This is a genomic window from Nocardiopsis coralli (assembly GCF_014892575.1).
Lineage (GTDB): Bacteria > Actinomycetota > Actinomycetes > Streptosporangiales > Streptosporangiaceae > Nocardiopsis > Nocardiopsis coralli.
Genome location: NZ_JADBGI010000029.1, coordinates 1 through 55,662 on the forward strand (window position 1 = coordinate 1; position 55,662 = coordinate 55,662).

55 protein-coding genes, 4 tRNA genes and 1 pseudogene (1 of these 60 only partly in view) are annotated in these 55,662 nt (G+C 70.5%); 31 read left to right on the top strand and 29 right to left on the bottom strand.

Features of this window, described 5'->3' with window-relative positions; genetic code table 11:
• Positions 1 to 499: 499 nt before the first annotated feature.
• A complete protein-coding gene (locus IDM40_RS24240) occupies positions 500 to 808 on the bottom strand; it encodes a hypothetical protein (protein WP_193124381.1) in 309 nt (102 codons plus the stop codon).
• A gap of 453 nt (positions 809 to 1,261) precedes the next feature.
• On the opposite strand from IDM40_RS24240, the gene IDM40_RS24245 reads away from it, so the two are divergent.
• The 3 genes from IDM40_RS24245 (at position 1,262) to IDM40_RS24250 (ending at position 2,744) form a co-directional block, all read left to right on the top strand.
• Positions 1,262 to 2,095 (top strand): helix-turn-helix domain-containing protein, encoded by an 834-nt coding sequence (locus IDM40_RS24245; RefSeq protein WP_193124382.1) that lies wholly within the window; start codon positions 1,262 to 1,264, stop codon positions 2,093 to 2,095.
• 185 nt (positions 2,096 to 2,280) lie between these two features.
• The gene (locus IDM40_RS28710; RefSeq protein ID WP_017578042.1) at positions 2,281 to 2,403 is read left to right on the top strand and encodes a DLW-39 family protein; all 123 of its coding nucleotides are present in this window, start codon (positions 2,281 to 2,283) and stop codon (positions 2,401 to 2,403) included.
• A 268-nt stretch (positions 2,404 to 2,671) separates the two neighbouring features.
• Positions 2,672 to 2,744: transfer RNA gene (locus IDM40_RS24250), tRNA-Ala, on the top strand.
• Positions 2,745 to 2,826: 82 nt separating this feature from the next.
• Here IDM40_RS24250 and IDM40_RS24255 read toward each other — a convergent pair.
• From IDM40_RS24255 to IDM40_RS24270, 4 genes are read right to left on the bottom strand one after another with little or no spacing between them, the layout of a single operon-like run.
• Positions 2,827 to 3,462, bottom strand: coding sequence for a response regulator (locus IDM40_RS24255; RefSeq protein ID WP_193124383.1), 636 nt, complete (start codon positions 3,460 to 3,462; stop codon positions 2,827 to 2,829).
• Positions 3,459 to 4,742, bottom strand: a complete 1,284-nt coding sequence (locus tag IDM40_RS28910; RefSeq protein ID WP_193124384.1) for a sensor histidine kinase — start codon at positions 4,740 to 4,742, stop codon at positions 3,459 to 3,461. The genes IDM40_RS24255 and IDM40_RS28910 overlap by 4 nt, the downstream gene beginning before the upstream one ends.
• A gap of 4 nt (positions 4,743 to 4,746) precedes the next feature.
• Complete coding sequence (locus IDM40_RS24265; RefSeq protein WP_193124385.1) at positions 4,747 to 5,487, bottom strand: ABC transporter permease; 741 nt, start codon at positions 5,485 to 5,487, stop codon at positions 4,747 to 4,749.
• Positions 5,488 to 5,497: 10 nt separating this feature from the next.
• Positions 5,498 to 6,406: an ABC transporter ATP-binding protein gene (locus tag IDM40_RS24270; RefSeq protein WP_193124386.1), complete on the bottom strand. Its 909-nt coding sequence runs from the start codon at positions 6,404 to 6,406 to the stop codon at positions 5,498 to 5,500.
• 757 nt (positions 6,407 to 7,163) lie between these two features.
• Here IDM40_RS24270 and IDM40_RS24275 point away from each other — a divergent pair.
• Complete coding sequence (locus tag IDM40_RS24275; protein ID WP_193124387.1) at positions 7,164 to 7,496, top strand: WhiB family transcriptional regulator; 333 nt, start codon at positions 7,164 to 7,166, stop codon at positions 7,494 to 7,496.
• Between the two features lie 271 nt (positions 7,497 to 7,767).
• Positions 7,768 to 8,448 (top strand): DUF1707 and DUF4870 domain-containing protein, encoded by a 681-nt coding sequence (locus tag IDM40_RS24280; protein ID WP_328807114.1) that lies wholly within the window; start codon positions 7,768 to 7,770, stop codon positions 8,446 to 8,448.
• Between the two features lie 88 nt (positions 8,449 to 8,536).
• Here the strand turns inward: IDM40_RS24280 and IDM40_RS24285 are convergent, their stop codons facing one another.
• Positions 8,537 to 9,103, bottom strand: a complete 567-nt coding sequence (locus IDM40_RS24285) for a hypothetical protein (protein WP_193124389.1) — start codon at positions 9,101 to 9,103, stop codon at positions 8,537 to 8,539.
• A 297-nt stretch (positions 9,104 to 9,400) separates the two neighbouring features.
• Here IDM40_RS24285 and IDM40_RS24290 point away from each other — a divergent pair, with 297 nt between their 5' ends.
• Together IDM40_RS24290 and IDM40_RS24295 are read left to right on the top strand one after the other, a co-directional pair.
• On the top strand, positions 9,401 to 9,925 hold the full coding sequence (locus IDM40_RS24290; protein ID WP_193124390.1) for a peptidylprolyl isomerase: 525 nt from the start codon (positions 9,401 to 9,403) through the stop codon (positions 9,923 to 9,925).
• A 22-nt stretch (positions 9,926 to 9,947) separates the two neighbouring features.
• A complete protein-coding gene (locus IDM40_RS24295) occupies positions 9,948 to 10,832 on the top strand; it encodes a rhomboid family intramembrane serine protease (protein WP_193124391.1) in 885 nt (294 codons plus the stop codon).
• A gap of 129 nt (positions 10,833 to 10,961) precedes the next feature.
• On the opposite strand, the gene IDM40_RS24300 is transcribed toward IDM40_RS24295, so the two are convergent.
• From IDM40_RS24300 to IDM40_RS24335, 8 genes and pseudogenes are all read right to left on the bottom strand, one after another.
• The gene (locus IDM40_RS24300) at positions 10,962 to 11,216 is read right to left on the bottom strand and encodes a cell division protein CrgA (protein WP_193124392.1); all 255 of its coding nucleotides are present in this window, start codon (positions 11,214 to 11,216) and stop codon (positions 10,962 to 10,964) included.
• A gap of 136 nt (positions 11,217 to 11,352) precedes the next feature.
• Positions 11,353 to 13,182, bottom strand: a complete 1,830-nt coding sequence (pknB, locus tag IDM40_RS24305; protein ID WP_193124393.1) for a Stk1 family PASTA domain-containing Ser/Thr kinase — start codon at positions 13,180 to 13,182, stop codon at positions 11,353 to 11,355.
• Between the two features lie 505 nt (positions 13,183 to 13,687).
• Positions 13,688 to 14,881, bottom strand: a pseudogene (locus IDM40_RS24310) (serine/threonine-protein kinase); the annotation flags it as partial.
• Entirely contained in the window at positions 14,878 to 16,335 is a 1,458-nt protein-coding gene (locus IDM40_RS24315) for a peptidoglycan D,D-transpeptidase FtsI family protein (protein WP_193124394.1), read from the bottom strand. The gene IDM40_RS24315 and the pseudogene IDM40_RS24310, both read right to left, overlap by 4 nt.
• Positions 16,332 to 17,738 carry an FtsW/RodA/SpoVE family cell cycle protein gene (locus IDM40_RS24320; RefSeq protein WP_193124395.1) on the bottom strand — a complete coding sequence of 469 codons (1,407 nt, stop codon included), beginning with the start codon at positions 17,736 to 17,738 and terminating at the stop codon, positions 16,332 to 16,334. Before IDM40_RS24320 ends, IDM40_RS24315 begins: the two co-directional genes overlap by 4 nt.
• Before the next feature lie 4 nt (positions 17,739 to 17,742).
• Positions 17,743 to 19,143, bottom strand: coding sequence for a Stp1/IreP family PP2C-type Ser/Thr phosphatase (locus IDM40_RS24325; protein WP_193124396.1), 1,401 nt, complete (start codon positions 19,141 to 19,143; stop codon positions 17,743 to 17,745).
• Positions 19,140 to 19,640: an FHA domain-containing protein FhaB/FipA gene (locus IDM40_RS24330; protein ID WP_193124397.1), complete on the bottom strand. Its 501-nt coding sequence runs from the start codon at positions 19,638 to 19,640 to the stop codon at positions 19,140 to 19,142. The genes IDM40_RS24325 and IDM40_RS24330 overlap by 4 nt, the downstream gene beginning before the upstream one ends.
• Before the next feature lie 296 nt (positions 19,641 to 19,936).
• Entirely contained in the window at positions 19,937 to 20,704 is a 768-nt protein-coding gene (locus IDM40_RS24335; protein ID WP_456320163.1) for an FhaA domain-containing protein, read from the bottom strand.
• Between the two features lie 238 nt (positions 20,705 to 20,942).
• Here IDM40_RS24335 and IDM40_RS24340 point away from each other — a divergent pair.
• A tRNA-Leu gene (locus IDM40_RS24340) sits at positions 20,943 to 21,028 on the top strand.
• A 132-nt stretch (positions 21,029 to 21,160) separates the two neighbouring features.
• On the opposite strand, the gene IDM40_RS24345 is transcribed toward IDM40_RS24340, so the two are convergent.
• Positions 21,161 to 21,703 (bottom strand): SSI family serine proteinase inhibitor, encoded by a 543-nt coding sequence (locus IDM40_RS24345; RefSeq protein ID WP_193124398.1) that lies wholly within the window; start codon positions 21,701 to 21,703, stop codon positions 21,161 to 21,163.
• Positions 21,704 to 21,787: 84 nt separating this feature from the next.
• On the opposite strand from IDM40_RS24345, the gene IDM40_RS24350 reads away from it, so the two are divergent.
• The 7 genes from IDM40_RS24350 (at position 21,788) to pheA (ending at position 27,749) form a co-directional block, all read left to right on the top strand.
• Positions 21,788 to 22,120, top strand: coding sequence for a rhodanese-like domain-containing protein (locus IDM40_RS24350; protein WP_193124399.1), 333 nt, complete (start codon positions 21,788 to 21,790; stop codon positions 22,118 to 22,120).
• Between the two features lie 76 nt (positions 22,121 to 22,196).
• Positions 22,197 to 24,167 carry a PAS domain S-box protein gene (locus IDM40_RS24355; protein ID WP_193124400.1) on the top strand — a complete coding sequence of 657 codons (1,971 nt, stop codon included), beginning with the start codon at positions 22,197 to 22,199 and terminating at the stop codon, positions 24,165 to 24,167.
• A 125-nt stretch (positions 24,168 to 24,292) separates the two neighbouring features.
• On the top strand, positions 24,293 to 24,898 hold the full coding sequence (locus tag IDM40_RS24360) for an ATP-binding protein (protein WP_193124401.1): 606 nt from the start codon (positions 24,293 to 24,295) through the stop codon (positions 24,896 to 24,898).
• A gap of 130 nt (positions 24,899 to 25,028) precedes the next feature.
• Positions 25,029 to 25,379 carry an STAS domain-containing protein gene (locus IDM40_RS24365; protein ID WP_193124402.1) on the top strand — a complete coding sequence of 117 codons (351 nt, stop codon included), beginning with the start codon at positions 25,029 to 25,031 and terminating at the stop codon, positions 25,377 to 25,379.
• Between the two features lie 10 nt (positions 25,380 to 25,389).
• On the top strand, positions 25,390 to 26,187 hold the full coding sequence (locus IDM40_RS24370) for a glycosyltransferase family 2 protein (protein WP_328807116.1): 798 nt from the start codon (positions 25,390 to 25,392) through the stop codon (positions 26,185 to 26,187).
• An 85-nt stretch (positions 26,188 to 26,272) separates the two neighbouring features.
• On the top strand, positions 26,273 to 26,791 hold the full coding sequence (locus tag IDM40_RS24375; protein WP_328807117.1) for a DUF4446 family protein: 519 nt from the start codon (positions 26,273 to 26,275) through the stop codon (positions 26,789 to 26,791).
• Positions 26,792 to 26,801: 10 nt separating this feature from the next.
• The gene (gene pheA / locus IDM40_RS24380; RefSeq protein ID WP_193124403.1) at positions 26,802 to 27,749 is read left to right on the top strand and encodes a prephenate dehydratase; all 948 of its coding nucleotides are present in this window, start codon (positions 26,802 to 26,804) and stop codon (positions 27,747 to 27,749) included.
• Between the two features lie 30 nt (positions 27,750 to 27,779).
• Here pheA and IDM40_RS24385 read toward each other — a convergent pair whose 3' ends face one another.
• A complete protein-coding gene (locus IDM40_RS24385) occupies positions 27,780 to 27,947 on the bottom strand; it encodes a hypothetical protein (protein WP_193124404.1) in 168 nt (55 codons plus the stop codon).
• Positions 27,948 to 28,091: 144 nt separating this feature from the next.
• On the opposite strand from IDM40_RS24385, the gene serS reads away from it, so the two are divergent.
• Complete coding sequence (serS, locus tag IDM40_RS24390) at positions 28,092 to 29,366, top strand: serine--tRNA ligase (RefSeq protein ID WP_193124405.1); 1,275 nt, start codon at positions 28,092 to 28,094, stop codon at positions 29,364 to 29,366.
• 71 nt (positions 29,367 to 29,437) lie between these two features.
• On the opposite strand, the gene IDM40_RS24395 is transcribed toward serS, so the two are convergent.
• Together IDM40_RS24395 and IDM40_RS24400 are read right to left on the bottom strand one after the other, a co-directional pair.
• Positions 29,438 to 29,977 carry a bacterial proteasome activator family protein gene (locus IDM40_RS24395; RefSeq protein ID WP_193124406.1) on the bottom strand — a complete coding sequence of 180 codons (540 nt, stop codon included), beginning with the start codon at positions 29,975 to 29,977 and terminating at the stop codon, positions 29,438 to 29,440.
• Positions 29,978 to 30,002: 25 nt separating this feature from the next.
• Positions 30,003 to 30,977, bottom strand: coding sequence for an NAD(P)H-quinone oxidoreductase (locus tag IDM40_RS24400; protein WP_193124407.1), 975 nt, complete (start codon positions 30,975 to 30,977; stop codon positions 30,003 to 30,005).
• Here IDM40_RS24400 and IDM40_RS28715 point away from each other — a divergent pair.
• The 4 genes from IDM40_RS28715 (at position 30,976) to IDM40_RS24415 (ending at position 34,831) form a co-directional block, all read left to right on the top strand.
• Positions 30,976 to 31,104: a hypothetical protein gene (locus tag IDM40_RS28715; RefSeq protein WP_268959395.1), complete on the top strand. Its 129-nt coding sequence runs from the start codon at positions 30,976 to 30,978 to the stop codon at positions 31,102 to 31,104. The two genes, IDM40_RS24400 and IDM40_RS28715, sit on opposite strands and share 2 nt — an antisense overlap.
• Before the next feature lie 69 nt (positions 31,105 to 31,173).
• Complete coding sequence (locus IDM40_RS24405) at positions 31,174 to 32,805, top strand: MinD/ParA family ATP-binding protein (protein WP_193124408.1); 1,632 nt, start codon at positions 31,174 to 31,176, stop codon at positions 32,803 to 32,805.
• An 88-nt stretch (positions 32,806 to 32,893) separates the two neighbouring features.
• Positions 32,894 to 33,808 carry a universal stress protein gene (locus tag IDM40_RS24410; protein WP_193124409.1) on the top strand — a complete coding sequence of 305 codons (915 nt, stop codon included), beginning with the start codon at positions 32,894 to 32,896 and terminating at the stop codon, positions 33,806 to 33,808.
• 90 nt (positions 33,809 to 33,898) lie between these two features.
• Complete coding sequence (locus IDM40_RS24415; protein ID WP_193124410.1) at positions 33,899 to 34,831, top strand: universal stress protein; 933 nt, start codon at positions 33,899 to 33,901, stop codon at positions 34,829 to 34,831.
• Between the two features lie 58 nt (positions 34,832 to 34,889).
• Here the strand turns inward: IDM40_RS24415 and IDM40_RS24420 are convergent, their stop codons facing one another.
• Both IDM40_RS24420 and IDM40_RS24425 read right to left on the bottom strand, forming a co-directional pair.
• Positions 34,890 to 35,867, bottom strand: a complete 978-nt coding sequence (locus IDM40_RS24420; RefSeq protein ID WP_193124411.1) for an FkbM family methyltransferase — start codon at positions 35,865 to 35,867, stop codon at positions 34,890 to 34,892.
• A gap of 261 nt (positions 35,868 to 36,128) precedes the next feature.
• Positions 36,129 to 36,217: transfer RNA gene (locus IDM40_RS24425), tRNA-Ser, on the bottom strand.
• Between the two features lie 118 nt (positions 36,218 to 36,335).
• Here IDM40_RS24425 and IDM40_RS24430 point away from each other — a divergent pair.
• Positions 36,336 to 36,803: a DUF4442 domain-containing protein gene (locus IDM40_RS24430; RefSeq protein WP_193124412.1), complete on the top strand. Its 468-nt coding sequence runs from the start codon at positions 36,336 to 36,338 to the stop codon at positions 36,801 to 36,803.
• Between the two features lie 101 nt (positions 36,804 to 36,904).
• Entirely contained in the window at positions 36,905 to 38,059 is a 1,155-nt protein-coding gene (dnaN, locus tag IDM40_RS24435; protein ID WP_193124413.1) for a DNA polymerase III subunit beta, read from the top strand.
• 229 nt (positions 38,060 to 38,288) lie between these two features.
• On the opposite strand, the gene IDM40_RS24440 is transcribed toward dnaN, so the two are convergent.
• From IDM40_RS24440 to IDM40_RS24450, 3 genes are all read right to left on the bottom strand, one after another.
• Positions 38,289 to 39,137, bottom strand: coding sequence for a DUF2786 domain-containing protein (locus tag IDM40_RS24440; RefSeq protein ID WP_193124449.1), 849 nt, complete (start codon positions 39,135 to 39,137; stop codon positions 38,289 to 38,291).
• A 286-nt stretch (positions 39,138 to 39,423) separates the two neighbouring features.
• Entirely contained in the window at positions 39,424 to 39,834 is a 411-nt protein-coding gene (locus IDM40_RS24445) for a hypothetical protein (protein WP_193124414.1), read from the bottom strand.
• Positions 39,835 to 40,007: 173 nt separating this feature from the next.
• Entirely contained in the window at positions 40,008 to 40,514 is a 507-nt protein-coding gene (locus tag IDM40_RS24450; protein ID WP_193124415.1) for an NUDIX hydrolase, read from the bottom strand.
• A 555-nt stretch (positions 40,515 to 41,069) separates the two neighbouring features.
• Between IDM40_RS24450 and IDM40_RS24455 the strand changes: the two genes are divergently transcribed.
• From IDM40_RS24455 to IDM40_RS24465, 3 genes are all read left to right on the top strand, one after another.
• Positions 41,070 to 41,225, top strand: coding sequence for a hypothetical protein (locus IDM40_RS24455; protein ID WP_193124416.1), 156 nt, complete (start codon positions 41,070 to 41,072; stop codon positions 41,223 to 41,225).
• Positions 41,226 to 41,405: 180 nt separating this feature from the next.
• Positions 41,406 to 44,411, top strand: coding sequence for a BTAD domain-containing putative transcriptional regulator (locus IDM40_RS24460; RefSeq protein ID WP_456320164.1), 3,006 nt, complete (start codon positions 41,406 to 41,408; stop codon positions 44,409 to 44,411).
• Positions 44,412 to 44,840: 429 nt separating this feature from the next.
• Complete coding sequence (locus IDM40_RS24465; RefSeq protein ID WP_193124417.1) at positions 44,841 to 45,362, top strand: lytic polysaccharide monooxygenase auxiliary activity family 9 protein; 522 nt, start codon at positions 44,841 to 44,843, stop codon at positions 45,360 to 45,362.
• Positions 45,363 to 45,411: 49 nt separating this feature from the next.
• Here IDM40_RS24465 and IDM40_RS24470 read toward each other — a convergent pair whose 3' ends face one another.
• On the bottom strand, positions 45,412 to 45,603 hold the full coding sequence (locus tag IDM40_RS24470) for a hypothetical protein (RefSeq protein ID WP_328807118.1): 192 nt from the start codon (positions 45,601 to 45,603) through the stop codon (positions 45,412 to 45,414).
• Between the two features lie 370 nt (positions 45,604 to 45,973).
• Here IDM40_RS24470 and IDM40_RS24475 point away from each other — a divergent pair, with 370 nt between their 5' ends.
• Positions 45,974 to 46,861: a CPBP family intramembrane glutamic endopeptidase gene (locus IDM40_RS24475; RefSeq protein WP_193124418.1), complete on the top strand. Its 888-nt coding sequence runs from the start codon at positions 45,974 to 45,976 to the stop codon at positions 46,859 to 46,861.
• Positions 46,862 to 46,941: 80 nt separating this feature from the next.
• Here IDM40_RS24475 and IDM40_RS24480 read toward each other — a convergent pair.
• Positions 46,942 to 47,015 (bottom strand) — tRNA-Pro (locus IDM40_RS24480).
• A gap of 85 nt (positions 47,016 to 47,100) precedes the next feature.
• Positions 47,101 to 48,018 carry a metallophosphoesterase gene (locus IDM40_RS24485; protein WP_193124419.1) on the bottom strand — a complete coding sequence of 306 codons (918 nt, stop codon included), beginning with the start codon at positions 48,016 to 48,018 and terminating at the stop codon, positions 47,101 to 47,103.
• 103 nt (positions 48,019 to 48,121) lie between these two features.
• Between IDM40_RS24485 and IDM40_RS24490 the strand changes: the two genes are divergently transcribed.
• Positions 48,122 to 48,577: a GatB/YqeY domain-containing protein gene (locus tag IDM40_RS24490; protein ID WP_193124420.1), complete on the top strand. Its 456-nt coding sequence runs from the start codon at positions 48,122 to 48,124 to the stop codon at positions 48,575 to 48,577.
• A gap of 67 nt (positions 48,578 to 48,644) precedes the next feature.
• On the opposite strand, the gene IDM40_RS24495 is transcribed toward IDM40_RS24490, so the two are convergent.
• Positions 48,645 to 51,026, bottom strand: coding sequence for a penicillin-binding protein (locus tag IDM40_RS24495; protein ID WP_193124451.1), 2,382 nt, complete (start codon positions 51,024 to 51,026; stop codon positions 48,645 to 48,647).
• Between the two features lie 438 nt (positions 51,027 to 51,464).
• Between IDM40_RS24495 and IDM40_RS24500 the strand changes: the two genes are divergently transcribed.
• The gene (locus tag IDM40_RS24500; RefSeq protein ID WP_193124421.1) at positions 51,465 to 51,785 is read left to right on the top strand and encodes a WhiB family transcriptional regulator; all 321 of its coding nucleotides are present in this window, start codon (positions 51,465 to 51,467) and stop codon (positions 51,783 to 51,785) included.
• Positions 51,786 to 51,827: 42 nt separating this feature from the next.
• On the opposite strand, the gene IDM40_RS24505 is transcribed toward IDM40_RS24500, so the two are convergent.
• On the bottom strand, positions 51,828 to 52,982 hold the full coding sequence (locus IDM40_RS24505; RefSeq protein WP_193124422.1) for an ArsA family ATPase: 1,155 nt from the start codon (positions 52,980 to 52,982) through the stop codon (positions 51,828 to 51,830).
• Positions 52,979 to 54,025, bottom strand: coding sequence for an ArsA-related P-loop ATPase (locus tag IDM40_RS24510; protein ID WP_193124423.1), 1,047 nt, complete (start codon positions 54,023 to 54,025; stop codon positions 52,979 to 52,981). Before IDM40_RS24510 ends, IDM40_RS24505 begins: the two co-directional genes overlap by 4 nt.
• Positions 54,026 to 54,166: 141 nt before the next feature.
• Here IDM40_RS24510 and IDM40_RS24515 point away from each other — a divergent pair, with 141 nt between their 5' ends.
• The 3 genes from IDM40_RS24515 to IDM40_RS24525 all read left to right on the top strand — a co-directional run.
• On the top strand, positions 54,167 to 54,340 hold the full coding sequence (locus tag IDM40_RS24515; RefSeq protein ID WP_193124424.1) for a DUF4177 domain-containing protein: 174 nt from the start codon (positions 54,167 to 54,169) through the stop codon (positions 54,338 to 54,340).
• Positions 54,340 to 54,801: a RidA family protein gene (locus tag IDM40_RS24520; protein ID WP_193124425.1), complete on the top strand. Its 462-nt coding sequence runs from the start codon at positions 54,340 to 54,342 to the stop codon at positions 54,799 to 54,801. The genes IDM40_RS24515 and IDM40_RS24520 overlap by 1 nt, the downstream gene beginning before the upstream one ends.
• Positions 54,802 to 54,872: 71 nt before the next feature.
• On the top strand, positions 54,873 to 55,662 hold the 5' portion of the coding sequence (locus IDM40_RS24525) for an NUDIX hydrolase (protein ID WP_193124426.1). It continues 26 nt past the right edge of the window; only the first 790 of its 816 coding nucleotides appear in the window; it begins with the start codon at positions 54,873 to 54,875; its stop codon lies beyond the right edge, outside the window.

Here is a 55,662-nt window from a genome sequence, read left to right on the forward strand (position 1 = left end):
GGTCCTGTTTTCGGGGCTCTTCCCCTTTTTTTGTGCCCAGGCTTGTGAACATGTGAAGGCACAACAGAAGGGCCGATGGGCCGGCGCACCGTATGAGGTGAGCGCAGCCCGCATCGGCCCGTGGCGGGGGACCGCCGACAGGAGGGCTCGGGGGAAGCAGCGGGGGGTGTTGCGTGGCCGTGCTCGCCGGCGGGGCCGGCGCGAGGTCAGTCCTCGTCGACCTCCGGGCTCTCCACGAGCTGCCGCAGCAGCGCAACGAAGTCGTCGTCACTCATGGCCGACCAGTCAACATGCTCGTTCATGTTGTGCGGATTCCCCGGACCGGGCGGGCATAAGCCTCCGAGGCGTGCTTCGACCGGAGAACACTGTGTTAAATCCGTGTCCTCGCAGGTCGCGGGGGTTGCGAGGGGCATGTGTGGCCGCATCCGGACGAAGCATGGACTTCCCGACGTCTTTCCGGTAATCGGGCCGGCCTGCTCCGTCCGGGCGGGCAGGGCCTTCAGACGCGTTGGCGCAGGGCGCTTCGGCACTCGGGGCAGCGGCAGCGCTTGTTGTAGCCGGTCACGGTCCCGTGGGGGAGCGAGGGGTCGCGCTGTTCGGTGAGAGTGGCGTCGAGCTGCTCACCGAAGGGGACGAGGACGCGGGCGGTCGAGAAGACCTGCTTCGGGCTGATCTCCAGCTCGGCGGCTGCTTCGTCGATGTGCTTCCCCATGCGGAGTTTCGCGATGAGTCGTGATCGGGTGCTCGGCGGCATCCGGGCCTCGGCATTCGCGATGAGTTGCTCGGCGTCGTCGATGGGGTAGCTCATGGGTTTCCTCTACGTGTGCGGGCACGCCCGCCGCAGCGGGCACCTCAAGCATCGTACGTGGTTTCTTCCCGCTGGTAGCAGTGTGAGACGCAAGGGGCATATGCGGATCATTCGGAGGCGCGCGGAGAGGGGTTGAAGCGGCCGGTTCGGGACCCGCTCCGAGTACCTTCGCGGAACCCCGATGTCCACCCCACGATTGTTACGACCGGGGCGCATGTGAGGCAGGAAAACGGCAGTGAACTTCTGGGTTTTCTGTGACTGCGCTTCTGCAACTACTGTGACCTAATGTGACAAACGGGCGTTTTTCCCGACCGGAGATCCAGGATGATCCGACCTCTCCCTGGTGATGGGGTCGGAAACGTTCGTTGTTTTCTAGAAACGCATTGCTAGAAGCTAGGTACCGTGTTTCGCTGGTGGGACACCCTCACCACCCTGTGTCATTGGATCAGTGATATGACCAGCCCCACGGTTCGCCGACGGCGTCTGTCCTCCGAACTCCGCCGCCGCCGTATGCAGGCCGGAATGACCCTCAGCGACGTGGCCGAGGAACTGGAGTGGTCGCCGGCCAAACTCGGCCACATCGAGACCGGTATCCGGAAATGGCCCTCCGTCATGGAGATCTCCGCACTGCTGCGCCTGTACGGGGTCACCGGCGGCCAGCGCGAGGCGGTGCTGACCCTGGTCCGGGAATCCCGGCTCAGGCCGTGGTGGACCGAGTACGAGGACGTGATCTCCTCCGCCTACGTCGGCAACGAGGCCGGTGCCGAGGCCGTGCAGACCTACGCGGGGATCCTCGTGCCCGACCTCCTCCAGGTCCCCGACTACACCGCCAGGGTGGCCCGGTCCCTCGGGCACGGTGAGCACAGCGTCGAACGCATGGTGGCCGCCCACCTCAAACGCCAGGAGAGCCTCGACGCCGGAGGTATCGGGCGTTACCACGCGGTACTGGAGGAGGACGCCCTCCAGCGTGTCTCCGGCGATCTGGAGCTGCTGCGGGCGCAGACCGAGCGGATCGTCGAGCTGGCGACCGACTCCGATGCGGTGACCGTCCAGCTGCTGCCGACGTCCGCCGGCCCCCACCCGGGCTTCTCCGGCCCCTTCTCCGTGCTCGAGTTCGACCAGGACGAGGCCGCGCTCGCCTACGTCGAATCGCCCCGGGGCGGAGCGATCGTCGAGTCCGAGGACGGCGTGCGCTCGTGCCGACGCGTCTGGGAGGCGCTCACCTCCGCAGCGGCCTCGCCCGAGGCCAGCGTGGGTATTCTGCGCCGCATGGCCCTGCTGACCTGAAGCCTTCCTGCAGCGTGTGCCCAGGGCTGATGCCGACTGTTGGTGTGAAACGGTCCACCGTGGCCGGGAGTGCCCGGGATGGCTTGCTAGTCTGCTTGGTGACAACCTCATAAAGTTCTCTGTGGAGGGCCGGACCCCCGGGCTCGGCCCCCTGCACGAACCGGACCAAAGAAAGGGTGCAGACAGTGAAGAAGATCATCGTTCTGGCGCTGGTGGCCCTCGGTGCTTTTGCCGTCTACCGCAAGATCCAGGCCGACCGCGCCGAGCTGGACCTCTGGACCGAGGCCACGGCGGCCAGCGAGGGCTGATCGCGCGAACGCCAGGGCGGCGTCCTCGACGCCGTCATGAGGGTTCCGCCGGGCAACCGCGGGCAGGCACACACCACGTGCCGCCCCGGAACGCCCGACGGCGACACGAAGGCGTGGGTGGGCTGACGACCCCGCGGTGCGACCCACGGCTTTGTGCTGCGTCCGGCCCCGGACGTGGCTCCGTGGTATCCGGTTCGGTCCGAGTGACCGGGGCGGCCTTCGGATGAAGGTATGCTCTGTGAGGTGACCGGGCCCGACCCCGGATCCAGGGGCCATAGCTCAGCTGGCAGAGCGCTGGTTTTGCATACCAGAGGTCAGGGGTTCGACTCCCCTTGGCTCCACTCTGTACGAGGCGCCCGTCCCCGCACTTGCGAGTGCGGAGGCGGGCGCCTTCGTCGTTCCCGGGCCCGCCTGCCCCGCGCCTCAGCGCTGCTCCGGGGGTACCAGGTACCCGCGGGCGAAGGCGGCCGCGACGGCCGCCGCACGGTCGTTGACGCCGAGCTTCGCGTAGAGGTGCAGCAGGTGTGTCTTCACCGTTGCCTCGCTGATGAACAGCTGCTGCGCGGCCTCCCGGTTGGTGGCCCCGTCGGCGATCAGCGCGAGCACCTCCACCTCGCGCCGGGACAACGGGCCCGGCGAGGGCGGCCGCACCGCCCCCATGAGCCGCGTCGCGACCGTGGGGGACAGGACCGCCTCACCGCGCGCGGCCGACTCCACGGCACGGAACAGGTCCTCCCTCGCCGTGTCCTTCAGGACGTAACCGGTCGCGCCCGCCTCGATCGCGGACAACACGTCCCCGTCGGTGTCGTAGGTCGTGAGCACGAGTACCCGCGACGCCACGCCGCGCTCGGCCAGCTCGCGGATGGCGGTGGGCCCGTCCGTGCCGGGCATGCGCAGGTCCATGAGGACCACGTCGGGCAGGAGCCTCTCCCCGGCCTCGACCGCCTCCGCCCCGCTGCCGGCCTCGCCGAGGACCTCGAAGCGCGGATCTGCGTCGAACATGCTCCGGAGGCCGTCCCGCACGACGGGATGGTCGTCGACGACGAGCACCGAGATCACGGCGTCCCACCCCCGGCGGGCGTCGCGGGGACGGACACCGAGACCGCCGTGCCCCCGCCCGGCTCCGACTCGACGTGGACCCGGCCGGCGAGCCTCCGGACCCGCTGCCGCATCGCCACGAGGCCGAACCCTCCCTCGCCCGGACCGCGGCTCCGGCCGTCCCCGGGTACGAAACCCGTCCCGTCGTCCCGCACGTCCAGTGTCACGACGTCCTCCATGTAGGACAGGGTCAGCCCGACCCGGCCCGCTTCTGCGTGTTTGGCGACGTTGCTGAGCGCCTCCTGCGCGGCCCTCAGGAGCGCGGCCTCGACGTCGGTGTGCATGGGCCGCGGGTCGCCCGTGACGGTCAGATCCGCGGCGACACCGTGGATCCCGGACCAGCGTTCGACGATCCGTCCCACCGCGTCCGGGAGCCGTGCCTCGGAGAGCGCCTGCGGCTCCACGGCACGGACGGTCCTGCGCGCCTCGGACAGGCCCTCCCGGGCCAGGGACATGGCGGTGGCCGTGTGGCGGCGTGCGGCCGCGGGGTCGCCGGAGGAATGCTCCGCCGCCTCGAGCTGGGAGAGGATCCCCGCCAGGCCCTGGGCGAGCGTGTCGTGGATCTCCCGCGCCATCCTCTGCCGCTCGTCCAGCACCCCGGCCTCCCGCGCCCGCGCCATGAGGCGGGCGTGCAGCTCGGCGTTCTCGTCCAGCGCCGCCTCGAGGCGGGCGTGGGACCGGTTCAGTTCGGCGAGCATGCCGGCCTGCTGCCGGTCGTGGTCGAACCACAGGTCCGCCAGGTGGAAGGAGGCCGACGACAGTCCGGCGCCGACCAGGAACACGGCGCCCCAGAGCCACCACTCGTCACGGCTGATGGCGTCGAAACCGCCCAGATAGACCACGGCCATGAGCAGCGACGTGGCGACGGCCCCGACATACCGCAGGCCGCCCCTCAACAGGTCGTACGCGTGGACGTAACCGAGGAGCGCGGCGATGCCGTACCAAGGTGCGAGGGCGACCAGCGCCGTGGCCAGTGCCAGCAGTCCCGCGTAGTAGAGCACCATGAGCGCGCGGTTCCCGCGTGGCGCCCCGGGGCGTGTGACGAAGAAGAACACCCAGGCCGCGGTGGCGGCCGTGAGCCCGAGGACCGCCCCCAGGTCCACGGGCTCGCCACGCACCGACTGCAGCAGGGTGATGACGGCGCAGAGGGACAGAGCCAGGTACGGGAGGGCGGCGAAGAACGCGTTCCAGCTGCGCTCCGCACGGTCCGGCCCTGTGTCTGCCTCGGTCCCGGTGCTCACGAACCTACTCCCAACGGAAGTACCGCGCGGCCAGTGCGCCCGCCGCGACCGTCCATCCCAGCAGCACGGCCAGGTGGAGCAGGTGCGGCCAGTCGCCGGCGGCGGCGTCCTGCAACGACTGTACTCCGGCGCCCAGCGGTGTGGCATCGCTGATGGTGCGAAGGACGTCGGGCATGGTCTCGCGCGGGGTCCACAGCCCGGCGAAGAACAGCATCGGGAGCAGCAGCACGAACCCGATCGCCCCGGCGCTCGTGCCGCTGGGTGCGACGGCACCCACGAGCAGGCCGATCGCGAGCACCGCCAGGCTGGTCAGGAGGTGGGCCGCGATGTAGGCCAGGGGCAGTTGCGGCAGGTCCACGTCGAACGCCACCCGGCCGAGGGCGAGGATGACCAGCATCGTCGCCACGGACATGCACGTGTACATGAGCATCTGGGCGCCGAGCATCACCGCGGGCCTGACGGGTGTGGTGCGCATCCGCCGCAGCACACCCCGCTCCCGGTACGTCGCGAACTGCTGGGGAAGGTTGGTCAGGGCCGGAACGGTGAAGGCCAGCGCCACGACGATCGGCGTGTACAGATCGATGACGCGGAGCCCGCCGAGGCCCTCCTCCGCCTCCTGGAACGACGGGACGGAGCCGAGCACGGCGTAGAGGACCGGTGGGAACAGGAGCGCGAACACCACACTGATCGGTTCGCGCAGGAACAAGCGGGTCTCGGCTCGGGTGAGCCGGAGCAGGACGGTCATGACGGCCTCCTCAGTCGTCGATGGAGCGGCCGGTGAGCGCGACGAACGCGTCGTCGAGCGAGGGCTGGTCGATCCGCAGGTCGGAGGCGGAGACGCCGTGGCGGGACAGCTCTGTGACGACGGCGGAGAGCAGGTCGCCCGTCCCGGTCACGGTGACGCGGTCCTCGGCCCGGTCGACCCCGAAGACCTCGGGCAGTGCGCTCAGCACCCCGGGGTCGAACGGTGCGGACGGTCGGAACCCGATCCGTTGCCGGTCCCCGACCGTGGAGACCAGGCCTGCGGTGGTGTCGAGCGCGACGACGCGGCCGGAGTCGATCACGGCGATGCGGTCGCAGAGCCGCTCCGCCTCCTCCATGAAGTGCGTGACCAGGAGAACGGTGACGCCGCGGTCGCGGACGGACTCGATGAGGTCCCACGTGTCCCGGCGGGACTGCGGGTCGAGCCCGGTGGTGAGTTCGTCGAGCACCGCCACACGGGGGTTGCCGATCACGGCGAGCGCGATCGACAGCCGCTGTTTCTGTCCGCCCGACAGGTGCCGGAACTGTGTGCGGGTCCGGTCGGTGAGCCCGAGGTCCGCGATCAGTCCCCGCCAGTCGGCGGGGTCGCGGTAGAAGGAGCTGTAGAGTTCCATGGCCTCGCCGACCGTGATCTTGTCCGGCAGCTCGCTCTCCTGGAGCTGGGCCCCGAGCACGTGCCGTAGTTCGGCCGAGTCAGTCTGCGGATCGAGGCCGCAGACCCGGACGGTTCCGCTGTCCGGGGTGCGCAGCCCTTCGATGCATTCGACGGTGGTGGTCTTTCCGGCCCCGTTGGGGCCCAGGATCCCGAAGATCTCGCCGCGGCGGACGGAGAGGTCGACCCCGCCCACCGCGGTGCGGTCGCCGTAGCGCTTGACGAGACCCTGCACTTCGATCTGTGTCATGTCTCGAGAGTGCGGCTCGGAGGGGGTTCCGGGGATCGACCGCCGGGGGTGGAACCCGGGAGCGGACCGGTGGATGGGGGATCCACCGATCGGTGGATGCTCGCAACCCCCTGCACGGTGCGCCGTTACCTGCCCGTCCCGAACTTCGGGACGGACGCACGGAATCAATGGGGCCCTTCACCACAAAAGCCCGGGTCCATGGTTACCAATGAGTATTCTCGATCGGCCGACGGTCGCGTTCTTGCGCGTGGCCCGAGATGCGCATGTGGTTCGCCCAGAAGAGGCAACTAGTCCATTCGAGTTAGATGGATGACGGAGAGTCCTGTCCGGGGGTCTCGGGCGGGTCCTGTGAGGGACTCATCGGATGACGTGAAGTCGCAGGTCATCACGGTTGTCGGGGAAACGATGGAGGAGGTCCTTTCACGGCGGTTTCGTGAGGCCCCCGTACCACACGTCATTACCCTGCGTATGTGTATGATGACACCTCCCCTCGGTTCGATGGTCCTACTGGGCCATATGAGAAATAGGTCTCTTGGGGACTGTTGGTGAACTGGGACGATCCGTAGTTTCGACACCAGCGACAACGAGGAACACAGCGCGCCGAAACGAACAACCCCCGAAGGCGTGAAGCGCGGTCCCCCCGCGCTGCGACAGAAGACCATCGTCCTCGGATCGGTCCGCTGTTCCTCGGCCACCCCGGGTCCGTCCGGAGGTGGAATCCGATCACCACACATGCTGATCTTGGGAGTGGGGCAACATGTGGAACGAGAAGATGGCGATCCGGGCGAAGTGCCGTGAGATCGACCCGGACGCCCTGTTCGTTCAGGGAGCCGCGCAGAACCGCGCCAAGCTGATCTGCCGCGGATGCCCCGTACGGACCGAGTGCCTGGCAGAGGCGCTCGACAACCGCATCGAGTTCGGTGTCTGGGGAGGCATGACCGAACGCGAGCGCAGGGCGCTGTTGCGGCGCCGCAAGGACGTCTCGAGCTGGTACGACCTGCTCACCAGCGCCGAGCGCAACTACGAGCGGGAACAGGAGCGCCGCGAGGCCTCCCGCCGCTCGGCGGACCCGGTCACCGCCCGGCAGTGACCGACGGCGTCGGATCCCGCGTGGGCCGCAGGCCCAGGGAGGGGTCCCGGAGCGGAGGTCCGGCGCCACCGGTGGACAAACGGGAGATGTCCACCGACCCCGACCGCATCGGCCGGCCTCGGAGGGACCTTGTTCCTCCGGGGCCGGACCCGTCGCTCAGGGAAGAGTCAGGGGCTGCCCCGATACCCGAACGCCACATGCGTGACGCACCATGGAGGGGACGGGCCCCGACGGGCCGCGTCCCGATGCCGTGAGGGAGGGTGACGTGGCGGTGGACGAACATCGAGGCCACACCGACCGGCCCCGGCCGTACCGCGGGGGCAGTCCCGAACTGCGTCTCTCGCACGCCGACCGCGACGCGGTCGCCGAGGTGCTCCGGGAGGCCTACAGCAAGGGCCAGATCGACGGCGACGAGTTCGGGCAGCGCGTCGACCTGGCGATGAGCGCGAAGTACCCCTCGGAGCTCGAACCCCTCACCGCGGACCTCGGTCCGCTGCCCTCACCGGGGCCGTCCGGGGCGAGTGCGCCCGGACCGCAGCAAGGGGAGCAGGAACACGGCCCGGCCGAACGGGTGATCTCCGCGGTGGGGCACGCCAGCCACTACTACCTGCCGTTCGTGGTGCCGCTGCTGCTCTTCGCGGTCAGCGACAAGACGTCGTGGTACGTGCGGCGGCAGGCGATGGAGGCGCTCAACTTCCAGCTCTTCTGTGTCATCGCCGGGGCGGCCAGCGCCCTGCTCATCACACCGATCGCGCTCTTCTGGGCCCTGGGCCCGGTGGCGCTGGCGGGGGCGCCGGCGGTCCTGCTGGCCGCGCTCATCGCGGTTCCGGTGGCGGTTCTGCTCTACGTCGTCACCGGGTGGATGATCCTGCCGGCGGTCGCGGGGATCGCGAGCCTGATGGGGAAGAACTGGCACTACCCGATGTTCTTCCGCCTCCTCAAGGACAAGTGAGGGGCCGGGGCCCGGAGGGCCCCGCCACCGACCCGCGTCGTGGGGGAAAAGGGGATGGCCGGCGGGCTGTGCGCCCACCGGACACGCTCTAGGACTTGGTGGATCCGTCCTGTTCAGAGCCGGTCGTGGCCTGAACCTTCTCCTTGGCCTTGTCCTTGGTGGCCTTGGCCTTGTCGGCGGCCTCGGACGCCTTCGTCTCCAGGTTCTCGCGGGTCTCGCGGACCTGGTCACGCGCCTGGTCCAGGTGCTCCTGCCACTCGGCGTCCTGCGAAGCCTGGCGCATGCGCACCAGCGAGTAGACCACGACACCGCCGACGACGGCCGCGCCGCCGATCAGCAGGGTGCGGGAGACCTTGCGGTTCTGGCGCAGGGCGCGCAGGCCGCGGCGGGACGGCTTGGGGTCGACCCGCTGGGCGGCGGTGGTGAGGAGGTCGGCCACACGAGGGGCGACGGTGTCCTCGACCCGCTGGGCGGCGGTCTCCAACCGGGGGGCCGTCCAGCCTCGGGCCTGGAGGAGCTTCAAAGAGGCCTGGTCGCGCGCCTGGTCGGCGTACGGGCCGAGGCGCTCGGCCTGCTCGCGAGCGAGGTCCTGGAGGCGGGCGATGGCCACCTCGGCCTCCTTCTGTGCCTTGCGACGCTTCGTGGTGATGGGCACGTCGTCAGCTCCTTCGATAGAGATCGTCAGCGGCCTCCACCCGTGGACTGCGGACAGTGCCGCACGGGCGGCTTGCCGTCGTCCTTCCCTGTTACCCGGGTGTTATCTCAACTTACGTCCTCTCCGTCTGTGATCTGTGCTTCAACACCGCGCGTGATGCTTCGACGCCCCCGGGAACACGCCCCAGGTCGGTGCCGTTCGGGCCGACGTCGTCCACAGGTCACCGGGTTTCGGCGAAGCGCGGGTGCCGGACGGGTAACGTGAGCACGTACGCGAACTCGACCGAAAGGCACGCAGGTGTCGGACTCCAAGGGTCAGCCCACCGCGCGGCTGAACACCTCCAAGGGAACCATCGTCGTCAAGCTCTTCGAGGAGGAGGCCCCCGAGACGGTCGCCAACTTCATCGGGCTGGCCGACGGCTCCAAGCAGTGGATGGACCCCACCACGGGCAAGCCCTCCAACAGCAGCCTCTACGAGGGCACCATCTTCCACCGCGTCATCGACGGCTTCATGGTCCAGGGCGGCGACCCGCTCGGCACCGGCCGCGGTGGCCCCGGGTACACGTTCAAGGACGAGATCCACCCGAACCTGCGCTTCGACCGCCCGTTCCTGCTGGCCATGGCCAACGCCGGCCCGGGCACCAACGGTTCGCAGTTCTTCATCACCGTGGACAAGCCCTACTGGCTCGACGGCCGCCACACCATCTTCGGTGAGGTCATCGAGGGCGACGACATCGTCACCCAGGTCTCGCAGGTCGCCACCGACTCCCAGGACCGTCCCCGCGAGGACGTGGTGATCAACAGCGTCGAGATCACCCGATAGAACCACGGGAGCGAGACCGGCCATGAGTGAGCCCCCACCCCCGACCGGTGCGTCACCCACGGGGGACAGACCCGCGCCCCGCACCTGCTACCGGCACACCGACCGGGAGACCGGGGTCAGCTGCACCCGGTGCGGACGTCCCATCTGCCCCGACTGCATGGTCGAGGCGGCCGTGGGATTCCACTGCCCGGACTGCGTCGCGGAGGGGAACCGCAACGTGCGGCAGGCCCGGACCGTCTTCGGCGGCAAGGTCATCGAGAAGCCGTACGTGACGTGGACGCTCCTGGGCCTCATCGCGGTCGGTTTCGTGCTGCAGCAGCTGACGCCCGGCATCGTGTCCGTCCTGGGGATGCACGGCTACTCCGTGTACCTGGGCGGGGAGTGGTACCGGCTCATCACGTCGGCGTTCCTGCACGGGGGCATCTTCCACCTGTTGTTCAACGGGTACGCGCTCTTCCTGCTCGGCAACGCGCTGGAGCGGTGGCTCGGCCACGGCCGATTCCTCGCCCTGTGGTTGCTGGGTGCGCTGTCCGGCTCGGTGCTGAGCCTGCTGGCCGCTCCCGGCCAGCTGTCCATCGGGGCCTCCGGGGCGATCTTCGCGCTGTTCGGCGCGGCGTTCGTGACCGGTCGCCGCCTGGGCCTGGACATGCGGATGATCCTCGTCCTGCTGGTGGTCAACCTGGGGATCACGTTCCTGGTCCCCAACATCTCCTGGACCGCGCACATCGGCGGCCTCGTCGCCGGCTTCGCGGTCGGCGCGGTCTTCGCGCTGCTGCCCAGGGGACGGGTCGACCACCGCAGGCGCACCCTCGTGCACACGTCGATGGCCGCGGCCTACGCCGTGCTCCTCGCCGCACTGCTCATCGGGGGACCGGTGCTCGTGTGGCCGGCGCTCGGCCTGGTCTGAGACCGGCCGGGGCACACACACCGAAGGCCCGGGAGGGGACCGTCGTCCTCTCCCGGGCCTTTCGTGTGTCTGTGGGGGTGCGTCCCGGGCTGCCCGCGGGGGCGGGAGCGCTGCGGGGCCGCGGCGGCGTCAGTGCCAGCGGGTCGACAGGATGACCGCCAGGATGATGCCGCTGAACCCGATGAGCAGGTTCCAGTTGTGCCAGTCCTGCATGTAAGGGATGTGCGAACCCGCGATGTAGTACACGCCGATCCACAGGATGCCCACGATGAAGGAGCCCAGCATGACGGGGACCAGCCAGCGGGGACTGACCTTGGGCTTCTCCTTGGAAGGAGGCGGAGTGTATACAGCCTTCTTCTTGCGATCGTTGCGTGACTTGGGCACGGTCGCTGCTCCAAAGAGGTGGGGCGGTTCGGAAAATGTTCGCACAGTCTACGCCCAGCCGGACGCGTGCGTCACCGGCAGGCCCGGCGGGCAGGAACGACGGTGCCCCACGGCCTCGCCGTGGGGCACCTGAGCGTTACCGGTCCTCCTGAGGACGGACGAGGCCGTCCTCCTCGGGGGACTCCGGCGGGTCCGGGATGCCCGGATCGTCGTCGTCCGTCGGGAGGTCGGGGATGCCCGGATCCTCGTCGGTGGGCTCGTCCGTGGGTTCGTCGGTGGGGTCTTCCCCGCCGTCCTCGGGCGCGGTGGCGATCATCAGCGTCACCGTGGAACCGGCGTTGACCGACTGCCCGGCGGCCGGGGCGTGGGACAGGACCGTGCCCTCGGGGGCGTCGCCGTCCTCCTGCTCCTCGGTCTGTGCCGTCAGGCCCAGCCCTTCCAGGGTCGAGACCGCGTCCTCCGCGGTCTGGCCCTCGAGGTCGGGCACCTCGACCTGCTCCGGCCCCGAGGAGATCTGGAGCGTGATCGCGCTGTCGGAGGCGACCTCCTGGCCGGCGGCCGGGTCGGTGCCGATCGCCGAGCCCTGCGGGACGTCCTCGCTGGCCTGCTCATTGGTGCTGACGTTCTCGAAGCCGGCGTCGCTGAGGGTGCTCATGGCGTCGGACTCGCTCTGGCCCTCGACCGACGGGATCTCCGTGTCGCCCTGGCCCGAGGAGACGACGAGGGTGACCCGGTCGGTCACCGGGATCTCCTCACCGGCCTCGGGGTTCGTCTCGACGACCGTGCCTTCCTCGGCGTCCTCGTCGGTCTGCTCCTCGGTGTTGATGTCCTCGAAGCCCTCTTCGCCGAGTGTGGAGCGGGCCTCCTCCTCGGTCTGGCCCACCACGTCGGGGATCGCGGCCTCCTCCGTGGCCGGGCCCTCCCGGTTGAACAGCCAGAACAGCAGGACGAGCGCGCCGATGACACCGAGGATCAGCAGCAGCCACAGGGCCTTCTTGCCGCCCCCGCCCTTGCGGTCGTCGTAGCGGTCGTCGTCCTCGTAGTCGTCGCTGTAGTCCGCCGGGGGCAGCGTCGTGGTCGCGCCCGCACCGGCGGCGCCCATCATCATCGTCCCGGCCTGCGTGGGCATGCCCTGCAGACCGCGCTGGATGTCGGCGCGCATCTCCGCGGCGTTCTGGTACCGCTCCTCGCGGTCCTTGGTCATCGCCCGCAGCGTGACGTCCTCCAGCCACTGCGGGATCTGCGGGTCCACCTCGCTCGGGGGAACCGGGTCCTCGCGCACGTGCTGGTAGGCGATGGAGACCGGGGAGTCGCCCGTGAACGGCGGGCCGCCGGTGAGCAGCTCGTAGAGCACACACCCGGTCGAGTAGATGTCGCTGCGCGGGTCGACGCGCTCACCGCGCGCCTGCTCCGGCGACAGGTACTGGGCGGTACCGATGACCTGTGAGGCCTGCGTCATCGTGGCCTGGTCGTCGGACATGGAACGCGCGATGCCGAAGTCCATGACCTTCACGTCGGCGTTGCGCGTGAGCATGACGTTGGCGGGCTTGATGTCCCGGTGCACGATCCCGTTGCCGTGGCTGTACTCCAGCGCGTTCAGGATCCCGTCGACCAGCTCCGCGGAGCGGTCCGGCAACAACCGCCGGTCGTCGTCCAGCAGCTCCTTGAGCGTGCGTCCGTCCACGTACTCCATGACGATGTACGGGATCGAGACCCCGTCGATCATGTCCTCGCCGGTGTCGTAGACCGCGATGATCGCCGGGTGGTTCAGGGAGGCCGCGGACTGTGCCTCACGGCGGAACCTGGCCTGGAAGATGTGGTCCTTGGCCAGGTCGTGTCGTAGGGTCTTGATCGCGACGAGCCGGTCGAGGCGAAGGTCGCGTGCGCGGTGTACCTCGGCCATGCCGCCACGCCCGACGATCTCGTCGAGCTCATAGCGGCCTCCGAGGAGCCGGGGCTGGGACATGTCGTGCACTTATCCTCGTGTCTTCCGGCGGCCGGCCGCGGACCGCCTCCTACGCTGAGCGTCTCTCGCCCAATGCCACGTCACTCTGGTGTCGGTCATCAACTGTCGTCCTCGCCGCCCGGAGGCGTCTCGTCCTCGGGCGGGGGCTCCTCTTCCTCCGGAGGGGGTTCCTCCTCGGGCGGGGGCTCCTCTTGCCCGTCGTCCTTGTCCTCCTCGGGCGGGGCCGTCGGCTGTTCGGTGTCCTCGTCGGGCTCCTGGGTCGGCGGAGGTCCGGTCTCCGGCGGGCCGGTCGACCAGTCGCCGTCCTGCGGCGGTCCCTCGGGTTCGACGGGGACGTCGGGCGGCTCGGTCTCCTCCTGCTCCGGTGTCGGAGTGGGGGAGGGAGCCTCGACCTGGTCCTGGGTACCGACCTGGTCGCGCGCCGCGCCCGTCTCCTGGGTGTCGCCCCCGAACAGGAAACCGGCCACCACGGCGGACACGATGAGAACGGTCGCCGCGACGGCCGCGAGGNAGTGGGGGAGGGAGCCTCGACCTGGTCCTGGGTACCGACCTGGTCGCGCGCCGCGCCCGTCTCCTGGGTGTCGCCCCCGAACAGGAAACCGGCCACCACGGCGGACACGATGAGAACGGTCGCCGCGACGGCCGCGAGGACCACGGGCATCTTGATACGGCCGCCCTGGTCCTGATCCTCGCCCAGGGTATCCGAGACACCGTCCTGGCCTGGAGGAACGCCCGCGGCGCCGCCGGCGTCGGCCGCTTCGGCCGTGCCCGGTTCGGGAACCGCGGCCACGACGGCGGTCTGGGCCATGCCCTGGAACCCGGTCGACGGGGTCGGCGGGCCCGTTCCGGCGTTGGAACGGATCACCGCAGCCGTATGAGCCACCTCACTCGCCGAGGAGGGGCGGTCGTCGGGGGCCTTCTGCAGCATGGCGGAGACCAGGCCGTCGACCTCCGCGGGCACGTGCGCGGGAAGCTCCGGCGGTTCCTCGCGGGTGTGCGCGAGCGCCAGCGCGACCGGGCTGTCCCCGGTGAACGGGGGCTGCCCCGCCAGGCACTCGTAGGCCACGACCCCGAGCGCGTACAGGTCGGAGGAGGAGGTCGCCGGCCGTCCGGACGCCTGTTCCGGCGAGATGTACTGCGCGGTGCCCATCACCATGCCGGTCTGGGTCAGAGTGACCGACATGTCGCCTCGTGCGATCCCGAAGTCGGTCAGCTTGAGCTGGTCGTCCTCGGTCACCAGCAGGTTGCCCGGCTTGATGTCGCGGTGCACCACCCCGCGTGCGTGCGCGGCCGCGAGCGCCTTGGCCGCCTGGCACACGAAGTCGAGGGTGCGGTCCGGCGTCAGGTGGCCGGTCTCGCGCAGGATCTGGGAGAGCGGCTCACCGACCACCAGCTCCATGATGAGGAAGGCCCGGCCTTCTTCCTCGCCGTAGTCGTAGACCTGGGCGATACCCGGGTGGGACAGGCCGGCGGTGATCCGGCCCTCGGTGCGGAACCGTTCCCGCGCCGTCGGCTCGGCCATCTGGGCCGGGTGCAGCAGCTTCACGGCCACCGGTCTGTTGAGCAGGGTGTCGGTGGCCTTCCACACCGTGCCCATGCCGCCGGAACCGACCTGTTCCTCGAGTCGGTAGCGGTCGCTCAGCACGGTCCCCGCGAGCTCCGGGGGACCGTGACGGGAAGACGGCTCGTTGGCGCTCACTCCTGGACCACTGCCTCCATCATCTGACGTGCGATGGGAGCGGCGTTCTCGTTGCCGCTGCCGCCGCCGTGCTCGATCACGACCGCGACGGCGACCTCGGGGTCGTCGGCGGGCGCGAAACCGATGAACCAGTTGTGCGTGCCGTCCTCACCGCCGGTCTCGGCGGTACCGGTCTTGCCGGCGACGTCCATGCCGTCGATGGCGGCGTTGGTGCCGGAACCGCCCTGCTCCGTGACGAGCACCATCATGTCCGTCAGGGTCTGGGCGGTGCTGGCGCTGGTCGCCGTGCTGTAGGGCTGCGCCTCGGTGGAGGAGAGCGTGGACTCCCCGTTCGGCTCCTGGATCCGGTCCACGACGTAGGGCGTCATGACCTCGCCCGAGTTGGCGATGCCGGCCGAGACCATCGCCATCTGCAGCGGCGTGGCCTCGACGTTGCCCTGCCCGATGCCGGCGCGGCCGAGGACGTTGCGGTCGTCCTCCTCCGGCGCGAGGCTCGGGGTGGCCTCCAGCGGGGTCTCCAGCACCTCGTCCTGGTTGAACCCGAACGCGGTCGCCTGCTCGCTGAGCGGCGCGCCGCCCATCTCGATCGCCCAGTTGGCCATCGAGGTGTTGCAGGAGATCTGGATCGAGTGCGCCAGGCTGTCGGGCTGCCCGTTGTTGCAGGTGCCGCCCGGTGTGGCGTTGGGCAGCGGGCGCCCCAGGTCGAGGGTGTCGGGGGCGTCCATGGTGCTGTCGGCGGACGCGTCCAGGTTCTCGATCGCTGCGGCCGCGGTCACGACCTTGAAGGTCGAACCCGGGGGGTAGCGCTCGTTGAGGGCCCGGTTGAGGAGCGGCTTGCCCTCGTCCTGCTCGAGCTCGACGTAGTTGTCGACGGCGCCTTCCTGGTCGTCGATGCTCACCACGTCGTTGGCGTCGTAGGAGGGGTAGGAGACCGCGCCCAGGATCGCGCCGGTGCTCGGGTCCAGAGCGACGGCGGCGCCGTTCTTGCCCTCGTTGACGAACCCGTCGTAACCGGCCTGCTGGACCTCGGGGTCGAGCGTGAGCTCCACGCGCGCACCGCCCGGGTCGTGCCCGGTGAGGATGTCGCGCAGGTTGCGGGCGGCGAGGCGGTCGTCGGAACCGTCCAGGAGGGAGTTCTCCGCCTCCTCGACACCGGAGGCGCCGTAGCTGCGGAACGAACCCACGATGGGTGTGTAGAGGTCCTCGCCGTTGTACATGCGCTGGTAACGGGAGGGGTCGTCCTCCTCCGAGATGTCCTCGGAGTAGGCCACCGGCTCACCCGCGACCTGGATGGGGCCGCGCTGTTCGGTGAGGCGCTCGCTGTACTGGCGGCTGTTCAGCGGGTCCTCGCGGATCGCGTCCGCCTGGAAACCCTGGATCCAGGTGGCCTGGAGCATCAGGGCGCCGAACAGGATCATGGAGAAGACGGCGAGGCGCCGGATGGGTGTGTTCATCGTCGGATCACCTGTGTGGCCCCCTCGTCCTGGATCGCCTTGGGCGCCGGGCGGCGCGCGTTGTCGCTCATGCGCAGCAGCAGGCCGATCATCAGCCAGCTCGCCATGAGCGCCGAACCGCCTGCGGCCAGGAACGGCGTCGTCATACCGGTCAGGGGGATGATGCGCAGCAGGCCGCCGAGCACGACGAAGACCTGGAAGCACACGACGAAGGCCAGGCCGCTCGCCAGCATCTTGATGAACAGCTCGCGGGAGGCCAGCGCGATGCGCATGCCCCGCTGCACGAGCAGGAAGATGACCACGAGGATGGCCATGAGGCCCGTCAGCCCCAGTTCCTCGGCGATCGAGGCCAGAACGAAGTCGCTGTCGGCCGCGAAGATGTTGTGCGCGTCGCCGCCGCCGAGGCCGGTGCCGAACAGGCCGCCGTAGGCCATGCCGATCTGGCCCTGCACGAGCTGGGCGCTGCCGCCGACCGCGTCGTAGACCTCCTGGTCGAAGGCGTTGAACCAGATGTTGACGCGCTGCTCGAAGTGCCAGAAGAGCTGGAAGGCCAGGGCCGCGGCCAGGACGAACACGGTGAGGCCGATGATCACCCACGACGAACGCTGGGTGGCCACGTACAGCATCGCCAGGAACGTGCCGAACAGCAGCAACGAGCTCCCGAGGTCCTTGGTGACGACCAGCAGGCCGATCGCCATGACCCAGCCCACGACCATCGGCATGAAGTCGCGGGCGCGGGGCAGGTCCAGGATCTTGAACCGGCCGACCTTGATCTCCTTGGCCGCCAGCGACAACACCTGGCGCTTGGTGACCAGGTACGACGACAGGAAGATGACCAGGGCGATCTTGGCGAACTCCGACGGCTGGATCGTGAAGCCGCCGACGCCGATCCAGCGGCGGGCGCCGTACTCGGAGATCCCGATGACCGGGAGCATGGGGAGAGCGATGAGGACGATCGCGGCCAGCGCGCTGATGTAGGTGTAGCGCTGCAGGATCCGCGGTTCCTTGAGGAAGAACAGCAGGGCGATGCACAGGATCATGCCCACGGCCGTCCAGACGAGCTGCATCCCGATGCCTGCGTGCTCGATGTCGCCGGAGTCAGCAGCGTCCAGGCGCCAGATCATCGCGACGCCGACCCCGTTGAGGAACAGCGCGCACGGCAGGATCAGCGGGTCGGCGTACGGCGCGATCCAGCGCAGCGCCATGTGGGTGGCCAGTGCCATGGCGCCGAAGAGGAGTCCGTAACCCCACATGGCGCCGGGGATCTGACCGTTGAGGTTGAGGCCGGCCACGGCCATCGCCGACATCGTGATCACGATGGTCACGCAGATGAGGGCGAGTTCGGCGTTGCGCCGTTTGACCGGGGGTAGCTCGGTGGGTGCCTCGGGGGCCGCTGTGCTCATGGCGTCACCCGGTTTCCTCGGCACCTTCGTCGGCGCCGCCGAGGGTCGTACCGCCGTCGGTGCCGGTCTCCGCGCCCGTGTCCGCACCGGTGTCGGCCTCGGGGGCGTTGTCGGCGGCGCCGGCGTTCTGGTTCTCGGCGATGCCCTCGCGGAGCGTGTCGAGGTGCTCGACCGCCTCCTGCTCGCTCTCGAACGGCACGGTGCCGTTGACGGCGTCGCGGTCGGACGTGCTCAGGGCGTCGATGCGGATGTCGCTGCTCTCGATCTCGTCGGAGAGGTCGATCCCGGCGATGTTCGTGTCGATGCCCTGGTAGACGCTGACCGTCTCCCCGTCGCTCGAGGGGCCGACGAAGTACTGGTCCTGGACGTACTGGTTGCCGAAGTAGTAACCGACACCGGCGACCAGGGCGACCACGGCAAGGAAGACGAGGACCATCGGCCACCAGCGGCGCCGGCGGTACTCGGTCTCCTGCCCGTTGCCGCGGCCTTCGCCGTACGGGTCGCCGTAGGGCTCCCCGTAGTCGCGGTTCTCGTCCTCGACCGGGTCCATCTCGGCGGTGTCGCCGCCGTTCTCGCGCAGGTCGCGCGCGCGTCTGGCAGGGGTGTCACTGCCTTCGTCGACACCCTCGCGCCGCTGGCCGGCGGCGCCCACGACCTGGCTCGGTCCGGCGGGGTCGGCTTCGGACTCGACGACGTCGGCGACGACCGCGGTGATGTTGTCCGGTCCGCCCCCGCGGATCGCGAGGTCGATGAGCTTGCGGGCCACGGCGTGCGGGTCGGACTCGGCCTCGAGAGTCTCGCGGATGGTCTTCTGGCTCACCACACCGCTCAGGCCGTCGGAGCAGAGGAGGTAGCGGTCGCCGACCTCGGCCTCGTTGATCGACACGTCGGGGTCGACGGGGCTCTTGCCGTCGAGCGCGCGCAGGATCAGCGAGCGCTGCGGGTGGGTGGCGACCTCTTCTTCGGTGATCTTGCCCTCGTCGACGAGGGTCTGCACCAGGGTGTGGTCGTGGGTGATCTGCTTGAACACCTGGCCGCGCAGCAGGTAGGCGCGGGAGTCGCCGATGTGGAGGAGGGCGACGCGGCCCTCGGCCCACAGCATGGCCGTGAGCGTGGTCCCCATGTTCTCGAGCTGGGGTTCCTCCATGATCCGCTGAGAGAGCGAGGCGTTGGCCTGCACGACGGCGTTCTGGAGGACCTCGACCATCTCGTCGGATCGAGGGTTCTCGGTGTCGAGACGGCGGATCGTGGAGATGGCGATGGAGCTCGCCACCTCACCGCCGGCGTAACCGCCCATGCCGTCGGCGACCGCGAGGAGGTGCTGGCCGGCGTAGCCGGAGTCTTCGTTGCCTTCGCGGAGGCATCCTACGTCGGAGTACGCCGCGTATCGGAGAGCGATGGTCATTTGCGCAGTTCCAGGACGGTTTTGCCGATACGGATGGGCTGACCCACCGTGATGGGCTGGGGGCGATTCAGCTTCTGCTGGCCGAGGTAGGTGCCGTTCGTCGAGTTGAGATCTTCCACGAACCAGCGGCCGTTGTCGGAGTAGACGCGTGCGTGGCGTCCCGAGGCGTAGTCATCGGTGATGACCAGGGTCGAGTCGGGCGCGCGTCCGATGAGGATGGGCTGGGAGCCGAGGTCGACGGTGGTCCCTGAGAGGGGCCCCTGGGTCACGGCGAGGACCGTGGGCTCGTTGCGTCGAGAGCGCGAGGGCCGCGACGACTGGGAGGACGCGCTCCGGCGAGGAGCGGGGCGCGCCGAGGGGCTGGGCTTCTTCTTGCCCTTCTTCTTTTTCTTCGGCCCGAACAGGTCGGTGTTGATGACCCCGACCGCCATGAGGACGAAGAGCCAAAGCACCACGAGGTACGCGACCTTGATCAATATGAGTGTCAAGTTGGACATCGAACTGCTCTTCAGCCCCTGTCGTGCTCCGGCCATGGTGGCGGGCCTGCGCGCCGCCACCGCTTCTTCCCCACCTTCGGGTCGGTGAGTGGTCGAGTTACCTGCTTCCGCACCCGTCGGGTAGCGGACAGTGTGCCCGATGGGTCGGGTCTTCGCGGAGACTACCCGCCCGGACGGATATCCGACAGCGGGTCCTGTCCCCGCCCCCGGCCCGGGGCCCGACCTGTCAGACGCCGACGGAACGCTGTTGGTTGCGAATCGGCGGCTCTGACGGTCGTTGCCGAGCCCGGTGCAGGTCAGTCCCTACGGAACGTCATCGTCGTGCGGCCCAGGCTGATCCGGCTGCCGTCGACGAGACGGACCTGACCCACCTGCTGGCCGTTGACGAAGGTGCCGTTGGTCGAGCCCTTGTCGACCAGGACGGCCTCGTCACCGTCGAGACGGATCTCGACGTGGTGTCGGGACACCCCGTTGTCCACCAGTCGGAGGTCGCAGTCGGTGCCGCGGCCCAGAAGGGTGACGGGTGTGGTCAGTTCGAAGGACTGCTGCATGCCATGGCTGGCGATGCTGCCCTCGGCGGTGGCACCGCCGGGGGAGATCAGCAGGCGGGGCCGGCCGGTCTGCTGCGGGCCGCTGCCCTGGCCGGGCTCGCCGACCGGCTGGCGGACCTCGCCGTCCTTGTCGATCATGCTGCCGCGGACGACGCCGGACCGGATGCGGAAGCGCCCGGTCTTGAGGCCATCGTCCGACCGGAAATGGACACGGACCGGACCGACGAAGGAGTAACCCTGTTCGGTCGCGTAGTCGCGTGCCAGCTTCGACAGTTCCTGACCGAGGCTGTCGGCGTAGACCTCCAGGCGCTCCTTGTCGCTGGCCGAGAGTTCCACGATGAAGTCGTTCGGGACCAGGGTCCGGCCCTGGGCGACGATCGCGGCGCGTTCGTCCATCTCCCTCTGGACGGCACTCGCCACCTCGACCGGTTGGAGCTCCGACTTGAAGGCCATCGCGAAGGTGCCTTCGATCATGCCCTCAAGCCTGCGCTCGAAGCGTTGGAGCACTCCCACGAGGTACCTCCCTTTGTACTCCACTCCGTATGTGTAAACGATCGTAACCGGGCTCGGGTCCCCCTGCTTTCAGTCGCACCCCCCGGAGCGCTGCCCTCCGGCGACGAGTGGCAGGTGGGGGATGGTCGTAAACGAGTGTGCAAGTCACCTTCAGGCCGTGCTAGCCTTGTTCACGTCGCAAGGGGGACGGGCCGGAAAGGCCCTGACACCGGCACACACAACATGATGGTTGTCACCCGGGCGGGTGGCGGAACGGTAGACGCGCACGGTTCAGGTCCGTGTGTCCGAAAGGACGTGAGGGTTCAAATCCCTCCTCGCCCACCATGATCCCGCGGGGTCGGTCCCAGACCGTACACCCCGCGGGATTTTTTGTGTACGCCCGAGGGTGCGTGCGCCCCGCCGCACAGGAGAAGGGGCCGGGCCCACGGCCCGACCCCTCGTGTTCTCAGTACGCGATCAGGGGTTGAGTACGGTCTCGAGCTCCTCGAAACGCTCGATCTCGCAGCCGTTCTGCTGGTTGAACTCGGTGTCGATCTCGGTCCCGTGCACGTGGCCGGTCACGTGGGCCTGTTCGGGCCCGCCGATCTGCATGGTGCACGCCATGTCGCTGGTGTCGAGGGTGAACGGCTCCTCGCCGGCCTCCTCGATCTGGGCACAGGCGGCCTCGGCGTCGGGGTGGTCCCCGCCTTCCGGGCCGCAGGTGAGCGTGTACGTGCCCTCCTCGAAGCCCTCGCGGGGCTCCAGGGCCTCGTCTCCACTCAGGGAACGTTCGATGGTCAGCTCGACCTCGGCGTCACCGGACGCCTCTCCGTCGGCTTCGTCTTCGGCGTCGTCGCCGCCGTCGTTCTCGGGGGCTTCGGTCGATTCGCCGTTGTCGTTGTCGGGGGCGGGCGCACTCACCTCGGAAGAATCGTTGCCGCAGGCCGTGATGAGCAGGCCGAGGGCTGCGAGGGCGGCGAGGCGGGTCGGCAGCGCGGTCGCGAAGGTGTGCATACGCATGTGTCTTGGACGTGCACCCACGGCGATACGGTTCCCACCGGGCGCAGTTTTTTTCACGACCCGTACAACAGGGGGAACACGAACATGTTCGGCAGTGACATTCCCGAGGTCGCGGCCTCCGACGTACCGGAGAACGCCTACCTCCTCGACGTCCGCGAGAACGACGAGTGGGACGCCGGCCACGCGCCCGGCGCCGTCCACATCCCGCTCGGCACCCTGGGCGACCGTGCCGCCGAGGTGCCGCAGGACCAGAAGGTCTACGTGATCTGCCGCTCCGGCGGACGGTCCGGACAGGCCGCGATGGCGCTCAACCAGGCCGGGTGGGACGCCGTCAACGTGGCCGGGGGCATGCAGGACTGGGCCGGTTCCGAGCGTGAGATGGAGTCCACCGGCGGTGACGATCCGCGCGTGATCTGACCGATTTCGGTGGCCGATTCCCACCGATTACGCAAAGGCCTGCCACTCGGGCGCCCCCGAGTGGCACTATGACCGCGTGAGTTCCGAGCGCGACCCCCTCAGCGCCGACGACGTCCTGGCCTCCTCGGCCGACGCCGTGATCGTGATCGACGACGAGTCCCGGGTGACCCATTGGAACCCGGCGGCCGAACGCATGCTCGGATGGTCCCGCGAGGAGGTCCTGGGCCGGGAGCTGCCCATCGTCCCCGGCGAGCTCAGGGCCGAGCACGGCGCCGTCCTGGAACAGGCCCGCGCCGGGTCCCCGCTGTCGATCGTCACCCGCCGCCTGCACAAGGAACGCGGTGTCGTGGACGTGCGCATCAGCACCGCTGCCGCACGCGACGGGGACACCGGGGCGTGGCGCGGTTGGGTGCTCACCCTCTACCCGCGCGAGAACGAGACCGACGTGCACACCGCGGCCATGGAACGCGCCCGCCTGGTGCGGCGCCTGACCGACATGGTCGTGGACATCAACGCCGACCTGAGTCTCCAGTCGGTGCTGGACCGCCTCTCCGGCAGCATCACCGAGCTCACCGGCGCCGACGCCGGCGGGTTCGTCCTGCTCAACGAGGACCGGGTCGAGCTGGTCAGTCTCAGCGAGCTCCCCGACAACCTGCACGGTTTCAGCGCGCCCCTGGAGACCAGCCTGTTCGGCGAGCTCCTGCGCAGCGGCAAGTCCGTGCTGCTGGCCAACGAGGACACCCGGGGGCTGCAGGACCTCATCTGGGCCGACCTTCCCGGCCTGCACACCATCGCGCTGTGTGTGTCGAACGTGCACGGCCGCCCCTACGGCGCGCTCTACGCCCTGTACAGCCGGCGCAAGGTCGGGCACGTGGAGCTGGAACTGCTCGAACTCCTGGCCGCGCACGCGGGGGTGGCCATCGGCAACGCCCTGGCCTACGAGGAGACCGACCGCCAGCGCCTGCACGAGCAGGTGGTGGCCGACTCCAGCGCGGACGGCATCGCGGTCCTGGACTTCGACGGCCGGGTCCGCAAGTGGAACCGCTCGGCGGTCGAACTCACCGGGTACAGCACCGAGACGATGACCGGGCGGCATCCCCCGTTCCCCATCCCCGCCTGCCACGGCGAGCCGATCAAGCACAAGCTCGACGACGGCCGGTGGTTGGAGATCCTCATGGCGCGGATCCCCCGCACCCACGAGTGGGTCGTGGACTTCCGCGACATCACCGCGCAGAAGCACATGGAGGACGACCAGGAGCTGTTCCTGGCCACCACCGGCCACGAGTTGCGCACGCCCATCACCGTGATCCACGGGCTGGCCTCCACCCTGCGTACGCGTTGGGGGCACCTCGACCCCGAGGCCCAGAGGGAGGCGGTCGAGACCATCGTGGAGCGGTCGCGTTCGCTGGTCGCGCTCGTGGAACGGCTCAGCCTGGGCTCGGACGTGGCCCGGGGCGAGCTGGACGTCAAACGGGTCCCGTTCGACCTGCACGAACTGCTCCACCAGGCGGTCTCGGCCTTCCGTCCGCTGTCCGAACGCCACGACGTGCTCATGGAGGGGTGCGTGCCCCTGCCGCCCGCGGTGGGTGACCCGCTGGCCACCGGCATGATCATGGACCAGCTCCTGGACAACGCGCTCAAGTTCTCGCCCGGAGGGGGAACCGTGCACGTCAGCGTGCAGGCCGAGGGTGAGAGTGCCGTGGTGACCATCGAGGACGAGGGGATGGGTCTGCACCCCGGCGACGAGGAGAGGGTCTTCGACCGTTTCGTGCAGTCGGGGGTGCGCGGTGACCGCCGCAAGTTCGGCGGGATCGGCATCGGCCTCTACATCGTGCGCCAGCTCGCCCGGGAACAGGGCGGCGACGTCACTGCTCAGGGGATGGCCCGGGGGACCCGCGTGCGGTTGGCTCTCCCGCTGGTCAAGGGTGGTGAGCCACAGGGGTCACGGTTGTCCCGATCAGCACAGGAAACAACAAAAATCTCAAAAAGCACTGAAGCCTTGCTGAGTAAGCGTTCCGAGTCCCCGGATGCCGGTGGGGCGGCCTGAGGCGCCCCGGCCCTACGTTTTCGAGCTGGGTGATCGGGGCATTTCCACCCCTGGTGGACGCCGCCGTCACACTTCGGTGGCTTCCACTCTGCTCGCTACAGTACGAACGCTCAGGGACAAAAGCCGTGGCAGGAGACAGAACCTCACCCGAAGACGGGGAGTGCCGGCACGAGGTCGAGCGGAACGTCACCCTTCCCTACGTCCCCTCCAGTGTCACCGGGGCGCGCAAGCTGCTCCAGAGCGACCTCACCGGAATCGGGCTCGGCGACGACCGCGTCGACGACGCCTCCCTCGTCCTCAGCGAACTGGTCAGCAACGCGCTGCGCCACGCCGCCCCTCTTCCCGCACCCGACGAAGACACTGTCGGCGTCGCCTGGCGGGCCGGGATCGACCCGGCCTCCGGCTCCTCCGGATGGGTGGAGATCTCGGTGCGCGACGGCGGATCCAGCAGCATGCCCCGTGTGGCCCGGCCCTCGGTCTCCGGGCTCGGCGGCCGCGGCCTCGGTATCGTCCAGGCCCTCGCGGGCCGCTGGGGCACCGAGATGGACGGCGACACCACGACGGTGTGGGCGGTCCTGGAGATCACCGGCGACGACCTCGCGCACGAGGGTTCCGGCGCCGAAGCGGCATCGGCCGACCCCGTTCCCTCCGACACCCCCGGCGATCCGGCCGTCGTCGAGGTCCCCGTTGGGGCGCGCGGCAACGCGGCCGCCGGGAGCGCTCTGCTCTGACAACCCCTTCTCCACAGCGCGATCCGCAGCCCGGGTCCCACCGCCGTGTGCGGTCGCAGACCCCCGGCGAAGTCGGGAAACGCCGTGAACGAGGTGGCTGGTGGCCGTAGAGGACGCTACAGTCACGACTGTGGAGTTGAAGATATCGAGCCGATCTCAGGACGACGTCGCAGTGGTAACTGTGGGCGGTGAGGTCGACCTGTACACGGCACCCCAGTTGCGCGACGAACTCGTCGGAGCCCTCGAGGACGGGGCACGGCGCTTGGTCATCGACATGTCGAGGGTCGAGTTCTGTGACTCGACCGGCATCAGTGTGCTGCTCTCGGCGATGAAGCGCTCCCGCGACAAGGAGGGCGACCTCGAGCTCGTCGCACCCAAACCCGCTGTCACCAAGGTGCTGGAGGTCACCGGGCTGGACGAGGTCTTCACGATCCATCCGGACCTCGGGCCCCTCTCGGCGCAAGCCGGCCCCGGCGCCTGACCGCGGCTGCGTGGGACGCGGGACGGACGGCGGCCCGGAGGACTCCGCGGTCGCCGTGATCATCGCAGCCAAGGACGAGGAGCTCAGGGTCGGCCCGACCGTCGAGGCGGCCCGCTCCCTCCCCGGTGTGGATCTGGTCCTCGTCGTCGACGACGGATCGACCGATCGCACCGGGGTCCTCGCGCGTGAGGCCGGGGCCCGCGTCGTGCGCCACCCTCGCAATCGGGGCAAGGGCACCGCGATGGAGACCGGCGCCGATGCCGTCGCCGAGGTGGAGGCGCGCGAGGACCGTGTGGGTCTTGTGCCCCGCCACCTCCTCTTCCTCGACGCCGACCTCGGGGAGACCGCCGCGGGCGCCGCTCCGCTCCTCGAGCCGGTCGTCGACAAGACCGCGGACATGTCCATCGCCCTCTTCCCTGCCACCCGTGCCCGTCTCGGCGGGCACGGGTTCGTCGTGCGCCTGGCGCGCGGTGGGGTGCGCCGGGCCACGGGCTGGGAACCCGAACAGCCGCTCAACGGGCAGCGCTGTCTGAGCCGTGCCGCCTTCGAGACGGCCCGCCCGCTGGCCCGCGGTTTCGGCGTAGAGACCGGTCTGACCATCGACGTCCTGCGTGCGGGCCTGCGTGTGGTCGAGGTCGAGGTCCCCCTGGAGCACCGGGCCACCGGCGCCGACCTGAGCGCCCAGTTGCACCGTGCCCACCAGTTCACCGACGTGGCGCGTGCCCTGGCCGTGCGCGGAGTCGGCCCCGCGGCGCGGCGGGCCCTGGCACGCACCGGATTGCGCCGCCGGGCCCGCTCCGCGTACTGAGCCGGTCTTTCCCGGCAGGTCACGAACCGGGCGCGATTGCTCGGAGTTGCCTCATGCATGCGTTCGGTCACGCTACGGTCGCGCCGTGGTTGTCTTCCTGGTTTTCCTCAGTCTGGTCACGGCGCTGGCCGCACTCGCGTTCGCGGCGGTCGCCTGCGCCAGGGTCCGCACACTGGAGGGCGAGAACCGTGCCCTGCTCAACCGCGACTTCGAGGTCCGGTCCTCGGGTGTGGATCCCCGTGCCGTCCGCGACGTGGCGGTGGTGCACTACGACGCCCTCGAGGAGATGTCGGGGGCGCGCTCCTTCTCCGTGGCCCTGCTGGACGGCCAGGGCGACGGGGTCGTGCTCACCAGCATCAACGGGCGCACCGAGGCGCGCACCTACGCCAAGGCGGTGATCGCCGGAGAGGGGGAGGTCCTGCTCAGCACGGAGGAGTACCGGGCCGTGCGCTCGGCGAGGCTGGGGTACGGACCCGCGGGCGGCACCACCGGCGGAGCCGGCACCACGCGTCCCCGGCCCGCGGGAACGGAGGAACCCGTCAGTGTCCTCTCGCGTTCCGGTCACGTCCCAGGTGAGGGACGGCACACCGGGGGAGGCGAGTAGCCTGAGGGGCATGGCCAAGCGATACGCCTACCTCGGCCCCGAGGGCACGTTCACCGAGGCCGCCCTGCGCGCGCTCCGCCCCGATGCACCGGAGGAGGCGCGTGTGCCCTGCGAGGGCGTCGCGGCCGTCTTCGACACCGTGCGCTCGGGAGGGGTCGACGGCGGGGTCGTCCCGCTGGAGAACTCCGTCGAGGGCAGCGTCACCGCGACCATCGCCCAGCTCGTCAACGGCGATCCGCTCGTGATCACCGGTGAGACGTCCGTGCCCGTGGAGTTCGCGCTCTTCGCGCGCCCCGGCACCACTCTGGCCGACGTCAAGCGGGTGGCCACTCACCCGCACGCCTTGGCGCAGTGCCGCCGCTGGCTGTCCGGGCACCTGCCCGACGCCGACACCCACACGGTCTCGTCCACCGCGGCCGCGGCCCGTGCCGTCGCCGAACCCGGTGCCCCCTACGACGCTGCGATCTGCGCCGTCATCGCCGGTGAACGCTACGGACTGCAGGCGCTGGCCACGGAGATCGGCGACCGCGCCGACGCCGCCACCCGGTTCATCTACATCACCCGGCCCGGGGAACTGCCCGAGCCCACCGGTTCCGACCTGACCTCGCTGGTGGCCTTCATCGCCCAGGACCGCCCCGGTGCCCTCGGCGACGTGCTCGACCAGTTCACCGTGCGCGGGGTCAACCTCACCCGCCTGGAATCGCGTCCCACCGGCGACGCGCTCGGCGACTACTGCTTCTGCATCGACGCCGAGGGCCACGTCTCCGACTCCCGGGTCGGTGAGGCGCTCATGGGTCTGCGCCGCGTCTGCCGGGACGTGCGCTTCCTCGGCAGTTACCCGCGCAGCGCACGCCCGACCGAGCTCGAACCGCGCCTGCGGCCCCGCCCCACCACCGAGGCCGACTTCGCCGAGGCCGAGCGCTGGCTGGCGCGTCTGCGGTCCGGGCAGGTCGACTGAGCCGCCGACCGCCCGGCCGGTGCGCCGGGGTCAGGGGGCGGCGCCCTCGGGCTCCTCGAACATCCACTCCTCCTGTGCCGCCCGGCGCATCTCGCGGTGCAGAGCCAACCTCAGCGCTTCGTCCTGCGGGAACCGGGCGTTCAGCGCGTCCAACGCCGCGGCCAGTTCCTCGGCGGTCATCGTGTTCAACGGCTTCACGCAGGCCCTCCCTCGTGGTCTCGCCGCGCGCCCGGGTGGGCCCGGGGCGCTCCGTCACTCGATGGGACGGGGGAGCGGGGAGGTCATGACGTGACTCCGGGAAAGATGTCGGCCCGGCGGGAGCCTGGGGGTAACCTGCAAGACGTGATCGACCTTCGCGCACTCCGAGACGACCCCGAACGACTCCGAGCCTCGCAGCGTGCCCGTGGGGAGGACCCCTCCGTCGCGGACCGGCTGCTGGAACTCGACTCCGACCGCCGCTCCGCCCTCACGCGGTTCGAGACCCTGCGGGCCGAGCAGAAGAGTGTCGGGAAGTCGGTGTCCAAGGCCTCCGCGGAGGAGCGCGAGGAACTGCTCTCCCAGGCCAAGGCGCTCGCGGCCCAGGTCAAGGAGGCCGAGGCGGAGGCCGGACGGCTCGGGGACGAGCTCGACACCCTGCTGGGCAAGGTCCCCAACCTCGTCGAGGGTGCGCCCGAGGGCGGCGTCGACGACTTCCGTGTCGTGGACACCGTCGGTGACCCCCGCGAGTTCGACTTCACGCCCCGCGACCACCTCGAGCTCGGCGAGATGCTCGGTGCCATCGACACCGAGCGTGGCGCCAAGGTCTCCGGGGCGCGGTTCTACTTCCTCACCGGTGTGGGCGCCCAGCTCGAGCTCGGGCTGCTCAACATGGCCATGAACCAGGCCATCGGCGACGGTTTCACGCCGATGATCCCGCCGGTGCTGGTCAAGCCCGAGACGATGGAGGGCACCGGGTTCCTCGGCGAGCACTCCGACGAGATCTACCACCTGGAGGACGACGACCTGTACCTGGTCGGCACCTCCGAGGTCCCGCTCGCCGGGTACCACGCCGGCGAGATCCTGCCCGGCGAGTCCCTGCCCAGCCGGTACATCGGGTGGTCGTCCTGCTTCCGCCGCGAGGCCGGCTCCTACGGCAAGGACACCCGCGGCATCATCCGCGTGCACCAGTTCAACAAGGTGGAGATGTTCGTCCACACCCACCCGGACCGTGCGCACGAGGAGCACGAGCGGCTGCTGGCGTGGGAGCGCACCATGCTCGACAAGCTCGAGCTGCCCTACCGCGTCGTCGACATCGCCGGCGGCGACCTGGGCACCAGCGCCGCCCGCAAGTACGACTGCGAGGCGTGGGTCCCCACGCAGGGCACCTACCGCGAGCTGACGTCGACCTCGAACTGCACGCAGTTCCAGGCCCGCCGGCTCAACATCCGGTACCGGGACGAGGACGGCAAGCCCCGCTTCGCCGCGACCCTGAACGGCACGCTCGCCACCACCCGGTGGATCGTCGCGATCCTCGAGAACCACCAGCGCGAGGACGGTTCGGTCGTGGTGCCCGAGGCGCTGCGCCCGTACGTGGGCAGGGACGTACTGGAGCCCGTGCGCCCCGCCAAGAAGGGCTGACCCCCTGATACAGCAACGAGCCCGCCGCGGAGACGATCCGCGGCGGGCTCGCGTCGTGTACCGGCCGGTTTTCAGAGGTAGGGGCCGCCCAGACGCCCCTCGCCCTGGTCACCGGCTGCCTGGGCCTGCTGCATGCCGGCGGCCATCCCCTGCGGCAGGGCCTTGCGCATGTTCTCCAGCTGCGCCCGGGCCGCCATCTGCTGCGCGAACAGGGTCGTCTGGATCCCGTGGAAGAGCCCCTCGAGCCAGCCCACCAGCTGGGCCTGGGCGATGCGCAGCTCGGCGTCGCTGGGTGAGGACCCCTCGGCGAAGGGCAGGGTGAGCCGCTCCAGCTCCTCTATGAGCTCGGGGGCCAGGCCGTCCTCCAGTTCCTTGATGGAGGACTCGTGGATCTCCTTCAGGCGGGCCCGGCTGGCGTCGTCCAGCGGTGCGGCCTTCACCTCGTCCAGGAGCTGCCGGATCATGCTGCCGATGCGCATGACCTTCGCCGGCTGCTCCACCATGTCGGCCAGGGTGCGCGGCTCCTCGGAACCGTCGCCGTCGTCCCCGCCCTGCTGCTCGCCCATCAGCAGAACCCGGGGCTGCTCCTGTTCGTGGTCCTCGTTGCTCATGGGTCCCCTTCCCGTCCGAACACCGTCAGCGTGTGAGGAGGATCTTGCCGGTGTGTTCACTGGCCTCCATGACACGGTGCGCCTCGGACGCCTCGTGCATCGGCAGTGAACGGTCGACGACGGGACGGATGTCGCCGTCCTCGACCAGCGGCCAGACCTGCTCCAGTACCCCCGCGACGATCGCCGCCTTCTCATCGGCGGGCCGGGAACGCAGCGTGGTCGCGTGCACGGAGAGCCTCTTTGCGAGCATACGGCCGAGGTCCAGTTCCGCGCTGCGCCCTCCCATGAGCGCGATCGTGGTGATGCGGCCTCCGGTGCGCAGCGAACGCAGGTTCTTGTCGAGGTAGGAGCCGCCCATGATGTCGAGGATCAGGTCGGCGCCGCCCTCCTCGCGCAGGCGCTCGGTGAAGTCCTCGGTGCGGTAGTTGACGGTGATCTCCGCGCCGAGCTCCCGGCAGGCCGCCAGTTTTTCGTCGCTGCCGGCCGTGACCGCGACCCGTGCGCCCAGGGCCCGGGCGAACTGGATCGCGAACGTGCCGATGCCGCTGCCGCCCCCGTGGACGAGGACGGTCTCGCCGGCGCGCAGTCCGCCGACCATGACCAGGTTCGACCACACGGTGCAGGCCACCTCGGGCAGGCCCGCCGCCTCCACGAGACCGACCTTCGAGGGCACCGGCAGCAGCTGGCCGGCCGGGACCGCCACCTTCTCCGCGTAACCGCCGCCGGACAGCAGTGCGCACACGCGGTCGCCGACCGACCATCCGGAGTCCTCGGTTCCGGGACCCAGGGCGGCGACCGTGCCCGAGCACTCCAGCCCCGGGTACTCGGGTGCGCCCGCGGGCGGCGGGTACCGGCCCTCCCGCTGGGCGACGTCGGCGCGGTTGACGGCGGTGGCTGCCACCTCGACCAGGATCTCGCCCTCGCCGGGAACGGGGTCGGGGACTTCGGACCAGCTGAGGGCCTCGGGGCCACCGGGTTCGGTGACGGTGATCGCGTACATGGGTCCGACCGTATCGATCCGGACCACCGACTTCGAGGGCCGGGAGGGGACCGGATCCGGGGCGGGGGACGGCATCGCGGTCGTGATGCTTGCGCCGCCGGTGACGGGTATGAGTGATGCCGAGTGAACCCCGAGGCGGGGCCCGAGCGTCTCTCGGGTCCGACCTCTTCCGACCCCTCAACGCAGGAGAGCTCCGGTGGCACAGCACGAACAGCACGGGCCGGACCCGGACACCGAGTCCCCCTGGGGCGGGACCGACGAGCCCTTCGCCGAGGACACCCCGGGTCCGCCGTCGTCCGCCCCGTCCCCGCGGGAGCAGTGGTTCGGCGGTTTCGAGGGCGCACCGCCGCCCCCGCCGCCCTACGCCCGCCAACCCGAGACCCCCCGTTCGCCCGCGGAGCCCGACACGGCACCGCCCCCGTGGGTGCATTGGGACGATCCCGACGAGGCCGAGGATCCCGACGACATCGAGGACGCCGAGGAGGACGTGCGCGGCAACACCGTGCGCCTCGTCCCGGGGTCGCGTCCGCGCCGGCCCGCGGCACCGGCCGAACCCGAGGACGACCCGCTCGGGCCCCGGCGGACCGACCGCGGCCCGGAGGTTCCCGAGCCCGAACAGCTGCCACCGCTCGACACCGTCGCCGAACCCCCGAACCCCTCGCCGCCCGCAGGACCCCCCGCCCCCGCGCCGGGGCCGTCCGGGGTCACCGAGCCCGCGCCCACCCGCCCGGACCCGGGGGCGGACTCACCCTGGGCACCGCCGAGGCCGCCCTCCTCAGGGCTCCGTCCCGCAGAGCCGGCACCGCAGCAGCCGCCGAGCGGTCCGAGCGCTCCGCCGGGCGCCGCCGCCCCGCCCGGACCGGTGGGCCCGCCACCGGTGTCCGACCGCGGGGACGGCGAGACCTCCGACTCCCTCCAGGCCGCCACCCTCGTGCGCAACCGGCGGCAGGGGCCCAGCACCGGGTGGCGCAAGGCCGTGCACAGTGCGACCTTCGGGCTCGTCAACCCGGGGGAGTCCGCGAAGGTGCTGCGCCGGCGCGAACTCGTCGCACGCGCGTGCACCCCGGTGGCCACCGGGCACCACCGGGTCGCGGTGCTCAGCCTCAAGGGCGGGGTCGGCAAGACCACGACCACCGTCGCCCTGGGCGCCACCCTGGCCTCCCTGCGCGGTGACCGGGTGCTGGCCGTGGACGCCAACCCCGACCGCGGCACCCTCTCCGACAAGGTGCGCCTGGAGACGGCGGCAACCATCCGCGACCTGCTCAACGAACGCCACCTCATCTCCCGCTACGCCGACATCCGCGGGTTCACCTCGCAGTCGCCCAGCCGCCTGGAGATTCTCGCCTCCGACCGGGACCCGGCGGTCTCGGAGGCCTTCAGCGAGGAGGACTACCGGGAGGTCTCCCGGATCGTCGAGCACTTCTACTCGATCTGCCTCACCGACTGCGGCACGGGCCTGCTGCACTCGGCGATGACGGGTGTGCTCGGCCTCGCCGACCAGGTCGTGCTCGTCAGTTCCGCCTCCGTCGACGGGGCCCGCAGCGCCAGCGCCACCCTCGACTGGCTCGAGGCGCACGGCCACATGGGGCTGGTGCGCGGGGCCGTCGTGGTGCTGTCGATGGTGCGGTCCAACAGCAAGAGCAGTGTCGACCTGGGCCGCCTCGAGCAGCATTTCGCCGGACGCTGCCGGGGTGTGGTGCGCGTCCCCTGGGACGGACACCTTGAGGAGGGCGCCGAGGTCGACCTCGAACAGCTCGACCCGGCCACCAAGGACGCCTACCTGCAGCTCGCCGCTTCCGTCGGTGAGTCGTTCGGACACCAGGGGTGAACGCCGACCGGGGAGGCACAGCACACCACTGGAGCCTCTCCGGTTTCCCGGACCGCTTCCCGGACAATGACACCGAGGGGGTTCGAGGATGAACGCACAGGAACGACCGCCCGCGGTGATCGTCGGGGTCGACGGGTCGCCGCACGCACACGCCGCCCTGGTCTGGGCCGCCGACGACGCCGCCCGGCGCGGGGTGCAACTGCGGCTCGTGCACGGGATGGGCATGCCGATGGTCATGGCGGCCTATGCACCGCCGGAGCGCTACACCGCCTCGGAGGAGGTGCGGCAAGCCGGCCACCGGATGCTCGCCGACAGCGCGGAGTACGCCGCAGCCACCCACCCCGACCTGTCGGTGGCGGTCGTTCTCGCCCCCGAGGAGGCGCCCGCCGTCCTGATCAACGAGGCGCGCGGCCAGGACGTCATCGCCGTCGGATCCCGCGGACTGGGGTCGGTGCGCGCCCTGATGCACGGGTCGGTGAGCGTGAAGACCTCCTCGGAGGCCCCCTGCCCCGTCGTGGTCGTGCCCGAGGCCGAAGGCCCGAGGGGACACCGCGGCCGCATCGTGGTGGGCGTGGACGGATCCGACTCCTCCCGCCGCGCCCTCCGCTTCGCCCTCCGCGAGGCACGGGACACCGACTCCTCCGTGGTCGTGGTGAACAGCTGGGAGGTGCCTCTCCCCGAGGACGCCGCCTCCCGGGCCGACGACCCCCGGTCGCTCCACGAGGAGGTCTTCGACCGCCAGTCGGAGGAGATCGTGGCCGGTGTGCTCGCCGAGGTCGCCGACGAACACACCGAAGAGCTCGACATCAGCGCCGTACGTGTGCAGGCCGACCCCGTCACCGCCCTCCTGGACGAGGGGGACGACGCCGACCTGGTCGTCGTCGGGTCCCGCGGGCGCGGCGGTGTCGCGGGGCTCGTCATGGGTTCGGTCAGCCAGGGGGTCCTCCACCATGCCCGGATGCCCGTCGCGGTACTTCCGCCGCACGCGGACGAGGCCGGTTGACGGGCAGTGCGGGACCTTCCGACCTGTGCCGGTCCCACGTGAACCTGCTGCACTCGGTGATGATGGGTGACAGTCGCTAAGGGGGAGAACATGGCAGGACACCAGGAGCACACGCCCAAGGTCGTCGTCGGTGTCGACGGCTCCGACCACTCGCGGGCGGCCCTGGAGTGGGCGGCCGCGGAGGCCGTCCGCCGCGGGGCCGTGCTGCGTATCGTGCACGCCTTGGGGATGCCGTTGATCGTCTCGGCCTACGGCGGTCCGACCCGCTTCCAGCCGACCGACGAGATCAGCGGCCAGGCCACGAGCGTGCTGACCGACGCCCGGGCGCACGCGACCGAGCAGGAGCCCGACGTGGAGACGGAGACCGTCACCGCGTTGGAGGAGGCCCCGCTGGCGCTGATCCGGCAGAGCCACCCGCACGACCTCATCGTCATCGGGACCCGCGGCCTGGGTACGGTGGCGTCCCTGTTCGTGGGTTCGGTGAGCGTGCGTGTGGCCGCACAGGCCCCCTGCCCGGTCGTGGTGGTGCCCCACGACGACCAGGGCCGCCCCGCGACGACCTCCCTCGACCGCATCGTCGTCGGTGTCGACGGCTCCCGCAACGCCCGCCGGGCCCTGGGTCTGGCGGTGGACATGACCGCCGAGAGCGAGGGCGAGCTCGTGGTGGTCAACAGCTGGGAGGTTCCGTACCCCTATGACCCCGTCGCGATGACCGCGGCCGGTTTCCAGCCGCAGGAGGACGTGTTCGAGAAGCAGTCCGAGGAGCTGGTCGCCGAGCTGCTCGCGGAGACCCTCGAGGACCGTGACGACGTGAACATCGAGGTCAGCGTCGTGCGGACTCAGTCCAACCCGGTCGACGCCGTGTTGCGGGCCGCCGACGAGGCCGACGCGATCGTGGTCGGGTCCCGCGGGCGCGGCACGGTCCGGGGCCTGCTGCTGGGTTCGGTGAGCCAGGGGATCCTGCACCGTTCGCACATCCCCGTCGTGGTGCTGCCCAAGCACGGTGACGAGGACGAGGACTGAGCCCTTCGCCAGAGTGACGGCCCCCGCCGAGGCGGGGGCCGTCGTGTGTCCGGGGGCCTCAGCCGCGGTGTGCGACGGCCGCCGGGTGGCAGACGTCGAGGGCGCGGCGCCACGCGCGGGTGTCCTCCCACAGTGCGTCGGACGGAGGCTCGGGCGCGAAGAGCCACATGCGCTGGGACCCGTCGCCGATCCGGCCGTCGATCACCGGGCGCTCGGGGGAGGGGACCTCGTCGCCGAGCTGGTACCAGCCGTAGTCGAGCGGGCGCAGCAGTTCCATGAGGCGTTCCTCGACCCCGTGCCCCGGCAGGACCTCGCAGAAGATCCACGGGCGGAACTCGCGCAGGGCCTCGAGGCCGCCGGCGATGACGTCGGGTTCGGTGGTCTCGGTGTCGATCTTGACCACGGCCGGGACGGTGCGGGTGCGTTCGCACCAGCGCGAGAGCGTGTCCACCCGCACGTCGATGCGTCCGGCCTCGGGACGGAACCCGGACGCGAGGGAGTTGGAGGCGTCGGAGGTGGACGAGAGCGTGAAGGAGGCGTGTCCGGTGTGGTCGCCCAGCGCCATCTCGGCCACCTCGATCCGGAGCCCGTTGGCGGCGGCCACGTGCCGCGCGGTCTCCGCGATGCGCGGTGTGGGTTCGAAGGCGCGGACCGCGCGGGTGCTGTGCGCGGCGGCGAGCAGGCTGTACACCCCGACGTTCGCGCCCGCGTCCAGGACCGCACCGGGGCCCGCGTGGTCGAGGGTGGCGAGGAAGCAGGCGAGGGTCTCGGGTTCGAACCCCGCGAGCCCGTCCTGTTCGAGCTTCTGGGGGACCCAGAGCCCGCCCGGTGTGTTCAGGGACAGCGACGCCGGTCCGGGGGCCGGGGCGTGCTCGTCGTCGCGTCGGGGGAGGTCCAGTTCGAAGCGGCGCCGACCCGGCAGCCGGGCCGGGTCGATCCCGCCGAGGCGCTGGGGAAGACGGCCGCGGACCCTCCGCACCGCCTGCCGTAGCGCCGGGTGTCGTCGTACGAAGCCGCGGATCGGGTTCGTGTCCACAGGGTCTCCCGAAGTCTGGGGGCCTTCACTGCGGGGGATGCGGGGCCCACTATGCCTGCGGGGAACCGTGTGGCGGGGGTGCGGCACGGAGGTTTCCGACGGTGCTCACCGATGTGTCACCGGGTGTCCACCCCGGCCCGGGGGAGTCCCTGTTCGTGGTCGGGTTCCGGCTGGAGGCGGCGGTCCTGTCCCTGCGCGGGCCCGAGCGGCAGGGTGGAACGCGACGGGGCCGGTGGCGTCGCCACCGGCCCCCGTTCTGTGCGGAGGGTGTGGGATTTGAACCCACGAAGCCCCGTCAAGGACTTGGTGCTTTTCAAGAGCACTGCACTCGGCCGCTATGCGAACCCTCCTGGGGGAGAACCCCGTCTCCGCCAGTCATGGTAGCCCACGCGCGCGTGTGGATGCCGTGTGGAGGGGCGGGTCCCGGAGGGTGGCGCCCGAGGGTTACCCGTGAGTAACATGGCCGGTATGACAGAGATGAACGCTGAGACGGCGGACATGGTCAAGTCCGGCTTCCTCGCCGCGGTCCCCTTCGCCCGCACGCTGGGCGTGACCTTCACCGACCTCGATTACGGGCACGCCGTGATGCGCCTGCCCGACAACGCCGACCACCACAACCACGTCGGCGGCCCGCACGCGGGCGCCATGTTCACCCTGGCCGAGTCCGCCTCCGGCGCGATCGTCATCGGTACCTTCGGCGACCAGCTCGAGCGCGCGGTCCCGCTGGCCGTCAGTGCCGAGATCCGCTACCTCAAGCTCGCCATGGGTGACGTCACCGCCGACGCGAAGCTGGGCCGCGACCGGGACGAGATCGTCGCCGAGCTCGACAAGGGCGAGCGCCCAGAGTTCCCCGTCGAGATCGAGCTCCGCACGGACGACGGCACCGTGACCGGACGGATGACCGTCGTGTGGACCCTGCGTCCCAACAAGAAGTGAGCCCTGGCCCGGCCGGTTCCGGCCGGGCGCATCTCCCTGATTCTGTCGGAGCCTCCGGTTACCGTGTCGCCACACGGAACCACCGACGAGGAGGCCCCGCAGTGAGACTGCGACTGGACCGCGACGCCTTCGCCGACGCGGTCGGCTGGACCGCACGGGCGCTGCCCACACGCCCCGCCGTCCCGGTGCTCGCCGGTATGCGCCTGGAAGCGCCCGAGGACGGCTCCTCCCTGCGCCTGTCCGGCTTCGACTACGAGGTCTCCACCCGCGCGTCGGTCCGGGCCGAGGTCGAAGAGGGCGGCAGCGCCCTGATCCCCGGCCGCCTCATGGCCGAGATCGTGCGCAACCTCCCCGAGGGCACCGTCGAGATCCGGAGCGAGGGCTCGCGCGTACGCATCAGCGGCGGCGCGGCCCGCTTCACCCTCATCACCATGCCGCTGGAGGACTACCCCAGCCTGCCCGGCATGCCTCCGCGCATCGGTTCGGTGCCGGCCCAGGCCCTCACCCAGGCGGTCCGCCAGGTCACGCCCGCGGCCAGCCGGGACGACACCCTGCCCATGCTCACCGGTGCCTACCTCGACTTCTCCGGCGACAGCCTGAGCGTGGTCGCCACCGACCGCTACCGCATCGCCGTGCGCGAGCTGTGGTGGCTGCCCTCCGACACCTCGATCGACGTGGCGGCGCTCGTGCCCGCCCGTACGCTCTCCGACACCGTGCGGGGGCTCGTCACGGGTGAGAACGTCGAGATCGCCCTGTCCACGGTCACCGTCGGAGAGGGCGTGAGCCTGTCCCCGGGCGAGGGCATGATCGGTTTCGAGAGCGGCGAGCGGCGCACCACCACGCGCCTCATCGACAGCGACTTCGTCAAGTACCGCTCGTGGTTCCCCACAGAGTTCTCCGGCCGCGCCCACGTGACCGTCGCGCCCCTGCTGGAGGCGGTCAAGCGCGTCGCTCTGGTCGCCGACCGCACCACCCCGCTGCGCCTGGCGTTCTCGGAGGGCGAGGTGGTGCTCGAGGCCGGGTCCGGCGAGGACGCCCAGGCCGTCGAGGCGATCGAGGTCGACTACGAGGGCGACCCGCTGCGGTTGGCCTTCCGCCCCGACTACCTTCTGGACGGGCTTTCGGGGGTGGAGACGGAGCGGGCCCGGCTCAACTTCACCGAGCCCACCAAACCCGCGGTGTTCACCGACCTGCCCGAGGGCGGGGAACGGGGGTCCACCTTCCGGTACCTGGTGCAACCGTTGCGGGTGTCCTGAACTGCCCTCTTTCGGCCTTGCGGTCCGCGGTTCCCGCTTGTCCACAAAGTTATCCACAGGCAGGCTCCGCGGCCTGTGGACAACTCAGGGTCATCATCCCTGGAAAGAGCCGAATCAGGCAGCATCTGTCCTGGAAATTCCGGCATGACGTGCGGAAATGGCCCCTGGCGTGTCTTGTGCACAGCCTGTGGACAACTTCCACCCAGAGGGCACCGAGGAGAGCCCTACATCAGCGTGTGGAACCCTGTCCGGCCTTTTCGGCGTTCTCCGGAAGGGGCGAGGTCTCCTTCCCACCGCTCTCCACGGTGGTCTCCAGCCCCAGTTCCGCCTGGCGCCCCCGGCGGTAGCCCGCGCGGTAACCGGCGGCGCTGTGCGTGCGCTCGGGCCGGTGCTTGCGCAACTGCGGGAACTGTTTCTGGAACTCCTCCTGCACCCGGTGCACGTCCTCGCGCAGAACGAGGTCCGCGCCGCGGGAGGACGCCTCCTGAGAACCCTGCTCCCCGGAATCCCCGTCGGCCTCGTCCTGGGCCGCGTTCTCCTGCATTCGGGCCCGGAACTCGCGGATGCGTTCGGCGACGGCCTGGCCGTAGGCGCGCACGAACGAGCGGTAGTAGCGCTTGCGTTCGGTCTCCAGCTCCGAGCGCGTGTAATTGCGCAGTTCCCTGATGTCGGCCACGTGCGTGGAACTCATGAACTTCGCCGAGGCCTCCATCTGGTTGGAGATCGACGGGAAGAGGAGTTGCAGGGCCTCCAGGGCGTCCACCGTGCCCACCAGGATGATGGTGCGGTCGGTGGTGTCGGAGGTGTTGCCACGCACCGCCGACTGGCAACCGTAGGCGGCCGCGATGTCGGCCAGGGCCTTCACGCGTGCCTTGCCGTGGCCGCCCAGGCCGGTGACCACGTGGTCCATCCGGCTGATCGCGTCCGGCTCCTCGCCCCGCTCGGCGCGGGCCTCGGCCTCCTGGATCGCGTGGCGGGTCATGAGCTCGGCGGCCTTGGCGGTGAAGGCCTGGCTCTCGGCATCGGTGACCGAGGGGTCCTCCGCCATGCGAAGGAGCCCTCGGACCCGCTCGACCATCTTCTGACGGGCAGCTTCAGTCATCGGCGCCGGTCGTCTCCCGTGGGTGTGCGTGCGGACGGCCTCGTCCCCGAACGTCGCCTGCGCGAACATTCGGCAGACCTGTCGAGCTTAGGCGTTCTCCTCGACCGGGATCACGCGGTTGGGAGACTCTCGCGTGTACTCCTGCCCGGCAAAGGGCCCGGACGCGGAAGAACGCCCCACCTCAGCGGGGCGTTCGCCGTGGGCTGACGCGTCCGTCACCCGATCGGGCGACGGCTCCGGGGACGGACACGTGCGGCCGCGGTCACTTCTTCTCGCCGACCAGGGTCGCGATGAGGCCGACGGTGATCCAGATGGCGGCGGCCACGAACAGGCCGCCGAAGAGGCCGCCCAGGATGGATCCGGTGATCATCTGCAGGAGGCCGTAGCCCGCGCCGCCGACGACACCGGGGACGGCGGCGTAACGGAACGGGTAGGTCGCGGCCCAGCGGCGGCCGCGGCGGTCGCTCTTCTTGCTGACCACGCCACCGACACCGCCGAACAGCGCGAAGAAGATCACGGCCGCCCCGATGCCGGAGGCCAGCGCACCGGTACCGAGGTTCAAAAGGAAGAACAGGGCGCCGCCCGCAGCGCCGCCCATGATGGACAGTCCCCAGGGCCAGACCATCGTCGCCGAGGCGACCGGGGTGAATGCGCTACCGCGCTCCAGCGTCATGACTACCGCTCCAGTCGAATCGCGTGACGCCCGCTCTTGACCGGGTCGTCCTGTTCAGCATGCAACGTTCTGGCTCCGGGCGCATCAGGGCCTGCCCCTGACTTTCCCCCGAGTGGGGTCCGCGATGCCGGGGTCCGGGTCACGGGCCCACGGGGTGAGAACGATCGAGCGGTTCAGGAAGTGCCCGTGCCCGAGGCAGCGCCGCCCGCGGGGGTGGCCTCCAGTCCGGGCCTGAGGTCCTGCCAGGCGGTGCGGAAGGCCGGCATGAGGGGCAGGGACTCGGCGTCGGCGACGGGGACCCACCGGATCTCGTTGCTCTCCGCGTTGCCGGCGTGGAACGGCACCATCGACGGCAGTCCCAGCAGGAACGTGTCGTAGCGCCACTGTGTGAGGTCGTGTTCGTAGGTGCCCAGGACCGTGTACTCGGACAGGTCGCCGGCGACCTCCTCGCGGAACTCGCGCACGGCCGCCTCGAGAGGGGTCTCGTCGCGGTTGCGTGCCCCGCCCGGGATGCCCCAGGTCCCGCCCATGTGGGTCCATCCGGCGCGGTGCTGCAACAGCACGTGCCCTGACCCGCGGGTGTCGGTGGCGTGGAGCAGCAGGCCCGCCGCGCCGTACAGGCCCCATCGGTAGGAGCCGTCGGGCAGCCGCACCCAGCCGTTGCCGTCACCGTCCTGCATACGGGCAGTCCTCCTTCGCGTCCGGTGTGTCGTGCCCAGTCCTCTGCACAACGACGTTCCAGGCACGATCATGCCCTGTGGAGGGCGCGGATCGGAGCGGTTCCCCGGTTCGGCCCCGGTGAACGGGTATCGGATATGTCATTTGCCGATACCGTGTTCGACCGTAAAGGGCGGACGTCCCGAGGGGATTCTCCGGGTCGTCCTACCTGCACTTGGGGACGGAGTTTCACCGATTCACGTGGTGGGCATAGGGTGCTCATCACGCGACTTTCGGTGATTCATCGGTCCCATGCCCCCTGAAAGTGGACTGAAAGCTCCCTGTAAGAAGAACTCTCTAGTGTCGAAGGTGTTCGACGCGGACGGTGCCCGCGAGAGGACGGCTCGCGGGAGTCACACCGAAGCGACGATCGCTGGGCACAACGCCACCCGCGGTGTTCGAGAAGGCGGAGGCACCGCGGGTGGCCTCGCCGCCCGGAGACGGGGCCGATGATGATCGATCGACGGCGTAGAGCCACACTGCGGATCTACGCGAGCGCTGTGAGAAGAGGAGTTCGAGTGCCGAAGATGCTCACCGTGGACGAGGAGTTCGAGCGCATCGTGGCCGGTGTCCGGCCGGCCGCGAAGATGCGCCCCCTGGAGGAGCCCGAGCCCGGCAAGGACCAGCCGGAGGAGGAGCCCCCCGCGGAGGAGTCTCCCTCGCAGGAGAAATAGGCACCGCTCGGCGGGCACCGAGGTGTCCACCGAACGGACCATGAACCGACCGTCCACGGACGGGTACGGGCCGCGGTCCCGAGTATCGTTTTGGAGGGGGGTACTCGGGGCCGCTTTCTTGTGCGCATTTCTCCTTTGCGCCAATTCACCTTGCTAGGCTGACCCGTTGTGGAATTCAGTGTGCTCGGCCCCATAACCGTCTGGGACGACGGTCGCCCTGTCACCGTGGGCGGACCGCGCCAGAGGTGTGTGCTCGGCGCGCTCCTGGTGCACCTCGGACGCGAGGTCACCTTCGACCAGCTCATCGGTTACCTCTGGAGCGACGACCCGCCCCGCACCGCCCGGTCGGTCATCCAGGTCCAGATCTCCCACCTCCGGCGCCTGCTGCCCGGGACCATCGCCACCACCCCGGGTGGTTACGTGCTCGACGCCGACCCCGGGAGCGTGGACCTGCACCGCTTCCGCGAACTGCGCGCACGTGCGGCGCAGGCCCCCACGGCCGAAGCCGTCGACCTGCTCGAACAGGCCCTTCGGTGCTGGCGCGGCACCCCCTTCTCCGGGGTCGGCTCCGAACACCTCTCCTACTCCGTGGTCACGCCTCTGCTGGAGGAGCGCTGGGCCGCCGTCACCGCGTGGGCCGAACACGCGCTCGCCCTCGGCCGGGCCGGCGACGTCGTCGCACGCCTGACCCCGCTCACCCGCGGGGAGCCCTTCCGCGAGCGGCTCCACCACCTGCTCATCACGGCGCTCTGGCACGACAACGACCGTGCCAAGGCGCTGACGGTGTACGAGGAGTTCCGGTCCGGTCTGGTCGAGGAACTGGGTGTGGACCCCGGCGCCGACGTCATGAGCCTGCACGCGCGCATCCTCCGCGAGGAGGCCCCGCCGGCCGTACGCACGGCCCCCGAGGAACCGGCGACGGCCGACACCTACGTCGTCCGCAACGACCTGCCCCGCGACCTGCCGGACTTCACCGGCCGCGAGGAACACCTGTCCCGCATGCGCGCCCTCGTGGACGGAGACGACCGGGCACAGGTCTGCGTGCTCACCGGTTCCGGCGGCGAGGGCAAGACCACCACGGCGGTGCGCTTCGGCCACGAGGCCGCCGAGCACTACCCCGACGGCCAGCTCTTCATCGACCTGTACGGATACAACACCGACCGCGGCCCGCTCGACGCCGCCGCCGCGCTCGGGGCCCTCCTGCGGGCGGTGGGTGTGGCACCCGAGGCCGTCCCCGACTCCCTGGACGAGCGTTCCGCCCTGTGGCGTGCCACGATGTCCGAACGCCGCGTGCTGCTGATCCTCGACAACGCCTTCAACGTCACGCAGATCAGCCCGCTCGTGCTGTCCTCCCCGGGTTCGCTCACCCTGATCACCGCGCGCAAGGACGTCAGCGGCATCAGCGGCGCCCAGTTCGTCTCCCTCGGGATGTTCGACGAGGACTCCTCCCTGGAACTGTTGTCCAAGGTGCTGGGGGAGTCGCGTGTGGTGGAGGAGGCCGACGGTGCCCGCGCCATCGCCCGGTTGTGCGGGGGGCTGCCCTTGGCGCTGCGTGTCGTGGCCGGGCGCATGCTCAGCCGTCCGCGGTGGTCGTTCGCGCACGTGGCACGCCGGCTGGGCGAACGCGACCGCCGGCTGCGCGAACTGCAGGTCGAGGGGCAGAGCGTCGAGTCGGCGATCGACCTGTCCTACCAGAGCCTCAACGCCGAGCAGAGGCACGCGTTCCTGCTCCTGGGCACGATGATCGGCGACACGGTCGACCTCACCGGGGCGGCGGCGCTGATCGGGCTCGACGTGGCCGAGGCCGACGACATGCTCCAGGAGCTCGTCGGCATGTACCTGCTCTCCGAGCCCCAGGGTGACGTCTACCGCCTGCACGACCTCATCAAGGACTTCTCGCGCATCCGAGCCGTGCCGGTGCTCGGCCAGGAGCCCGTCGACACCGCCCGTCTGTCCCTGGCGCACTACTACCTCGACACCGCTCAGCGTGGCGCCGACCTGCTCGGCCCGCGCGTCTCGGGGGAGGACGAGGACGCCCCGAACCGTGCACACCGCAGCGAGCTGTCGACTCGCGAGGACGCGGAGGAGTGGTTCTCGCTCCACCACGAGAACCTCGCCGACGCCATCGAGTTCTTCGCCTCGGGGGACTTCGGCGACCAGGCCTGGCGCATGGCCGACCTGGTGTGGCGGTTCTACGCCCTGCGGGGGCACATGGCGCTCCTGGTCAGCTCGCACCAGCGTGCGCTGCAGGTGAGCGAGCGCCAGGGCAGCGGCCGGGGGCGTGCGGTCACCCTGATCGGGCTCGGTATCGCCCATTACATCTCGGGCAGGTTCGGGGAGGCCCTGGACCTGCTGACCCAGGCACGCGGGATCCTCCTCGAGCTCGGCGACAGCATGGGGATCCTGCGCGTGAACGCGAACCTGGGCATGGTCTACGAGCGCGTGGGGCGTTTCGGGGAGTCGGCCGAGGCGATCGAGGAGGCCCTGGAGCACGCGGCCGCCGTCGGGAACTCCGGTATCGAATCCCTGCAGTGGGGGAACCTGGCCGTGCTGCGGCAGAGCCTGGGCCAGTACGACGAGGCCCTGTACTGCGCCGAACGTGCGATGGAGCGCGCCTCCGACACGGACCGGGAGGAGACGGCCGCGCACAACCGCCGTGTGATGGGCGAGGCCCGGGCCTGGCTCGGTGACACCGACGGGGCCTTCGCCGATCTCCAGGAGGCGTTGGCGTTGTCGACCAAGCTGTCCCTGGCCGGCAACCGGATCTACGTGCACAACTCCCTCGGCAACGCCCACCGGATCTCCGGGGACTGGGGTCGCGCGGTCGAGGAGCACGCCACCGCTCTGGACCTGGCCGATTCGGTCGGTGACCACAGCGGTGACGCCGAGATCCTCGCGGACCTCGGGATCACCTACGCTGCCGCCGGGCGCGACGTCGAGGCGGCCCGGGCCCTGGACAAGGCGCTGGGCCTGGCCGAGGAGCGCGACGAGCAGTACATCCGAGCCAAGGCCGCGCTCGCCCTGGGCGGTCTGCCCTCGCCGGTGGTCGACGACGAGCGGGCGTGCGCGCTGCTGGCCTCCGCCGAGCGGATCCTGACCGATCTGGAACTGGCCGACGCGCAGTCCGCCCGGGAAGCGCTCGAGCGGCGCTCGTCGGGGGCCACGGATCCTTCGCGCGTCGGGTGAGGCAAGTCTGTCCTCCGGGTGAGGGTCGGGTGCCGTGCCGACGGAGACCCGAACAGACCGCACCCTGATCTGTTAATAATATTTCCAGTTCGCGGCGCCCTCTGTGCGTCCTTGCCGCGCGTACCAGTGCGCGCGCTCGCGTCCCCGCGCTGAGCTGGCGGGGGTGGCACTGCGTACCCCCGCGTGCACGAAGCACGAACAGAGCCTTGACGCTTCTATAAGGACTGTTTACTGTTTTGCGAACCGGGTGGAAGGAGCTTTCCGGGGACGCCCGGAGAGCGCCGGGACGACACCGTCCGCGCCGGCACGGGTGCATATCCGACCCCGCGCCGGGGCTCCGCCCTCCTGGGCCGACGGGCCCGGGTCACCCCCGCTGCGGCCCCGAGACCCCCTCAGGGGCCGTGACCCGAAGAGAAGGGCTTCCCCCTCATGAAGAACCGAGTTCTCCGTTCCTCCGCCGCGGTCGCCGGATCCACCGCGCTGATCTTCGCCCTCATGCCTGCCGGCACCGCCAGCGCGCACGGTTACGTCTCCGACCCCCCGAGCCGTCAGGCCCAGTGCGCCGCCGGCGTCGTCGAGTGCGGCCCGATCCAGTGGGAGCCGCAGAGCGTCGAGGGGCCCTCCGGCCAGATGAGCTGCTCCGGTGGAAACGAGGCCTTCTCCGAGCTCGACGACGACAACTACGGCTGGGACGTCACCCCCGTGGGCACCACCGCGAACCTGGAGTGGACCATCACCGCCGCCCACTCGACCGCCGAGTGGGAGTACTTCATCGACGGCGACCTGGTCGACAGCTTCGACGAGGGCGGTGCCCAGCCGCCGTCCAACTTCACCCACGACGTCGACCTGTCCGGCTACAGCGGCGAGCAGACCATCCTCGCCCGCTGGAACGTCGCCGACACCGACATGTCCTTCTACGCCTGCATCGACGTCAACGTCGGCGCCCTGTAACACCCGGAACGGAGGAGGGCCTGCCCGCGGGCAGGCCCTCCGTCGGGACCTACCCCGCAGCCATCGTCGTCACCGGGTGCACGTCCTGCCCCGTGCCGGCACCGACGTCCGGCCGGTGGTCGACCCAGCGAGTACGGTCCTCGAACGCCTTGGCGTAGCGCAGCGGCTCCACGTCCCGGTAGTGGTCCACGGCCATCTGGAAGCCCACCGGCAGCCCCGAGGGGGTGAAACCGGCAGGCATCGCCAATACCGGGAGCCCGGTCGCGGAGAGCACACAGGCCGAGCGCATCCAGTCCAGGTAGCTGCTGCAGGCCTGCCTCCCGCGCGGAGACCTCCCGCCGGCGGACCGCCACCACCAGGTCTGTCGCCGACATCTGCTGAATCTCGTCCATGCACCCACTGGCTCCTTCACGCCGTCTGCCGGTCACGTGCCGTCAGTCTCCGACGTTCCAGGGTCGTTCCGGAATGGTGCCCGTGCGGTGGAGGCGTATCTGCAGGAAATGGCCATGTCCGTGGTGTCTTCTTCCGTTCGTCGCCGTGCGGGCCGGCCCCGAGACGGTTCTCGGCATGGCCTCAACCGGCCAGTGGGCTTGTCACCCCGCGGGGCACGCGTGACTGTGTATCGGGGCCTCTACGGCCCGGAACGGGGGACGGCGATGGCGGGCTCGGAGCGGGCGAGGCGGGACCGGCCCTTCGGGAGGTCCTCCGAGTTCGTCGACCGCCACCGGGTCGCTGCCTTCTACACGCTGCTCCTGGCCGTGAGCTGGCCCTATCTGCTGCTCACCGCGGAGCGCGGCGAGGGCCTGTCCCGGATGGTGCCGCTGATCCTCGTCGGCCCCAGCGTGTGTGCCTTCGCCGTGGTCCTCGCCGCCCGCGGGTTCCCCGGCGCGCGGGCCCTCGCCTCCGGGATCCTGCGCGTGGGCGCACCGGGACGGGTCTACCTGCTCACCCTCCTCGGCGTGCCGCTGTGTTTCCTGGCGGCCGCCTACGCCGTGGCTCTGCTCGTGTACCCGGACCAGGTCGCAGCGCCGTCGACGGCGTCGCTGGTGTCCTTCGCCGTCAACTTCCCCCTGATCTTCGTCCTGGCGGGGCTCGGGGAGGAGTTCGGCTGGCGCGGGCTGGCACTGCCCCGGCTGCAGGAACGGTACGGGCCGCTGGTGGCGAGCGTGCTCGTGGGGCTCATGTGGTCCGTCTGGCATCTGCCGCTGGGACTCGGGGAACCGGGTTGGGCGGCCGGGAACGTGGTCTTCTTCGTCAGTGTGACGGCGGCGACCTTCTTCTACACGTGGCTGTTCAACCGCACCGGCGGCAGCATCCTCGCCGTCGCGCTCCTGCACACGACGGAGAACGCGTTCGGCTGGCCCTTCCAGGACGCCTTCTCCTTCGAGCCGCCCGGGTTCCTGTTCTTCGACGCGGTCAAGGCCGGCGTGTGGGTGTGCCTGGCGCTCCTGGCCGTCGTGCTCACACGCGGAAGGCTCGGGCTCGGCCGAACCGGGTGACCCGGGCGACCGCGTCCGAGCTGGAGGCTGCCCAGGGAACGACGAAGGGCCGGTCCCGCAGGACCGGCCCTTCGTGCTCGTCGGGGTGGCGGGATTTGAACCCACGACCTCTTCGTCCCGAACGAAGCGCGCTACCAAGCTGCGCTACACCCCGAAGCAACGTCCACAATTCTAGCGGACGCGCGGAGTGCTTCGCACATCGGTTGCGGCGGGGGTCGGTGCACCGGAGCCGCCGGGGTTCAGGCGGAGGGCACGAGGTCCAGGAGCGAGGCCTCCGGGCGGCAGCAGAACCGCACCGGCGCGTACGGCGACGTGCCCAGGCCGCCGGACACGTGCAACCAAGAGTCCTCGTACGGGTTCAGCCCCCAGGCGCGTTCCCGGTCGATGCCGCAGTTGGTCACGAGCGTCCCGTAGTAGGGCAGGCACAGCTGACCGCCGTGTGTGTGCCCGGCCAGCAGCAGCTGGTACCCGTCGTCGCTGAAGCGGGACAGGTTCGCCGGCTCGGGCGAGTGCAGCACACCCAGGCGCACGTCGGCGTCCGGGTCGGCCGGGCCGGCCACGTCGTCGTAGCGGTCGAGCTTGATGTGGGAGTCGTGCACCCCGGCGAGCGCCACCGAGACCCCGTTGGCCTTGAGGTGGCCCTTGTGGTTGTTGAGGTCCAGCCACCCCGCGGAGGTCATCGCCGAACCCAGGTCCCGCCAGGGCAGGTCGGGCACGCGGCGCTTGGAGTAATCGTGCTTGCTGGTGCGCCACAGGTAGCGGGCCGGGTTCTTCAACTGCGGGGAGAACAGGTCGTTGGAGCCGTAGACGAACGCGCCGGGGCGGTCGAGCAGCGGTCCGAGCGCGTCGATGAAGGGGCCGACGGCATCGGGGTGGGCCAGGGAGTCGCCGGTGTTGATCACGACGTCCGGCTCGTAGGCCTCCAACCCGCGGATCCAGTCGATGAGCATCCGCCGCCCGGGCGTCAGGTGCGCGTCCGACAGGTGCAGCACCCGCAGACGCGGGCTCCCCGGGGGAAGCATGGGGAGTTCGTAGTGGCGCAGCCGGAACCAGTTGCGCTCGATGACCGAGGCGTAGAACAGCCCCGCCGCCCCGACGGCACTGGTCACGGCCGCCGCCCGCCCGAGCCGGCGTGTGAGTCGTCGGTCGTCGCCCATCCGGGGTTCTCCTTCGTCGTCGATCGTGTGGCCGCGGCCGGCCGCGTGGCGCCGGACGGGAAACGGATGGTGGCCGCTTTCCGGCCACCGTAGGATCTGTGCCATGTCCGAACTCAAAGACCGCCTCAAGAACGACCTGACCGCCGCCATCAAGGAGCGCGACAAGGTGCGTACGGGCACCCTGCGCATGGTGCTGGCCGCCATCTCCACGGAGGAGTCCGCGGGATCCTCCCAGCGCGACCTCGACGACGCCGAGGTGACCAAGCTGCTGACCCGCGAGGCCAAGAAGCGCCGTGAGGCGGCCGAGGCGTTCGACCAGGGAGGCCGGTCGGACCAGGCCGCGGCCGAGCGGGCCGAGAGCGAGGTCATTTCGGACTACCTGCCCAAGCAGCTTACCGACGGCGAACTGTCCGAGCTCGTCTCCGCCGCCATCGGTGAGACCGGCGCCGAGGGCCCCAAGCAGATGGGCCAGGTCATGAAGGTCGTCAACCCGCGTGTGGCCGGCCAGGCCGAGGGCTCCCGGGTGGCCGCCGAGGTCAAGCGCCAGCTCGCCGGCTGACCCCTCCACGACGAACGCCCGGCACCGGAGCGGATTCCGGTGCCGGGCGTCTGCGTGTGCGGGACGGTCAGAAGAGCCGCTCGCGCGGTGTCGTGGGCAGGGCCGGCTGTACCGGCTCCGGGCCCTCGTCACCCGCCGCGGTGCCGCCGCCCTCGCTCAGGAACACGTTGACGGTCGCGCCCTCCGGCAGGGTCGTGCCGGGGTCCGGGTTGACCCTCGCGACGGTGCCCTCGGACTGGTCGGAGGCGACGCGGGTCCCGGAGACACTGACGTCGTAACCGGCGTCCTCCAGGTTCGAGACCGCCTCGGACTCGTCCTGGCCGACGACGTTGGGCACACCCTGGTCGTCGCTGGTCGGGCTGGCGTCCTCGTCCGGGTCGTCGTCGGAACCGCCGCCCCCGCCGGAGGTGGAGCCGAACTGCGACGGCGCCGAGGCCAGGCTCTCCTCGTCGAGGCCCTCGTGGGCGCCCTCGAAGGTCTCCTGCCAGATCGGTCCGGGGATCGTGCCGCCGTAGACCTGGCCGAAGGAGCGGCCGCCGAGGCTGACGTTGCGCAGCGGGTACTCCTGCGGTCCGCGCGGGTCGCCGACGAAGACGGCCCCGGCCATCTGCGGGGTGAAGCCGGCGAACCAGGCGGCGGCGGTGCCATCGGTGGAACCGGTCTTGCCACCCGCGGGACGTCCGATGTCCAGGCCGTCCGCGGTGCCTCCGCCGCTGAAGGTCTGCGACAGCAGGTAGCTCACCCCGTCGGCGACCTCTTCGTCGATGACCTGCTCGCACTCGGGCTCGATGTTGATCGTGGTACCGGACTGGTGGTCCTCGATCCGGTCGATGGCCTGCGGTTCGCACAGCTGGCCGCCCGAGGCGAAGGTCGCGTACGCGCCCGCGAGGTCGATCGGAGCGATCTCCTCACTGCCGAGGGTGAAGCTGTTGTTGGCGAGGGTGTTCTCGCTCTCCGTGAACTGCGTGCCGTCGGCCCGTTCCAGCCCCAGGGTCTCGGCCATCTCGATCGTCTCGCACAGCCCGACGTCGGCCTGGAGCTGGGCGAAGAAGGTGTTGGAGGACTGCTGGGTCCCCGACACCATGTTGTGGTTGCCGCCGTCGCTCTCACCGGCGTTGCTCAGCGACCACGACGGCAGGGTCCCGCCGTTGCAGGAGCGCTGCCCGGTCACGGTCGTCGACGACGGTGAGCTGTAGTTGGTACTGAAGGGCATCCCCTGGTCGAGCGCCGCGGCGAGGGTGACCGCCTTGAACGTCGACCCCGCCTGGAACCCGGTGCTGCCGCCGCGGTCGGACCCGGTGGTGAAGTTGATCGAGGTCTCACCGATGTTGCCCTCGTCCGGACCGAAGTTGCGGCTCTGCATCATGCCCTGGATACGGCCGGTTCCGGGCTCGACGATGACCTGTGCCGCGACCTTGCGGGACTCGTTCTCGCGGGGCACCCACTTGTCGACGGCGTCCTGGCCGGCTTCCTGGGTCTGCGGATCCAGGGTCGTGTGGATCTCGAGGCCCGCGGTGCGCAGCCAGCGTGCACGTTCGGTCTCGTTGGGCCCGTAGCGCTCGTCCTTCTCGATCTCCTGCACCACGTAGTCGCAGAAGTAGGGCTGATCACTGGGCACACAGCCGTTGGGCGGGGTGTCGAGCTCGAGTTCGAGCTCCTCCTCCTTGGCCTCCTCGGCCTCGGCCTCGGTGATGAAACCGACCGTGGACATGCGGTCGATGACGGTGTCGCGCCGTTCGAGGCTCTGCTCGGGGAAGAAGCGAGGGTTGTACAGGTACGGATAGCGGACCAGGCCCGCGATGGTGGCGGCCTCGTGGATCTCGAGTTCGCTCGCGGGCTTCTGGAAGTAGTGCTGTGCGGCCGACTCGACGCCGTAGGCACCGTCGCTGAAGTAGGCGATGTTGAGGTAGCCCTCGAGGATCTCGTCCTTGCTCATCCGCTGTTCCAGGGCGACCGCGTAGCGCAGTTCCCTGATCTTGCGGGAGATGGTCTCCTCGCGGGCCTCGTCGAGCTCCTCCTGGGAGGTGGCCGCTTCGATCTGCACGTTCTTGACGTACTGCTGGGTGATGGAGGAGGCGCCCTCGGTGTTGCCGCCCATGGTGCGGATGGCGGCGCGGAGGGTGCCGGACACGTCGAGACCGCCGTGTTCGTAGAAACGGGCGTCCTCGATGGCGAGGATCGCGTGCACCATCTCGTCCGAGACGTCGTCGAGTTCGACGAGTTCACGGTTCTGGTCGAAGATCTCTGCGACGACGCCGCCGTCGGCGTCGTAGATGGTGGAGCGCTGCGGGGGAGGCGGCGTCTCCAGGTTGCTGGGCATGTCCAGGAACCCGCCGGCGATGTTCCGGGCGGTGATCCCGAGGCCGCCGACGGCCGGGAGCGCCAGCGCGGCGACCAGGAGGCCGGCTATCGAGCTGACGAGTACCAGTTGGCTGATTCTTTGAAGCAATGTCCCCTGACCCACCCCATCAAGACTAAGTGACCGTGCGCGCTCGAAGTGGTGTGTTCCACCCAGAACGGGTCTGAACCACACCAACCGCCCACACCGTCTCGAGCCCCGTTCGCCCGGATCCATCCTGTCACGGCCCCGGGGCCCGAACCCCGTGTTCACAGGGCTTGTGGGCCGCTGCTGCCGCCTTCCCGTTCCCCGGCGCGGGGCCCCTGCGCAATGGCCCGGACGGGCCATATTCGGTTGGACGGAAAGTGGGTCGAGTGGGTTCTGTTGGCGCGGGTCACGAATCCGTACGTTCGAGGCCACGGGGGTGGGTGGGCGATGCCGCACCGATTCGAACACCCCCGCCCGACGACGGGGGCCTCCCCCTCCACTCAACCAGAGTGCGGACACCTCTTGGACCCCGCGAGCACGACGATTTGGGAGTGCCGGCAGATGCGGACCGACCACTGGATCACCCGGGCCTTGTGCCGTGAGCTCGACCCGGACACGCTGTTCGTCAGCGGAGCCGCGCAGAACACCGCCAAGCTCGTGTGCCGGGGTTGCCCGGTACGGATCGAATGCCTCACCGACGCCCTCGAACACCGCGTCGAGTTCGGTGTGTGGGGCGGCATGACCGAACGCGAGCGCCGCGCGCTGCTGCGCAAGCACCCGGACGTGCAGGACTGGGGCGAGCTCCTGGAACAGGCCGACCGCCAGGGCGAGGACCCGGCCCGCTACGCCGCCGCGCAGTCCGCGTCGGCGTCTGCGTCCTGAACTGCGGCGACCGACGACGGACAGCCCTCTCCGGCCCCGCGGTCACTCCGCGCCGGCGGAACCCTCGTGTCCCCCGCCGGCCAACCGTGCGCCGACCCACCGCAGCCCCGTGAGGTCGTGCACGTCCCCGGCCAGCGCGGCCACCTCCGCCACCCGCACACCCGGGTGCGCAGTGAGCAGCCGGTCGCGCAGCAGCAGTTCCCTCCCGCGCGTGCGCGCCCGCTCCGCGTGCAGACGCAGCGCTGCCTCCGCCACCGGGTGCTCCCCGTCCCGGGACAGCTCCTCCGCGGCACGCTCCGCCTCCTCTGCCCCGAGACGCGCAGCTGGGCCCTCCGGTAGCGGGTGGGTGCGGTTGAGTACCAGGCCCGCCAGCGGCATCCCGTCCGAGGCGAGGCGCTCCACGAAGAACGCCGCCTCGCGCATCGCGTCCGGCTCGGGGGCGGCCACCACGACGAAGGCGGTCCCCGGGTCCTGCAACAGCCGGTACGTGCGTTCGGCCCGCTCCTGGAACCCGCCGAAGACCGCCTCGAACGCCGAGGTGAACGAGCGCAGATCGTTGAGGAACTGTGCGCCGACGATCTTGCCGATCACCGACGTCACCATGCCCACCCCGGCACCCAGGAGCCGCAGGGGCCCCGAGCCCGCCGGGGCGGTCAGGAAGCGCATGAGCCTGCCGTCCAGGAACCTGCCCAGCCGTTCGGGGGCGTCGAGGAAGTCCAGCGCCGACCGGCTGGGCGGGGTGTCGACCACCACGAGGTCCCACTCCTCGGACTCCCGCAGCTGCCCGAGGCGCTCCATCGCCATGTACTCCTGGGTCCCCGAGAAGCTCGTCGAGAGGGTCTCGTAGAAGGGGTTGTCCAGGATCTGCCGTGCCCGCGCGGGATCGGCGTGCTCCTCCACGACCTGGTCGAAGGTGCGTTTCATGTCGAGCATCATGGCGTGCAGCTCGCCGGGGGTCCCCTCGGGCAGCGGCACACGGCGCGGGGTGTTGTCGAGCGACTCCAACCCCATGGACTGCGCCAGCCGTCTGGCCGGGTCGACCGTGATGACCACCGTCCTGCGTCCGCGTTCGGCCGCGCGTAGACCCAGGGCCGCGGCGCTGGTGGTCTTGCCGACACCGCCGGAGCCGCAGCAGACCACGACACGGCGCGCGGGGTCGTCCAGGAGCTCGTCGACGTCGAGGGTCTCGGGTGTCACCGGCCTACCCCCTGGTCGGTCAGTGCGCGGGCCAGGCGCTGGACGGCCTGCTCACCGGAGCCGCGTTCCAAGCGCGGCATTTCCAGGACGGGACGCCCGAGTGCGGTGAGCTCGCCCCGGACCCGTTCCTCCAGTTCGGTACGGACGGCGTGCGTGTGCAGTTCGCCCTCGAGGCCCGCCGCGAGGTCCTCGGGCTCGGGCAGACCCGCGGCGGCGAGCCCGGCGGCCAGGGAGGCGCGGTCCAGTGTTCCGGCGCGGGCCGCTTCGAGGTCGGCGTCGCCGAGCAGCCGCGGGCGCACCATGTTGACCAGGACCGCGCCGGGGTGCAGCCCCAGCCCGGCGAGTTCGTCGAGGCCGTCGGCGGTCTCCTGAGCGGGCATCTCCTCGAGCAGCGTCACCACGTGCACCCGTGTGCGGTCGGACCTGATGACCTCGGCCGCACGCGCGGCGTGGTCGTGCACGGGGCCGACCTTGGCCAGCCCGGCGACCTCGGCGTTGACGTTGAGGAAGCGCCCGATCCGGCCCGTGGGAGGCGCGTCCATCACCACGGCGTCGTACGCGAACGGGGTTCCGGCGGGCGCCGAGGACGGGCGTCCCCGGTGTCCCTTGCGGCGCCGGACCGCCTCTGTGGCCTTGCCGGTGAGCAGGACGTCGCGCACGCCGGGGGCGACCGTGGTCGCGAAGTCCACCGCACCCAGACGGGTCAGGGCCTGGCCGGCCCGGCGCATGCCGTAGAAGAGCTCCAGGTACTCCATGAGCGCGGACTCGGGGTCGGCCGCGAGTACCGACACCGTGCCGCCGCCCGGGGCCGACAGCATCGTGCGTTCCTCGTAGGGGAGGGGAGAGCGTTCCAACAGGGCCGCCACGCCCTGGCGCCCCTCGACCTCCACCAGCAGGGTCCGGCGCCCGCCGGAGGCCAGCGCGGTCGCGAGCGCCGCGGCCGCCGTGGTCTTGCCTGTACCGCCCTTGCCGGTGACGATGTGCAGCCGCGCGTCGGCGCACGGGCCCCAGGAGCCGGGTGATCGGTGCTCACGCTCACTCACCCCACGGAGTCTATGCGGGCCGGTCACAGCGGCGCCGGTCGGTCCATGCCACAGCACGTGCCCGGCCGTGGGGAAAGTAGGGTGAGCGGCGTCGAGAAGCGGTCCCGCGGGGCCGCCCAGCGAACCGATGGGGGAAGCCGTATGAGCAAGTGGGAGTACCAGACCGTGGCGCTGCTGTCGCACGCCACCAAGCAGATCCTGGACAACTGGGGCCAGGACGGCTGGGAGCTCGTCTCCGTCGTCCCCGCGCCCCTGCCGGAGGGCACCGACCCCCGCAACCAGCAGTACGTCGCCTACATGAAGCGGGAAGTCTGATGGCCACACCCGAGGAGCGCCTCGCCGAGCTCGGGCTGACCCTGCCCGAGCTCGCCGCCCCCGTCGCGGCCTACGTGCCCACGGTGCGCACCGGCGACCACGTGTACGTGGCCGGCCAGCTCCCCTTCGTCGAGGGCAAGCTGCCCACCACCGGCAAGGTCGGTGCCGACGTCGACCCGGAGACCGCCGAGGACCTCGCCGCGCTGTGCGCACTCAACGGCATCGCCGCCGTGCGGGCCGAGCTGGGTGACCTCTCCCGGGTGACGAGGGTCGTCAAGCTCGTCGGTTTCGTGGCGAGCAGCCCCGACTTCACCGGCCAGCCCGGTGTGATCAACGGGGCGAGCCAACTCATCGGCAAGGTCTTCGGCGACGCCGGCGTGCACGCGCGCAGTGCGGTCGGCGCGGCCGCCCTGCCGCTGGACTCGCCGGTCGAGGTTGAGATGATCGTCGAGGCCCGCTGAGCGGTTCGTCCCCATCCGGGTGGCGACATCCGGGCCCGGCGCGACTTTTCGATCCGAAGGAGGAAGCGTCGATGCCCGAGAACCACGGTGTCGCCCCTGCCCGTCCCGCCGCCACCGTCATGCTGCTGCGCACGCCGCCCGCGGGCGCAGCGGCCGGCGGTGGCCTGGAAGTGCTGCTGATGCGCAGGGTCGCGTCGATGGGCTTCGCCCCGGGGGCCTACGTGTTCCCGGGCGGCGGGGTCGACGAGCGCGACGCGGACGGGGACCTGCCCTGGACTGGCCCCGGCCCCGCCGAATGGGCCGAGCAGCTCCGGACGGACGTGCCGATGGCCCGGGCCCTGGTCTGCGCGGCGGTCCGCGAGACGTTCGAGGAGACCGGCGTCCTGCTGGCGAGCGAACCCGAACGCGCCGGTGAGGAGGCCATCACGGTCGACACCTCCACCGAGGACTGGGAACGCGACCGCCTCGGGCTGATCGACCGCTCACGCTCCTTCACCGAGGTGCTGTCCCGACGCGGCCTGGTGCTGCGCTCCGAGTGGCTGCACGCCTGGTCGCGGTGGATCACCCCGGAGGCCGAGAAGCGCCGCTACGACACCTACTTCTTCGTCGCGGAACTCCCGCCGGGCCAGGCCTCCCGCGACGTGGGCGGCGAGGCCGACCTGACCGCGTGGACCGATCCGGCCACGGTCCGGACCGAGTGGGAGGCCGGGCGCATGCCTATGCTGCCCCCGACCGTCGCCAACTGCGCGGAGGTCGCCGAGCGGGGAACCCTCCGCCGGGTCTGGGAGGCACGACGGGATATCGTCCCCATCGAGCCGGAAATCCGGGAGAAGGACGGAAAGGTCTGGGCCGTCCTGCCCA

Bases quoted from the DNA above. Each gene is read 5' to 3' on its own strand.
- IDM40_RS24240 (WP_193124381.1), bottom strand. From the start codon at position 808: ATGAGCTACCCCATCGACGACGCCGAGCAACTCATCGCGAATGCCGAG.
- IDM40_RS24245 (WP_193124382.1), top strand. From the start codon at position 1,262: ATGACCAGCCCCACGGTTCGCCGACGGCGTCTGTCCTCCGAACTCCGC.
- IDM40_RS24265 (WP_193124385.1), bottom strand. From the start codon at position 5,487: ATGACCGTCCTGCTCCGGCTCACCCGAGCCGAGACCCGCTTGTTCCTG.
- IDM40_RS24270 (WP_193124386.1), bottom strand. From the start codon at position 6,406: ATGACACAGATCGAAGTGCAGGGTCTCGTCAAGCGCTACGGCGACCGC.
- IDM40_RS24275 (WP_193124387.1), top strand. From the start codon at position 7,164: ATGTGGAACGAGAAGATGGCGATCCGGGCGAAGTGCCGTGAGATCGAC.
- IDM40_RS24295 (WP_193124391.1), top strand. From the start codon at position 9,948: ATGAGTGAGCCCCCACCCCCGACCGGTGCGTCACCCACGGGGGACAGA.
- pknB (WP_193124393.1), bottom strand. From the start codon at position 13,182: ATGTCCCAGCCCCGGCTCCTCGGAGGCCGCTATGAGCTCGACGAGATC.
- IDM40_RS24315 (WP_193124394.1), bottom strand. From the start codon at position 16,335: ATGAACACACCCATCCGGCGCCTCGCCGTCTTCTCCATGATCCTGTTC.
- IDM40_RS24320 (WP_193124395.1), bottom strand. From the start codon at position 17,738: ATGAGCACAGCGGCCCCCGAGGCACCCACCGAGCTACCCCCGGTCAAA.
- IDM40_RS24325 (WP_193124396.1), bottom strand. From the start codon at position 19,143: ATGACCATCGCTCTCCGATACGCGGCGTACTCCGACGTAGGATGCCTC.
- IDM40_RS24330 (WP_193124397.1), bottom strand. From the start codon at position 19,640: ATGTCCAACTTGACACTCATATTGATCAAGGTCGCGTACCTCGTGGTG.
- IDM40_RS24345 (WP_193124398.1), bottom strand. From the start codon at position 21,703: ATGCGTATGCACACCTTCGCGACCGCGCTGCCGACCCGCCTCGCCGCC.
- IDM40_RS24350 (WP_193124399.1), top strand. From the start codon at position 21,788: ATGTTCGGCAGTGACATTCCCGAGGTCGCGGCCTCCGACGTACCGGAG.
- pheA (WP_193124403.1), top strand. From the start codon at position 26,802: ATGGCCAAGCGATACGCCTACCTCGGCCCCGAGGGCACGTTCACCGAG.
- IDM40_RS24395 (WP_193124406.1), bottom strand. From the start codon at position 29,977: ATGAGCAACGAGGACCACGAACAGGAGCAGCCCCGGGTTCTGCTGATG.
- IDM40_RS28715 (WP_268959395.1), top strand. From the start codon at position 30,976: ATGGGTCCGACCGTATCGATCCGGACCACCGACTTCGAGGGCCGGGAG.
- IDM40_RS24400 (WP_193124407.1), bottom strand. From the start codon at position 30,977: ATGTACGCGATCACCGTCACCGAACCCGGTGGCCCCGAGGCCCTCAGC.
- IDM40_RS24410 (WP_193124409.1), top strand. From the start codon at position 32,894: ATGAACGCACAGGAACGACCGCCCGCGGTGATCGTCGGGGTCGACGGG.
- IDM40_RS24415 (WP_193124410.1), top strand. From the start codon at position 33,899: ATGGCAGGACACCAGGAGCACACGCCCAAGGTCGTCGTCGGTGTCGAC.
- IDM40_RS24430 (WP_193124412.1), top strand. From the start codon at position 36,336: ATGACAGAGATGAACGCTGAGACGGCGGACATGGTCAAGTCCGGCTTC.
- IDM40_RS24440 (WP_193124449.1), bottom strand. From the start codon at position 39,137: ATGGTCGAGCGGGTCCGAGGGCTCCTTCGCATGGCGGAGGACCCCTCG.
- IDM40_RS24445 (WP_193124414.1), bottom strand. From the start codon at position 39,834: ATGACGCTGGAGCGCGGTAGCGCATTCACCCCGGTCGCCTCGGCGACG.
- IDM40_RS24450 (WP_193124415.1), bottom strand. From the start codon at position 40,514: ATGCAGGACGGTGACGGCAACGGCTGGGTGCGGCTGCCCGACGGCTCC.
- IDM40_RS24465 (WP_193124417.1), top strand. From the start codon at position 44,841: ATGAAGAACCGAGTTCTCCGTTCCTCCGCCGCGGTCGCCGGATCCACC.
- IDM40_RS24470 (WP_328807118.1), bottom strand. From the start codon at position 45,603: ATGCCTGCCGGTTTCACCCCCTCGGGGCTGCCGGTGGGCTTCCAGATG.
- IDM40_RS24485 (WP_193124419.1), bottom strand. From the start codon at position 48,018: ATGGGCGACGACCGACGACTCACACGCCGGCTCGGGCGGGCGGCGGCC.
- IDM40_RS24490 (WP_193124420.1), top strand. From the start codon at position 48,122: ATGTCCGAACTCAAAGACCGCCTCAAGAACGACCTGACCGCCGCCATC.
- IDM40_RS24500 (WP_193124421.1), top strand. From the start codon at position 51,465: ATGCGGACCGACCACTGGATCACCCGGGCCTTGTGCCGTGAGCTCGAC.
- IDM40_RS24515 (WP_193124424.1), top strand. From the start codon at position 54,167: ATGAGCAAGTGGGAGTACCAGACCGTGGCGCTGCTGTCGCACGCCACC.
- IDM40_RS24520 (WP_193124425.1), top strand. From the start codon at position 54,340: ATGGCCACACCCGAGGAGCGCCTCGCCGAGCTCGGGCTGACCCTGCCC.